Raw genomic sequence first — 52,158 nt, forward strand, 5'->3', positions numbered from 1 at the left:
CGGCGAGCACTGGTGGCATCACGCCAACGCCCCGCACGTGCTGGAGCCGGGCTCCGCCGCCGACACCCATCCCTACCCGGTGGAACTCGATCTGCCCCCCTGGACCGTGGAGCGCGACATCGACCTGCGCAACTGGCTGTTCGGCTTTGGCGCCGGCATCCGCATCGAGAACCCGGCGGCCCTGCGGGAGGAGCACCGGCAGAAGCTGGAGGCTGCTCTGGGGGTGTATCAGGGGGTCTGAGGGGGACGCATTACAACGTCCCCCGCCATCCCCAACGCGGCCCACGCCAAGGCTGACCCCAACATCAAGCGGTCCTGGAGGAAGGCGGCGCCATCACCGCGTGCGGCTCCTGCCGACCGACGACCGCCTCGACGCGACTTCCTCCCGGGTACGGGCTTTTGCCGTAGCATTGACTAACTGAGCGGGGCGGGCAGTGGCTGTCGACGAGCGGCTGGATCTCAAGCTCAGCGCTGCAGACAAGCAGCTGCTCGCGCAGGCTGCCGCCATCGAAGGGCTGAGCATGGCGGCGTTCGTGCGGCTGGCGGCCAAGCAGCGCGCCGCAGAAGCCATCCAGCGCGAGCAGCAGATCAGCCTGTCGCAGCGCGACTTCACGGCGTTTCATGCCGCCATCGCCCAACCCTTCACGGCCAATCCCGCGCTGCAGGAGGCGATGGAGCAGGCCCGCACACGCGTGAGCCGTGTTTGAAGAGCAGCTGCTCGACCCCTCACGGCACAACCGCAAGGCGTTCCGCTGCGGTGTTCCTGCCCTCGATCGCTTCCTGCAACAGCAGGCCCACCAAAACATGCGCCGCGGCGTGAGTCAGACCTTTGTGCTGGTGCCAGCGGATGCGCCAGCAGAGATCGCCGGCTTCTACACCCTGGCGCCAGCGGAAGTCAGGCTGGCCGATCTGCAGCCCGCCGACGCCAGGCCACTGCCTCCCTATCCCGTGCCTTGCTTTCGGATGGGGCGCCTGGCCCGCGATCAACGCTGGCAGGGTCAGGGCCTCGGCCCCCTGCTGCTGGGCCTGGCCGTGCAGCGCTGCCTTGAGGCCAAACGATCCGTTGGGGGCTATGCGCTGCTCGTTGACGCCAAAGGGGCAGAGGTCAAGGCCTTCTACGAGCGCCATGGCTTCCGCTCTTTTCAGGACACACCGCTCAGCCTCTATCTGCCACTGGGTCGCTGACGGCACTGGTCGGGGTGTAGGTAGCCAAAGCGGCCAAACCGTCAGTTGAGCGAACGGGCCCGGCGCTGCTTGCGGGAGGTCTGCTCGATCGCCTTCAGCGCCTCGGCCTCCTGCTGCAGCTCACCGGAGAGGGCCTCCAGCTCATCGGCGGCCTGACGCAGCTGGCCGCTGAGCTTCAGGCCCTGATCAATCGAGGCGCCGTAGGCCGCAGCCGCCTGGTCGATCTCGGCGAACAGCTCCTTGTACTCCTCGGGTGGGTTGCTGTCCCAGTCGGGATAGGCCGCTGCAGCCTGCTGCAGCACCTCCAGGGCAGAGCGCCAGCTGGCCTTGAGCCGGAAATCGAGATGGCGCAGATCCACGTGCGTTCGCTTCAGCTCCTGGGTGCTGGAGACCTGGGCCAGGGCGAGGACCTGCCGCTTCAGGTCGGCCAGCGTTGGTTCCTGTTGCCGCTTGGATCGGGCCTGGCGCGCCATGCTGCTCACTCCGCGAGGCCCAGGCCCAGCTGCTCGCCGCCGCGCAGCTGTTGCAGCTCCTGTCGCAGCGCCTGGCTGGTCTGCCGTTCGATCCTGAGGGCCTCACGCAGTTCATCGCGCTCGCGCCGGTAGCGGTTGGTGTGGGCGACGCGCCCACCGAGGCTCTGGTTGTTCCTGGCCAGTTGCTTGCGGCGCTCCACTTCGGCGTCAAGGGCGCGCTGCAGAGCTTCCAGCTCCTTCTGGACTTGCAGCTCCGCCTTGGATTGCTGCTGCTCGGAGCGGAGTGCCGCGTTCTCGGCTTCCAGGGCCTGGATGCGTCTGCCCAGGCGATCGACCTCCACCTGCTTGCCCCGGAGGGCTTCCTTCAGCTTCTGGAGGAGCGCACCAAGCCGTGAGCGTGCTTGCTTCTGGGCGAGGGCATTCTCTTCGCAGAGGCGGGCGAATTCCCGCAGCAGGCCGGTGCGCCGCTGCAGCGCCTTGGCGGTGCACTGATACTTGATGATCGTGATGACACGGGAGCGCTCGAGTTCATCGAGCTCCTGAACCAGTGGCAGCTGCCTGAGTTGGTCGTAATTGGTGCACTCATGCCGCAACTCCTGGGTGGTGACGTGCTCCTGGGCACCAATCCGCTTCAGGTTCCTGAGCTGAACCCGGTCATACCAGTAGTCGAACAGAGCTTTCTGGTCTGCACCCCCGTTCATCCAGGTGGCCTCCAGTCCATGTTCGCCGGCTTACCAATCTTAAGTAGCCCCAGGGCGCCCTCCCAACCAGGCCACCAGGGCCCGGGCTCCGTGGATGCCCGGTCCTGCCGGATAACATCGGGTTTCACTGGCCGGCTCGGCGCTCCAACCGCAGGATCCGCTGGGCGTGGAGATCGGTCTCGGCGCTCCAGCCAGGGTCCGCCTGATCCGGAGCTGGCGTGGTGTTCTTCGGCGTCTCGACCGGGCGACGAGGCCGATCGAGCGTGGCCACGATCAGCAGGGCTAGCACCAGCTCAGCCATCAGCAGGGGGTCGACCATCGGAGCAACCGCAGTGCGGTGTGGGTAACGCTGCCCGCAGCCTGGGCCGAGTAGATGGATGGTGTTCCAGATCTCCTGCGAAAGACCAGCAGAGCCTCCGGTGCTGTCGCGAAGGCTATGCGTTGATTGCATACCCCCGGATGGCTCTGACAGGCCCAGCCAGGCCTGTCTGCAGGCAGGATTGACCCAGACGAACGAACGGCGTGGTCTATCTGCCGCCCACAACCGACTTTCCCCCGGATCCCAAGCCGCTGGATCGGGACACCCTGGAGAGCACTTACCTCGAACTGCGCAACTGCTACAAGAGCTTGATGCGCAGCCGCGGGCAGCACCGCAGTCTCGCCGCCAAGGCCAAGGGAGAAACGGCTCAGCTCAGGCAGAGCCTCCTCGACCTTGCCGCCAGAGAGGCCTCCGTACGCAAGGACGTCTACGAAATGCTGGAGATCGTCACAGCCCTGGCCGGCGACATTGAGGACGCTGGCGATGACCTGGTGAATGAATTCGGCCGCTACAAACTGGGCCGCAGGTCCTATCAGGGTGGTTCGTTCATCGGTGGCCTGATTCAGGCCGTGATCCGCTTCATCAACCGCTGGACCCAGACCAAGGAGCGGGTTGTGGAACTGGATCGCAAGCGCCAGGAGTTCCTGGAAAAGAGCCAGGAGTCTCCACCCCTCACCATGGGAGGCAATGGCCACCCGAATCCGGCTCCACAGGACAGGGTGGACGACGACGTCAATCCAGCGGAGGCCGAGCATGGGCCAGATCGCTGACACGCTGCGGGCAACCTTGCGGGATCTGGCCCAGTCCGACGGTCGGCTCTATCGCGGTCTGCAGCAGGAGCTGGCTGACCCCACACCCGTCCGCAGTGGGCCTGGAGAGCTGCTGGAGGGTGCTGAACTGGCCAGCCGGGAGGATCTGGAGGGGCTCTCGATCAAGGCGCTCTGGGAGTTGTGCAAGGCCAGGGGGATCAAGGGTCTGAGCAGTGGCCCAAAACCCCGGCAAGTGAATGCTTTGCTCACCCACCCCGATGGCCCACCCCTGCGTCGGTCACTGCCGGGCAAGCCCCTCAAGGGCAAGGCCGCTGCAGGCAGTCTGACGGCCCCTGCCCGAGGCCAGCAGGCCGATCTTGAGGCCTTGGAGCGTCGACTCAGTCGCCTCGAGCAGCTGGTGGTGCTCATCGCCCAGCAGGTGGGAGTTGCTCAGCCGGCGATCGATCAGCTGGTGCCGCCTATTGCTGAGCCGCCCATCAGCTGAGCCCCGGGCGGCAGGGGTGAACCGTCTGCGCTGGATGGCGTCAGGACGATCGTCCCGGCCTGCGGCAATCCCGCTGCACCGATACCCAGTAGGTGTACCAACCATCGCTGTCCTCCAAGGGGGCGATGTCGATCTCCACCCAGAAGCTGGAGCCGTCCTTGCGGTAGTTCAGCAGCTTCTGCCGGGCCGGCTGCCAGTGCCGCATGGCCTCGCGGAGGGTTCGCAGGGCCGCGGGATCGGTGTCGGGCCCCTGGAAGATCCTCGGGCTCCGCCCCAGCACCTCTCCCAGTCGATAGCCGGTTTGGCGCAGGGCGGCCGGGTTGGCGTAGATGATCACCGGACCCGGGGCCGCCATCGGCTCGGCGGTCGTCACGATCACGGCATCGCGCACATGCTGCAGGATGCGCTGGTGCATCAACAGCTGCTGGTGGAAGGTGCCATTGGCATCGCAGCGATCCGCCAGCAGCACGATCCCGATGCCGCAATCGGATCGGAACAGGTTGACCGTCCGCAGCCGATCCCCGATGCCCACCCGCGTCACCACCGGGCCTGAGCGGCCAGCCACGAGCGCGTGTTCCTCCAGCACTTCCGCCAGCTCCGGCCAGATCTCATCGAGCCGATCGCCGCAGCGGCAGCCTGGCTCACGGCCCATGAGCTGACGAGCCCTCAGGTCGAAGTAGGTGATCACCCCATCGCCATTGGCGAGGATCAGGCCATCACCGGGCAGCAGCAGGAAGTCCGCGCTGTGATCCCAGGTGCAGCGTGGGGCGACAGTGGCTGTGTCTGCAGGTGCCATCCCTGCCCTGGGTCCTGTCCATTGCTAGCTGCTGACTGGCCGGGACGCAGCTGTTCCACCCCAATCCTTCCTGACCATGGCCCTGCCGCTGCAGCCCCATCTGTTCGCCGAGGCCCAGCGCTCGGACCCCTCCACCAGCGAGCCGGCCACGCCCTTTGCGGAGGCCCAGCGGCCCCATCTGGAGGCCGCCCTGCCGGCCCTGCTGCAGCTGATCGAGAAGCCCGACCGGGTTCCCAGCGCCCTGGCGATCCTCAACACCAGCTACGCCAGCCCCCTGGCGGCGCTGGCCCGTGATCGGCTCCGCCAGGACCCCGCCATCGCCGCCCTGGCCAGCGAGCGCTACTGGGGGCCCTGGCCGGGGGTCGAGGCCCTGGCCGCCATGCCGACAGGCAGCCTGGGCCAGGCCTTCGCGGGCCTGTTGCGGCAGGAGGGTCTGCAGCTGATCGACCGGCCGGAGGGGCTGGAGTCCCTCGGCGACGATGACCAGTATCTGCAGCTGCGGGCCCGCGCCTGCCACGACATCTGGCACCTGATCACCGGGTTTCCCAACACCCTGCCCGGCGAGGTGGCCCTCAATGGCTTCGGGGCGCGCCAACTGCGCCAGCCGGGACCCGTGCTGCTGTTGGCCGCTGATCTGATGGCCCGCTCCCATGCCGCCGACACCGTGCCGGATCTCGCCGATGCGGTGTCCTTCGGGCTCCGGCTCGGTGGGGTCTGCGCGCCGCTGCTGGCGCAGCGCTGGGAGGAGGGCTGGACCCGTCCCCTGGCCGACTGGCGGCAGCAGCTGGGCATCGCCGAGGAACTCCGCCTGAGCCCCTTTGTCGAGTCCTGAACCCATGGCCCAGCCGCAGTCCGGCGCCGAACCCCAGGCGGCTCTGCCCTCCCTCGGCCTGATGGCCCTGGTGGTGGGGCTGAGCGTGGCCAATCCCTTCTATGCCCAGGCCCTGCTGCCGGCGGTGGAGCGTGCCTTTGCGGTGCCGCCAGGCACTGTGCTGCTCGGTCCGATGGCCACCCAGCTGGGGATGGCGCTCGGCTTCCTGTTCCTGCTGCCCCTCGGCGACATCCGGGAACGCCGGCGGCTGCTCATCCTGCTGGCCCTCGGCATGGCCCTGGCCTGCCTGGCGGTGGTTCTGGCACCGTCGTTCCCTGTGGTGCTGGGCAGCTGGTTCCTGCTCGGGGTCGTGGCCCTGATCCCCTCCCTGCTGCCCCCGTTCCTCACGGCCTTCGTCCCACCAGCCCAGCACGGCCGCATGTTGGGGATCGTGTTGAGCGGCCAGTTCAGCGGCATCCTGCTCTCGCGAAGTGTGAGCGGTGTGGCGGCCCAGCTGTGGGGCTGGCGCTCGATCTATGGCCTCTCGGCCCTGGCGATGGTGGCGGTCGCCCTGTTGTTTCACAGCCGACTACCGACCCTGGCTCCCGTCGAGACGCGGTCGTACTGGCGGTTGCTGGCCTCCCAGGTGCAGCTCTGGCGTCAGCACCCACGGCTGCGCCGCTCCTGCCTCACCCAGGCCCTGCTCTTCGGCAGCTTCATGGCCCTCTGGAGTGCGGTGGCCCTGCACCTGGCCGCACCGCCCTGGCGCTTCGGGCCGGCCCTGATCGGCAGCTTCGGACTGGTGGGCCTGGCCAGCATCCTCGCCGCTCCTGCCATCGGCCGCCTGGTGGATCGCCTCGGTCCCGATCGGATCGTGGCGGCCGGTGTGGCCTGCGCGGGCCTGGGGGTGCTGGTGCTCGGCCTGCGGCCCACCTCCCTGGTGGGCCTGGCCCTGGGCTTGATGGCCGTGGATCTGGGGGTGCAGGGCAGCTTCGTGGCCAATCAGGCCCGCATCTATGCCCTCGACCCTGCCGCCCGCAGCCGCATGAGCGGCCAGCTGTTTCTCACGGCCTACCTGGGGGCAGCCCTCTGCTCCGCCGTGATCGCGATGCACTGGAGCAGCTGGCAGTGGCCCGGCACCTGCGGCTTTGCCCTGGTGTTGGCCGCGATCGCGCTCGTGCTGGAGCGCACCACCTGGTGGCCGCCCACCCGCAGGGGCTGAACGGTGACGAGCCTCGGCGGCCAGCACCTCAGTACGGTTTGAGCCCCCCTGGCTGCAGCCATGAAGGCCCCTGACCCGCTGCTGCAACGCCTGGCCCAGCTGCCCGCCATGGGACCCGGCCACCGGCGGCTGGTGCTGCTGCTCTCCCAGCTGGGGGACTTCGACAGCCTCGAGTACGCCCAGGCCCTGGTGCCGCTGCTCCCACGCCTCCAGAGCGCCGGCATCGAGGTCGTCGCCATCGGCATCGGCGCCGAGGCGGGCCGCCAGCGCTTCTGCGCGTTCACGGGTTTTCCCGCCGAGCGGCTGCAGGTGGATGCCACCCCGGAGCTGCACCGGGCCCTGGGCCTCTACCCAGGACTGAGCACCCCCGCTGGCGCCTGGCCTGCGTTGCTGTTGATGTGTGCGGGCATCGGCTCGCCCGGCACCCTCGCCGAAGTGCTGCGCGGCTACACCGGCGATCGCCGTGCTCCCCAGCGCCTGGCCTCGCCCCTGTTTGCCCTGGCCGGTGGCGAGGGCTTCCAGCGACCCTTTGAACTGGCCACGGTGCGGCTGCGCAACATGGTGGAGGTGCTGGGCAACTGGCGCACCTATGTGCCCCGCGACCACTTCATCACCCAGCGCGGCGGCACCTACCTGCTCGAGAGCGACGACACCCTGCTCTACAGCTACCGCGACCGTGGCATTCTCGGCTTTTCCGAGACGATGGCGCAGCCGTTGCGCTTTCTCGATCCCTACCTGGAGGCCTAGCGCCATGGATCGCCGTCATGTGGGCCTGCTGCTGGCGGCCCTGGCCTGCATCGCGGGCCTCGGGCTCTGGATCGGGGAGATCGATCTGGGCATGGAGGAGTCGATCACCGCCCCTCCGGCTCCCACTGCCCCGACCAAGCCCCCGACCAAGCCCCCGACCACCAAGCCATAGCCGCCCAGAGCCATCCGGCTTGCTACGCAGGTTGGTAATCAGTCCCTGGCCAGATGGCATTGATTTCGTCTGCTTGTTGCTGAGCCGTGAACCGTTCCCACGTCACGCCGTTGACATCAGTGTCGCTGCAGAACGCCTGCGCAGCTGGGTCTTCCCAGCCCAGATGACGCAGCTCGCCTGGCTTGCATGAAGGGTCCTGGCGCACTGAGAGGTTCAGCGTTTCAGTGCGCCAGAGTGCGTATTCTGCTTCGACGATCACACAGGGCTTGGCTCCGAGCCGCTTGCTGTAATCCGTAACTGTGTCTTCAAGCTTTGCTGTAGAGATGGCGATGTGTAGTTTGTTCATGGCTTGTCCATGGATTGTCTGGCGCTGGGCTTCGCGGGCGGCCTTGCGAAGGGTGGGTGGTTCGCCCGTCGCGGCGAGCAAGGTTGACAGCTGAGGGGATGGTGTCTGAGCTGCCCGTGCTGATTACAGCAGCTTGGTGCCGAGTGGAACCTCATGCTGGGGGATGCATAGGGACACCTGATTGCTGGCGTTGTGGAAGCCAGTGACAAGGCACTCGGACAGAACGGGACCAATCTGTTTGGCAGGCAGGTTGATCACCGCCACAACCAATTGGCCCAAGAGATCCATCGGTTGGTAGAGATCGGTGATCTGTGCGCTCGATCTGCGTACGCCAATCTCTGGGCCGAAGTCGACCTGCAGCTTGAAAGCTGGCTTGTGAGCTTCAGGGAAAGCTTCGGCGCTGATGATGCGACCCACGCGCAGCTCTACTTTGGCGAAATCGGCCCAGCTGATCTGCTCCATCTTTCCCTTTGGCTGCTTAACATTTAAGGCATGGTCCTGCGTGGCTTTTCGCGCAGTGGACTGAGGCATCATCGGTGGGGCGGCATTGGCTAGCCAGCACGGTTGGGAAAGGATAGTTCCAGTACGACGCAGCCACTATCAGTTCTGAACGGTCCGTGAAGTTCCCCCGGAGGCCGACTGGCATAGTGGCCCGCCTCCAGCCAGAGATCAAACGCTTCGTCATAGAGACGACCGCTGACGATGAAGACTTCTTCGGGATAGGGATGGGTTTTGCCCCCGAAGCTGGCCGTATCCGCGCCAGGTAGAAAGCGGGTCAATTTCGTGTAGGCGCCAGATTCTTCATCTATGCTCAGAGTCAGCTCCTCGGCCATGGTCTCCAGTCCCTGGACCGGTGCCCACTGCTCCTGGGCCTGTGGACTGAACACGTTCCAGTAGGTGGCAGTGGTCTTGGCCATGAATGACACTGGCGGGTTTGGAGAACGTACCGATCGGCCTGCTAAGGCGTGCGATGGCCAGGCCGCGGCAAGAATCGGCACCTTTCCTTATCTGTATGGAAGGCTGTTACGCAGGCTGCATCATTGTTGCTGCAATTCGATTGGACCTGGACGCCAGGTTTTATTGAACCAGGGCTCCAAGGGGCCATAGAGGCGCAGCAGCGTGAACCAGCCCTTGCCAGGAATCGTCTGGACCCAGTTCTGCTCAAATCCAACAGGGGCCTTAGGTCCAAACCAAACATCAACAGAACCGTCGGCATTGGTCTTGATGCCCTTGTTCTGGCTGCTGACACTCGGGGCTTTCTGGTCTGTCTGCAGCATGGAGCGGGTCTGGGTGTCATACACGATCACAGACCAGAAATCGGCCACCGGGATATTGGGGGGTAGGCGGAGCCTGTAGGTTTTGCTGCCATCCAAGCGATCGCCCTTGGCATCCAGCGAGGCCCATGGATACTGGGATCCCTTGCCTACAATCTTTTCTTCCATGGCCGGCGTGACGCCGGTGGCGAAGTAATAATAGAAAATGGCGCCATCAAGGTTGGCTACGCCTGGGGATGCCTGGAACTTGTAACCACCAAAAAACGGCAACCGCCACGAGCTGTTGGGATAGAAGTAGGCTTCAGGTTCGCGAATCTTCAGGGCAAGGGTGCGTGCAGTCACTGCCCCGATGTTGGCGGCGTCGGTGAGGATCTTCTTCCAGCGCTCATCGGGATTGAAGGGCTTGCCTTTTTCAATGCCGATGGAGGCGAAAAGCCCCAATGTCGTCGGGTCAGAGCCGGAGGGAGGTTCCTCCTGAATCACCTGATTGAGGAGTGCCCAGAAGGAATAGTCGCCAGGGGCCACGAAATTGGCCGGCACACCTGAGGCGTTGGCAAACTTGATCGCTGGTGGGTTGGCAGCATCCGCGAGTTGGTAGATCTTCAGATTTGCCTTAACCGACTTCACGCCTGGCTTGGTGGAACCATCCACAAGAAAGGAGCGAAAGAAGAGCCAGTTGCCATAGGTCTTGGGTTTGACAACGACGTAGCCTTGCGGGATGGTGCCCTGATAGCCGGGTGGCAGGAACAGGTACTTGCCTCCCGCGCCCTTGTCGGCCCCCGTGATGCCGATGTCGGCCACCCAGCGATACCAGAAGTCGTTGACAGCACCCAGCACCTTGGGGGGTACTTCGACCACCAGGGGCCCCTTCTTGGTGTCGAGCCAGATGAAGCTGTAAACCGTGTTGTCGTTGGCCGTGAGTTCTACTGTTCTGGGATCTACCAGGTTTTCCCAGATCACGTTGGTCGTGTTGACCGGGCCGAACTTGCGCAATGATTCACGCATGCCGGCCTGATTCACGATCGGGATCGCCAGCAGGTAGGCCTGCAGGGCACGGGAGCGATCCAGGTTGTCGTAGATCTTCTCGACAGTGTCTGGCTTCGGGAAACCATCGATGAGATTCAACGGACCGATCGATGTCTCGAGCCGGTCTGGAGTGGCTACTCCAGGCGCAATGGCCGTTGTCATCTTGAAGGGCTGGGCTGAGGCCGCACTGGCAACAGTCGCAACAAGGGCGGCAACGGCCAGGCCCGTGCGGAATTGGCTTGTCGTCCCCATCTCAACGGCTCCAGATCGGAAGTGGGTAAGACCCCTCAGCCATGGATGATACTCAACATTCCTGCCTTCGGTATCTGAATGTTAAGTAGGTAGTCTCTCGGTCTGAAGATGCCCTTCCTGCCAGGTAGAGGCTGATGGGATACAGGCCTGGATGGTCAGCTCTGTGGATGCTCAGTCCTGAGGGTGCTCACTGCAGGGCATCCAGAGAGTTCCCATGGCATGCACCCCGTCGCAGCCGAGTTCTTTGGCTTTCCTCAGTGCAGTCTCTCGGCTTGGGTAGGCAAAGAGGTTCTTGTCACTCCGCTCATGGTGGCGATGAACATGGGCGCCATTGCTCCCCAAGCGGAAGGGGCCCATGCCATCCATGCCAACCCACCACACTCCCATCACATTCACGCCAGCAATCAGGATGCCCATTCCCACCACAGAGGCATTGATCATTCCCATGGCAACGGCGCCGATGCTCAACACCCCCATCGGTACGACGCCAATGCTGACCACTCCCATGGGGACGATGCCGATCGAAATGATGCCCAGGGGGGCGATGCCGATGGCAAGGATCTTCGGCCGTCCACCGCATGCTGGTTGCGAGGACCTGGAGAGGAGATCCGATTCCGCTGGAGTCGGCATCAGTGCGCAGATGGGGTGGACTGGCTACCGGAGGCCTCGCCATGGCTGGCACAGGGCATCCATTGGTTACCCATCTTGTGGGCACCCTGGCAGTTGAACGACTTGGCGGCGGCCTCGGCCTCGGCCTTCGTCTTGAACATTGCTATTTTCGCCCCTTGCTCGCTGTGCTGAGCGGAGCCGGGTCCAGCGCAGAGCCCAACCATGAGACCGCCAACAGCTGTGAGCAGCGCTAGGGCCTGCTGGTGACGAGGTGCACGGAGTGGACGCGTTCGTTTCAGCATTGCAGAAAGGAGGGGCTGATTCAAATCGACGAAAGCCTCGTGATGGCTGTTAGGCACTGCTCCCTTGGTCCGCCCAACGTTGCCATCACTGACGCCAATCAAGCTTAGCGGAATTCCTGTTCGCGTGCATGGCGTGGTTTGGTCGATACGATGCCCTTGCTGATCCATCAAGGCGGCTGAAGCAGTCGAGCAGGTCGCCCTTCTTGTGTCTGGCTCGTTGCGGCATGGGATGAATGCTCGGGCCCCTGAATCCCTGCCGATCCTTGTTGCCAACTTCTCTATGAAAGGGCGAGAGGCACGGTTGTTCGATCGATCTTGTCATTGGATCTGCGGGGGCGCTCCATTCCCTCGGCTCCTCTCGCGTCGGACTAGCCTCGATGGGGCTCTCGACAAGCATTGATTCGTAGGTGTCCATTGTCGATCTAGGCCATACCCATGGCACGTCCTCGTCCTATTGCGCAGCTGCCATTGTTTCAGAGACGGCGTCAATCCATGGCTGTTTGCCATTCGTGATGGCCAGTGCTTGATCCCCATGCTCCTACTGCAGTGGCCTCGGTTTCCCTATTGGCCGCAGCCCACCGGCTCCTGTTCCGTAGGGATCGGCCCCGCTTGCGGCAGAAGCTGCTCAACCGGCTGCTGGATGCCGGGGTTGATGGCTTCGATGGCGCCAGGTTGTGGCAAGGCCATCGCTGAGCTGGTGCCCAGGCGGTTCGTGCGCGATCTCCTGCCGCAGCTCCAGGCACTGCGCGACGCCCTGCCGGCTGAGCTCAAGCCGCGACGTTGATCGGCTCTACAGCAGCTCGCCCAGAAACCCATGGCTGAAGACCACTGCCGCCGTCAGGTTCTGCTCTTCGCTGAGGCCGGAGCTGCGGGTGGGCTTGAAGCTGTGGTCGCCGCAGGGGATCCACTGCAGCTGCACCTGGGACGAGAGTGTGTAGCTCTCCACCTCCTGTCGCTTCCCGAAGCTGTCGCGCTCCCCCTGCACGATCAGGGTGGGGGTCTGCAGGGCGGCCAGGTGCTCGGTGCGCAGCTGCAGCGGCTTGCCGGGCGGGTGGAAGGGATAGCCCAGGCACAGGCAGCCCCGCACCCCATCCCTGGCGGCCAGCCCATCCACCAGCAGGCTGGCGACGCGCCCACCCATCGACTTGCCCCCGATCACGAGGGGCCGCTCGGGGTTGGCGGCCCGCTCGATCCGCACCTGCTCGCGAAACGTCTCCTGGAGCACCGCCATGCGATCGGGCCCGTGCTGGCGGCCTGTCTCGCGGCTGCGGGCCATGTAGGGGAATTCAAAGCGCACCACCCGCCAGCCCCGCTGGGCCAGGCCGCCGGCGATCGCCGCCATGAACGGGCTGTCCATCGGCGCCCCGGCCCCATGGGCCAGCAGCACGCTGGCCGGTGCCTCCAGCGGGCCATCGATCAGACGCGGCCCGTTGGTTGCGATCTCAGCCTTCATGGGCTTCCGGCCGCTCCAGATAGCCCGCCGCCCACACTGCTGGGGCGATGCCCCGCGGCACGATGCGCCGGTAGGCGTCGCTGGCGAGGATCTCCTGGACGGCTTCTCCCAGCAGGGCGGTGGAGCGGCTCTGGGGGATGCGGTGGCTGAGGGTCTGGTGGATCCGCAGCAAATACCAGGCGCTGCCCTCCAGGCCAGCCGTGAAGCGGGTCCAGCTGTGGGGATCCCTGCGGGCATCGAGCACCAGGTCGCGGGCGTTGTGGGCCTTGTCGGCCGCCGTCACCAGCAGGGATCCCTCGGCCTTGTGCTCCAGGCTCGCCAGATAGCGGGTCTTGCGCAGCAGCCAGGGTTCCTTCTCACCCCCCGGCTCCGTGGGGCCCTGGGTGTCGGTGCAGTCCACCACGATTCCCGCCACCTCCTCCCCGAAGCGGGCGGCGATCGAGCCATGGCTCTGGCCGGCGTCCTCGATGGCGTCGTGCAGCAGGCCGGCGATGGCCTGGTTCTCACTGCCGCCGTCCTCCCACACCAGCGCGCTCACGGCGATCAGGTGGGAGATGTAGGGCACGGCTTTGCCCTTGCGCCGCTGCCCCCGGTGCAGCTCAGCGCTCCAGCCGAGGGCGTCGCTGTAGCGCTGGCTGTGGGCGAGGTCGGGGGACGTCATCAACTCAGTTCAGGGCCGACTGGCCTGAGGCCCTTGCCAGGCGGCATTGACGCCATCCTGGGCCATCTCCAGGTGCTGCAGCAGCTGGCCCCCGGGGCGCCAAACTTAAAGAATGATCAGCCGCGCACGATCCTGATCACTTCTCTCCCATTCTGGTGACAGATGCGGTGGGGCGATGGGATCGAGGTCACCAGGGCTGGCATCACGGCTGTTGGGGGCGCCCGGTGGGCATCGCCACCGGGTCTATCGGCTCATTGATGCCTGGTGCCAGCCCCACGGCCACCTGGACACCCTCTATGGATCCCTGGAGGAGGCCCTGGGTGACGCCATCGCCTGGTGCCAGGAGCATGGGCTTGATCCGCTGCTCCGGGAGATCGGGGTGGAGGTCCGTACCGCCACGGGCGACTGGCGCACCGTGCGGCTGCCCCACCCCTTGCTCTGTCCGCTGTTGTGCCCCCTGTGAGCTCCCGCGCCTGACGGCGGGCTAGAAGCGGGACATAGCCCCGATCTTGGCCAGCTTCTCGGCATCCAGACCGGTCAATTCCTTGATCGTGAGCAGCTCGTCTTTCACCAGGCTGGCGAACACAAACAGAATGCCATCGAGGCGGAAGTCGAAGCGGCCTTCCATCGTGTGCCGCTCGATGCTGAGGTAGTCGTGCAGCTGCCACACGCTCTCCGCTGAGTTCAGTGCAGCCGTTCTGTCGCGCACGGTGGCCACCAACCGCTCCACTGCCCGGCCATAGGCGCGCTCAAAGGCCTCCTTGGCGATGGCCTGCTCAGTTTCGGTCCACCCGTCGAGCTCCGTCCATCCTTCGCGCATCGTGTCCACCATCGGTTGAGAGCTCCCAACCCGCGACCCTAGTCAGGTCATCAGGCGAGCGTGAGCGGCGCTGCCCCTTGGGCCTCACGGCTGCGCCGTCGTTCTGCCGGCAGCTGGAACCAGGCCAGGACAGGGCTGTCGTGGTGCTCCCGGTGATAGCCGAAGTGGAAACAGGCCAGCAGCGACAGCCAGGGGGGCAGGTCCAGGCTGTCGGACTTGGGGCGGTAGAACGGCGCGCGCTGGCCACGGTGCGGCAGATAGGTGCCGAACACAAACAGCTGCACCGAGCTCAACAGCAAGGGGAGGGTGCAGAACAGCAGCACATTCAGCCAGCCCGTAGCACTGAGCTGGCAGGCCACCAGGGCCAGCAGAGCCCAGCTGCCCAGCAGCCGCGCCATCTGCCACGCCGTCAGGTAGCCGCCCATGAAGTGCAGGTACCAGCCCAGGGCCCCGCTCCGGGGGTCGCCATGGAAGTCAGGATCCTTGGCCGTGGCCTGGAAGCGGTGGTGGTACTGGTGATTGCGGCGGCAATCCCGATAGGGCAGGGCGGCGTAGAGGGCCAGAACGAGAGCACCGAGGCGATCGTTCCAGCGAACCCGCTCGGGCAGCAGCACCCGGTGCATGGCGTCGTGGCCGACGATGAACAGACCGGTCTGCAGCAGGGCACGCACCGCCACGGCGATCACGATCACCAGAGCGGGAAGTCTGGCCAGGTCAACGCTGAGCAGGCTGACCAGAGTGATCAGCCAGCCCAGCAGGATCAGCGCAGCCAGGAGCAATCCCGTGCGGGTGGGATTGCTCAGTCGGCTGGTGCCACTCAACGGGCGAACTTCAGCAGCTCCGCCGGCGAAGCGAGCAGATCGATGGCCACGAAGTAGATCTTGCCCTCGGGGTTGAGCAGGAAACGCCAGGCCACGTTCATGCCGATGCCGGCACCGAACCAGGGCGTCTGCACCTTGCCGGTCACCTTGATCTGGGTGAAATCGCCCTCGGTGGGCTCGGCGTAGCCACGTTCGGGCAGCAGGCGCAGGTTCTGGCAGTCCTCCCGGAAGAAGCGCAGGATGGCTTCGCGGCCCACGATCGGCTTCTGGAAGGGTGCCTGCAGGGCGCCGTCAGGCAGAAACAGCTCGATCAGATTGTCGAAATCGTTGGCGTTCAGCAGATCCATGTAGCTGTTCACCGTGGAGTTGATCACCCCTTCGATGAACACTTTCTTGCGCTGCTCCTCCGGCGTGGGCGCAGTGATGGGCTCCATCACCCGCTGGCCTTCGCCCTTCTGGGGGTCATAGCCCATGTCCACCACGAAGTTGCGCAGCAGGGTGATCTGCTGGCCCTGATCCACCTCCTTGACGGAACTCAGCACGGCCGACGCGTTGGCGGAGAGCTGATAGCCCTCGGGAATCGGTGCCACGATCCCAGCAGCCATCCACTCACCCAGCTGATACCAGAAGCCCAGCTTGATGTTGACCGACCAGTAGGCATAGGTCCGGGCGATGGGGGTGTCGGTGCGGTTGGCGAGATCGCACATCACCTGGCTCTGATCCGCAAAGGACATGGCCTTGATCTGGTTCAGCACCGGCTCGGCGAACTGCATCCGGGCGGCACCGGGAGCGGCCACGGTGATGGTGTTGCCCATCTCCAGATAGGCGTACCAGATCAGGGCGAGCTGGTCTTCGGCACTCAGCAGGCGAAAGCGTGCCGTAATGGCGGGGACAACATCCGCCGACAGCGTTTCCGGGAAGATCTGCGCAGCCCTTTCAAGTGTGAACATCACTGTCTCCTCATTTGTCACAAACTGTAGCAGGCTGGTTCTGGATCTCGGTATGGGGTTGGTGGGCGGTTATCCCGCCACCACCTGTGTCGCTTGAAGCGGGGAGAATGTGCTTGTTAGTGATAGGAGCCGCAGGAGCCGGCAACGGCGCACGGCATTGACGGTTGGTCGGGCTGCTGTTGTACGGGCTGCCAGGGCTGGGAGGGTGCGGCTGCTCGGGAATCAGTTGACGTCCTGGGCTCGGACTAGGGCGGCTTTTGAGGGTTTATGGGCCTAAGTTTAAGGCTGCTCGTTGTTACTCTTCCGAGAATCCATCGTTCTGCTTGTCGCTCGCGGTTGCTGGGGCGCTGCGTCGGCTGCCTGCGCTGAATCCCAGCTGGTTGGCCCGTCCAGCGGTCCTGGCCCTTGAGCATGCTGCTGCTGTGCCGTACGCCCACTCCTGCCCATGGCTCCGCAGCCGATCGTGATCCTCGGTGGCTTTCTGATCAGCCCGGAGGCCTATGCCCCGATGGCCGAGCGGCTGGAGCAGCTTGCTGGCCAGCCGGTGCGGCTGGTGGCGGTGAGCAAGCTCGACTGGCTGCTCACCGTCTTCGCCTTCGGTTGGGCGCGGATTCTGGATCGGGTCCAGCAAGTGGCGCTGGATCTGGCCCGGGATTCGCCCACGGGTCGGGTGACGCTGATCGGCCACAGCTCCGGTGGCATCATGCTGCGGCTGTTTCTGGATGACGCCCCGTTCGAGGGTCGTCGCTACGACGGCAAAGCCCTTGCCGATGGGCTGGTGATGCTGGGCAGCCCCCACACGGCCCTCAAGGCCACGGTGCTGCGCCAGATGGTGCAGCGGCGGCTGCCGGGAGCGGCCTTCGCCGATCGGGTCCGCTACGTGTCGGTGGCGGGAGATCTGGAGCTGGCAGCGGCGACGCCCCTGGCCCGGCGCCTGGCGCCGACGGCCTATCGCAACAGCACCGGCGATGCCAACGACCGGGGCGACGGCCTTGTGCCGGTGGCCTCGGCCCTGCTGGAGGGTTCCACCCCCGTGGTGCTTCCGGGGGTGGCCCATGGGGGCGCTTTCGGGCCCGTCTGGTATGGCAGCCCGGAGGTGGTCGAGCGCTGGTGGGGCGTGTTGTGAGTGCTCAGTCGGCCAGATCGGGTTGGAGCAGCGCCCCAACGATCCAGGCGCCGAACAGCAGCACGGCGAGGGTGGCGATCATCGGGGGTTGGTTGACGAGAGGTCGCTGGGGCGGCTCAGCACAAAGACGACCATGCCAGTGAGCACAACGATGAGGCCCACGACGGCGCCGATGGCGGCGGTGTAGTTGGTGTCCATCGCGATCAGCCCAGACCGATCTGGGAGAGGATGCCCTGGCCGGTGAGCAGCTCGGTGCTGAGGCCGATCACGAAGCCGAGCATGGCGAGGCGGCCGTTCCAGGTTTCTGCGAATTCGACGAAACCGAAGCGGGAGGAGGTGTCAGCCATGGACCGTTACGAAGTGTTGCTCCTACTGTAACGGAGTGTGACGGCTTCTGGTCGGTGGGGTTCTCCGCCCTGTTCGGGGCTGCGCGGCGTCGGCTCCAGGCCCTGGCTAGCCATGGGGCAGTTCGGCCGCCGCCATGGGCAGCGCACTGGCCTTGCTCCTGGGCCATCTGGATCTCTGGACCCTGGTGATCGCCCTGATCGGCGCTGGCTTCGCGGTTCGCCGCAGCCCCAGCCTGGCGCGCTGGTCGGAGGCGACCCTGCTGTGGATCGCCTTCTGGGTGCTGGGGGTCAACGGCCTGGCCGGCTTCCTGATGCACCTGCTGCTGGGGCCCTTCATCGCGGCCCAGATCGGCTGGCCCGACAGCCCGTTTCAGAACGAAGTCGCCTACGCCAATCTCACCATCGCGATCCTGGGTTTCTCCTCCTGCTGGCTGCGCCGGCGCGACTACCTGCTGGCGGCGATGGTGGCCTACGGCTCCTGGATCTTTGCCGATGGGGTGGGCCATGGGGTGTCGCTGGTTGCCACGGGCAATTGGGCCCCATCCAATGTGGGCACGATCCTCTACACCGACCTGTTCACCCCGATCCTGGTGGCGGTGCTGCTCTGGCTCAGTCGCGCCGAGCGCACCCGCCTGAAGGGCTGAGCTGGCCCTTGCCTGGTTTGGGTTGGTGTCAGTTGTTGTGTCAGTCGTTGAGCAGATCAAAGATCGCTTTCTGTAGATCCTTGGACTGCTCGAGTTGATCGAATACCCAGGCCATGGCGGTGGCGGGATTCTGGAAACCCAGTTCCTTGCAGAGGCGCTGGATCACGTCAGAGTGCTGCTCATAGAGGGAGAGATCGGCCACACTCTGCACCCGGAGATGGCGGCTGATCAGCTGGCTTGTGGCGAGATCTGCAGGCTCCATGGCAATGCATCGCATGGGTAGAAGTGTAGGCATCCGTTTCCCTGGAAGACCTTCTGCAGGAGTACTCCTTCAGCGGGGCAACAGGCATTGCAGTTCCCGCAGGCGCTGCTCCAGGGCCTCGATGCGCTCCAGGTAGGTGAGGGCGAGAGCCATGCCGGGCGTGTTGAGACCGAAGGTGTCGCGCAGGGTCGCGGCTCGCCTGGCCTGATGCACCACCCGGGCCTGGAAGCTCCAGCCCGAAACGCTTCCGTGGCTTTCCAGGACCCCGAACTCCACCAGTTCCAGCACCTCCGCCTCGGCCAGACCCGAAGCGGCCAGCAACTCGGCCAGGTCCACCCGGCTCTCCGCATCGGCTGGAATCAGCACGTCGTCAGTCATGGGAGGCACCTGCGAAGAAGGATTGGCGTGGGTCGAAGCTGGAGGCGGAGGCAAGCTCACGATAGAGCTCCTGTTCGCGCTCGCCGATCTGCTTGGGCGTCACGATCTGCAGCACGCCGTAGAGATCCCCCGCGCCCTCTTTGCGCCTGGGCAGTCCTTTCCCGGCCAGCCGTAGTTTCTGCCCCGTCTGGGCACCGGCCTGCACGGTCAGCCGTACGCGGCCATCGAGGGTGGGCACCTCGATCTCACCGCCGAGCGCGGCCTCCCACGGCGTCACGGGCAGCTGCAGGTACAGGTCATGGCCCACCGCCTGGAACAGGCGATGGGGCTTGAGATGGATGTCGAGATACACGTCTCCCGGTGGGCCGCCGCCGCTGCCCGGGCCGCCGCGGGCCGGAATGCGCAGCCGCTCGCCTTCGGTCACGCCCTTTGGGACGCGGATGCGCACGATCTGGTTCTGGCGCCCGAGGCTGCCGTCGGGGCGCCGCTGCGGCACCTGGCGCTCCAGGCTCACTTCGGTGCCGCGTGCCACCTCCTCCAGGCTGAGCTGGGCCACGGCCTCGATGTCCTGGCCGCGCATGGGGAAATCGGGCCGGGCCTGGCGCTGGGAGGCATGGAACCCCATCTGTTCGAACAGGTCGGCCAGATCCACCTCGCCATGGCTCTGGCCCTGCCAGAAGCGGCTGTCCCAGCCCGGTGGTGGACGGAAATCCTCGCCAGCCTGGTGGCGGCCCAGTTCGTTGTAGGCCTGGCGCTTGTCGGGATCTGAGAGGGTCCCGTAGGCCTCACTGATCTCCTTGAAGCGCTCCTCAGCTCCGGCTTCCTTGGAGATGTCGGGGTGAAATTTGCGGGCCAGCCGGCGGTAGGCCTTCTTGATCTCCTCTTCGCTGGCGTCACGGCCAACGCCGAGGGCCTCGTAGTAGTCCTTGAACTTCATCGCCCCGCACCAGCGGCATCGTCACCATCGCCATGCCGCGGAGGCTGCGTCAACGGTCGGGCGTTTCTAGCTTGCGGCCATCAGGGGTCTGGGCCGTTGGCGTGACGCGATCCCGACAGCGCGTGGATCCACGGACCCGCAGTGATGCGGAGCTGGTGCGCTGATCCTGGCCCCCAGGTTGGGTCCCCCGTGTTGGCAACCCATTCCAGCCCCGTCCGCCATGCGTCCGCCGATGCCGATCGCCACCGATCCGCGGGGAGCCCCGGGTTTCGACTACCGCCTGCTGCACCGGGTGCCCGCTACGGCGGTGCCCCAGTTCCTCGCCCTGGAGAGGCGGCTGCAGGCGGCGGTTCAGGACTTCCCCGGCTACCTGGGTGAGAGCGGACCCCGCTACGTGGGTCGGATCCGGGGCCAGGCGGGGCAGCGAACCGTGCACCTCTATGAATCGATCCTGCGGTTTGACGGATTGCAGGGCTTCCTGCAGTGGATGGACAGCCCCATCCGCCGCGCCATGCTCCAACCCGCCGAGCAGCAGGGCTATGGCTTCGAGGGCTCCGCCGACTGGGAGGGCTATTCCCGATGGCTGGCCCTGTCGGTGCCGGGCCCGGTGCCGCTCTGGAAGACCAACCTGCTGGTGCTGCTCGTTCTTTACCCCACGGTGATGGGGTTGACCATGGCCCTGCACGGTCTGCCCTGGGATTTCCCCGCCAAGTTGCTGCTCGGCAATGTCTGCAGCGTCGCCATCACCGGTTGGCTCCTGGTGCCCTGGGCCAGCCGCCTCTATGGCCCCTGGGCCGAGGGTCGGGGTCCCCGGTGGCAACGGGCCCTCGCCCTGGCCTCGATTGTGGGGGTCTTGGTCGCCCTGCTGCAGCTGTTTCGCAGCCTGCCCTCCACGCTCTGGTGAGGGACTGGCCCGATCGCTCCAGGCCGCCAGGGGCTGCTCAGCAGTCCCAGGCCCTCAGCAGGTTGCTGTAGCTGCGGCTGATCAGGTCGAAGATCTCGTCCTTGCCGCTGCGGGCGAACAGGGCCCGCCGTGCCGAATCCAGCTCGAACAGCAGTTCCCGCTGTTCGGCCTGGCGGATCCTGCTTTCGATCCAGCCCACCGCCACGAGCCGTTCCCCCGAGGTCACCGGCTCCACGCGATGCAGCAGGGTGCTCGGATACACCAGCGCGTGGCCCGCCGGCAGCCGGAACGGCTCCTCGCCGCTCGGCGATTCCAGCACCAGGGCTCCACCGCTGTAGGCGTCGGGCTCGCTCAGGAACACGGTGAAGGAGAGATCCGTGCGGCCGCCCGCCATCCAGGCGTTGTCGACATGGCGCCCATAGCCCTCCCCCACGCCGCTGCGGCTGAACAGGATGCCGTGGATGTGGCGGGGGAAGGCCGCCGCCTGAACCAGGGGATGGCGAAGCAGATGATCCTGCAGCTCCGAGGCCAGCCGCTGATGCAGCGCGCCGCTTCGGTCGAGCTGCTGGTTGTGCTTCACGGCGCGGGCGTGCCAGCCGGCCGTCTCCGCTCCCGGCCGCCAGTCGGCGTTGGCGTTCTGCAGCGGCTCGGCCATCGCCTGCCACTGCTGCGGGTCGAGCAGCGGCTCCAGGGGGAAACGCATGGATGTGACGGTTGTTACCGCGGCGTGTTGTGTCTGTTGATGGATCCCGCTGGCGACTGGTCCATCCAGCAGGATCGAAGCACCGTCAAGCCGATAGCGCCCCGATGAAACGCCACAGCATTGCCCTGTTTCTGAGCAGCCTGGCCCTGGCGGGCGGAACCGTGGCCTGCGGTCGCACCCCGGAAGCCGGGGAGAACGGTGGAGACCGGGACCGCCAGGAGAAGCCCAGCCAACCGGCCAAGCCCGCGCCCGCCAGCGACGACGGTGGTGAAGGTGGCGAGGGCGGCGAGGGCTGAGGTCGCAGCGCGTGGGGCCTGCTGCGCGGGGGAGCCTCCGAGCGCCAGCGGCCCCAGTCCCGCTTGGTGGAATCGTGATCAAGCTGGAGATGTTCCCTTGAGCACGAGGCCGCCATGGCCATCAGGCCCATTCCTGGTTGGACCTGGGGGGCGGCCATCACTGCCGGGTTGCTGGCCAGTTCAGGCCTGGTGCCGCCGGGCACGGGGGCGGCTCCAGCGCCGCCGGTTGGCGCGGGCCCGGGGGCCATGGGCATGCCGATGGGGATGCGGCCGGCTGATCAGCGCTTCATCGTGATGATGATTCCCCATCACGATGGGGCGATCGCGATGGCCGATCTGGCGCTCACCAGGGCCAGGCGGCCGGAGATCCAGGCCCTGGCGCAGCGGATCAAGGCCAGTCAGAGCGAGGAAAACGCCCAGATGCGCCGCTGGTATCGCCAGTGGTATGGCGCCGACGTGCCGGCCTGGACGCTGGGCGGCCCGGGCTCAGGCATGGGCATGGCTGGCCCCATGGGGATGGGCATGGGCATGGGCATGGGCGGGGCAATGCCGGGCCTGGCCACCAGCTTGGAGGCGCTCAAGGCTGCGCCCGATTTCGATCGCGCCTTCATCGAGCAGATGATTCCCCACCACCGCATGGGCGTGATGATGGCCTCCCACGCCCAGTGGAACAGCCTGCATCCCGAGCTGCGCAGCCTGCAGGCCGCCATGGTGCGGGTGCAGAGCCAGGAGATTGCCCAGATGGAGCAGTGGTATCGCCAGTGGTATGGCTCCTGAGGGCGTTGCGCAGCGGCAGACGCCACCCCTTGACTCTCCATCTACGGGAGGCTGCACGGTGGGGCTGGTCTCCCCTCCAGCCGCCCGCGATGCGTCCTCTCCTGGTGACTCTCGCCCTGTTGGGTCTGCTGGTGCCGATGGCCCAGGCCCAGATGCCCTCCCCTGCGCACCACCAGCACCACAGCCAGCCGCAACCGGCGCCGGCGCCGGCTACTTCAGCGCCGCGGCCGGTCGCTGGATCCATGGATCACGGTGCCCATGGCCATGACGTGGGTGCCGCCGGTGCCACCTACGACCTGCGCTGGATCGACGCGATGGTGCAGCACCACACCGGTGCGCTGCGGATGGGCGAGGTTGTGTTCGACATCGGCCAGCCGGGGGTGGGGGCACTGGCCAAGACGATCTGGCGGGACCAGGCCCAGGAGATCAAGGCCATGGGGCAATGGCGCAGGGCCTGGTATCCGGAGGCGCCCGTCTACCCCGTCGCCTTGAAAGCCGGCGGTGATCCCAACAGCCTGGCCGGCCTGGAGCGCATGGGCCCCGCCCAGATCGAGGCCATGCGCATGACCGGCAGCACGCCCACCAAGGCCAACCGCGTCCGCTGGTTCCTGGAGGGGATGATCGCCCACCACGGCGGCGCGCTGGAGATGGCCCACGATGCGCTGCAGAAGTCCACCAACACCACCATTCGGCGGCTGGCACGGCAGATCATCGTGGCCCAGCGCCGCGAGATTCTCGAGCTGCGGCACATGCTCCAACGCGACGGCCTCGATCGGCCGGAGTACTACCGCTACGACGCCCTCTTCTCCAACTGAGGGGAACCATGACGGCGATCCGCGCTCTGGACGAGCGGGCTGGACTGCTGTGCTGGGCTGCTGTGCTGGGCCGTGCCCTGCTGCTCCCATCGCCCCACTCCTGCGCCATTCTCATACGGACTGCCTGGACGGAAGCGGCGTGTGGATCAACGTGGCCGTGCTGCTCGCCGGCGTGCTCCTGCTGTTGGGGATTGCCTCCAGCAAGTTCTCCGCCCGCGTTGGGGTGCCGGTGTTGGTGCTGTTCCTCTCGGTGGGGATGGCGGCCGGCTCCGAGGGGCTGGGCCGCATTCCGTTTGAGAACTATCCCCTGGCCAACAGCATCGGCAGCGTGGCCCTGGCCCTGATCCTGTTCGATGGCGGTCTGCGCACCTCCCTGGCTTCGGTGCGGCGGGTGTGGCGGCCGGCCCTGGCACTCTCCACCGTGGGCGTGCTCATTACCTCCCTGCTCACGGGGGTCGCGGCCGCCTGGGTGCTGGGGCTTCCGCTCCTTCAGGGCTTGCTCCTGGGCAGCATTGTGGGTTCCACCGATGCGGCGGCGGTGTTTTCGGTGCTGCGCACCAGCGGCCTGAAGCTGCCGGAGCGGCTCACGGCCACCCTCGAGGTGGAGAGCGGTTCGAACGATCCGATGGCGATCTTCCTCACGCTCGGCCTGATCGGCGTGATCACCGGCGGCATTGGCTCTGCCCAGCAATTGGCATTGCTCTTCTTCAGTCAGTTCGGGGTGGGCGGCCTGGTGGGCCTTGCCGTGGGCTGGCTGGCCATCCGGGCGGTGAATCGGATCAACCTCGACTATCCGGGCCTCTACCCCCTGTTGGCCCTCGCCTTTGGCCTGGTGGCCTTCGGGCTGGCGGCGGTGTTGGGGGGCAGTGGCTTTCTGGCCGTCTACATCGCCGGCATCGTGCTGGGCAGCGGTTCGATCGTGTTCCGGCGGGGGATCTTCTCCTTCCACGACGCCGTGGCCTGGCTGGGTCAGATCGTGCTGTTTGTGATGCTGGGGCTCCTGAGTTTCCCCAGCCGTCTGCTGGCCGTGGCGGGGCAGGGGTTGCTGATCGCCCTGGTGTTGATCCTGGTGGCGCGGCCGATCGCGGTTGCGGTGTCGGCCTTCCCGTTCCGCTTCCGGCGCCGGGAGCTCACTTTCCTTTCCTGGGTGGGCCTGAAGGGGGCGGTGCCGATCACCCTGGCCACCTTTCCGTTGATGGCCGGCGTGCCCGGCAGCGCGCTGATCTTCAACGCGGTGTTCTTCGTGGTGCTGATCTCGGCGATCACCCAGGGCTGGTCGCTGCCGCTGGTGGCCCGCTGGCTGCACATCGGCCGGCCGGCCGATCCCACCCCAGCGCTGTCGGTGGAGCTCCATACCCTGCGCCAGGTCGATGGCGAGATCGTCGACTACACCCTCCAACCCCAGGCCCAGGTGGCCGGCCTGCAGCTGCGCGATCTGGCCCTGCCCGATGGCGTGCTGGTCACTTTGATCCTGCGCGGCAAGCAGGTGGTGATGCCGCGAGGCCAAACGGCCCTTGAGCCCGGGGACCATGTCTTTGTGGCCATGCGCAGCCGTCTCCAGCCCCTGATCGATCGGCTGTTTGCGGTGGATCCCGAGCCGATTGCAGCGCAGGCCAACCAGCCGCTCGTCTTCAATGCGACGGTCACCGTGCAGCAGCTCCATCAGTTTTTCGGGCTGCCCCTGAGCGCCGCGATCAGTCGGGAGAAGGCGGCCCAGAGCCTTCGATCCCTCCTGGCTGAGGCCGCTCCGCGTCAGCAGCCGACCTGCCTGGAGGGCTTTGCCATCCAGACAGGGGTCGATGACGACCATGTGGTGGTTCAGTACGTCAGCGATGGGGAATCGGCATCACCCAGTGGTGGCAGGTGAGCCTGGCCTGCTCCAATCGCCCATCTCGAACCTGGCGAATCCGCTGGTGGCACCACTACCCCAGCGTGTGGCCGCTGTTACTGCCGCCGCGACATCGGCTCTGAAGCCGGGTCCTTTGACTCTGCCACCAGGGTCTTACCACATCCGAGGCCCGAGGAGATGGCGGGGCCTTCGCAAGTCTGCTGCGCTGAGGTGACGGCAAACCACACCTCCGCTGCTTGCGGTTGGCCATTTCCTGTGTAGGTTGTGTGCACTTCCATTCCCAAGCATGGCTCTCACTGGATCTGATCTGCTGGCCAAGGTCAAGGAGCTCGGCGATGCCTCCAAATCCGATTTGGTGCGGGCCGCCGGCTACGTGAGCACCAAGAAGGACGGCAGCGAGCGCCTGAACTTCACCGCCTTCTATGAGGCGCTGCTGGAGGCCAAGGGCGTCAGCCTCGGCGAGACCGGAGGCCGTGGCAAGGGCAAAGGTGGCCGTTCCCTGAGCTACGTGGCCAAGGTGCAGTTCAACGGCAACCTGCTGGTGGGCAAGGCCTACACCGCCCTGCTGGACCTCAAGCCCGGCGACGAGTTTGAGATCAAGCTGGGCAAGAAGCAGATCCGCCTGGTGCCCGCCGGCGGCAGCGACGAGGAGGAGTGAGGCCGGGAACGGGCGAATTGGGCCCTGGGGCTGATTCGCCCCGAAAGCTTCCTCTCGATCGTGGCCATCAAGGCTGAGGAGAGCGGCCCCGCCTCCCTGGTGTGGGCACGGGTGGCAGGTCCCATTGAGGCCTGCTTCCCGACCAGCGGGGTAATCACCACCCCAAGCGCTGACGTGTACAACCGGGCCTGCGTGCCACGCGAGCAGGCGATGGCAGCTGAGGTGGCTCAGGTGCGGCGGCTCTCCTACATGACCTTCAAGCAGCCATTCCCCCCAGCGACTATCCAATCGCCGCGCTGAAGCGCTGGGCGGGGATGCATTGATTCCAGGGCCGATCCCCCAGTTCGGCCTGCAGTCCCTCAACGTCGCGACCGCGGAAGTCGGCCGCCAGGTTGCAGTCCCTCGGCCGGCCAATGGTTCAGGGCGATGCCGTTGGACAGCAACGCAGGCTGATGGTGCCGATCCCGCGGTGCTCGGGGCCGCCCATGCAGGAGCGGTTGAGGCCAGTTGCTGCGCGATCAGCGGTTTCTGACGCCATGAAAAAGGGTCCCCGGAATCCCCGAGAACCCTTGCTGTAACTGGAATCGGGGTGACAGGATTCGAACCTGCGACCTAATGCTCCCAAAGCATCCGCGCTACCAAGCTGCGCTACACCCCGCTGTGAGCGAACTTAGCTGGCCGCGGTGCAGGGTTCCGCCCCAACACGGCGATCCGGCCTGGCTCCTGCCGAGGCAATGGCCCATCCTGCTCCAGTCTCCAGCCGCGCCGCCGCCGTGAGGTCAGCGCTTCAGCTTCAGTGCGCCCCGGGTCTGCAGCTGCGCCATGGACCGGCCTGGTTGCAGGGCCAGGGGCTGGACCTGCGCCAGCTCCAACGCGCCTTGACGGCCTCGCTGGCCTGGCAGCAGCCCCTGGTCACGGTGTACGGGCGCCAGCACCCCACGCCGCGGCTGGTGTGCTGGGTGGCGGACCCGGGCTGCAGCTACCGCTACAGCGGCCTGGAGCAGGTGATCACGCCCTGGACCCCCGAACTCAGCCAGCTGCGCGAGCTGCTGCAGCTGGAGCTGGGGGTGCGCTTCAACAGCCTGCTGCTCAATCGCTACCGCAACGGAGCCGATCGCATGGGCTGGCATGCCGACGATGAGCCCGAGCTCGATCCCGTCGCGCCGATCGCCTCCCTGAGCCTGGGGGCGTCCCGCAGCCTGCGCTTCCGGCCGAAGCCGCGCCGCAGCAGCAGATCAGGACCCGCCTCGGGCCAACGTGGGCTGGGTGCGCCCAGTGGGGAGCTGGCCACCAGCGACGCCCAGCCCCCCTTCGCCGTGGACCTCGCCGATGGCGACCTGTTGGTGATGGATCCCCCCACCCAGCGCCACTGGCAGCACGCTCTGCCGGTGCGCGCGCGGGTCTCAAGCGAGCGGATCAACCTCACCTTCCGGCTGATCCGCCCGCGCTGATCCCTCAGCCCAGGACGGCGATGCAGTCGATCTCGACCCGGGCCCCCTTGGGCAGCGCCGCCACCTCGACGCAGGCCCGGGCGGGCGAGACACCGGCGCCGAAGGTCTCGGCGTAGATGGCGTTGACCAGGGCGAAGTCGCCCAGGTCGGCCAGGAACACGGTGGTGCGCACCACCTGCTGGGGGGTGGCGCCGGCCTCGGCCAGCACCGCCTTGAGGTTCGCGAGCACCTGGCGGGTTTCGGCCTCCACGTCGCCGCCGCCCACCATGGCGCCGCTGCTGGGATCGAGGGCGATCTGGCCGGAGCAGAACAGCAGCCCGCCGGCCTTCACCGCCTGGTTGTAGGGGCCCACAGGGGCGGGGGCGCCGGCGGTGGTGACGGCCTCGATCGCTGCGGCGGACATGGCGGGGGAAGATGGGGCGCTGAGCCTATGGCCTCCGGGCCCGCCCGCCATCGCCAGCGCCGATCTGCCGCGTCCTGAGCCATCGCCCCAGGTGGAGCTCGCGGGCCTCTGGCACCGCTACCGCGGCCATGCCGCCAGCGGCGACTGGACCCTGCGGGGCATCGACTTCCAGCTGCAGCCCGGCGAGCTGGTGGGCCTGCTGGGCCCATCCGGCTGCGGCAAGACCACCCTGCTGCGCCTGATCGCGGGCTTCGAGCGGCCCGATCGGGGTCTGGTGCGCATCGGCGGCCAGGAGGTGGCGGGGCCCCACCGCTGGCTGCCGCCGGAGCGGCGCGGGGTGGGCATGGTGTTCCAGGACTACGCCCTCTTCCCCCACCTCGACGCCTGGCGCAACACCTGCTTCGGTCTGCGCCGCGGCCAGGACACCAGCCGGGCCGCCTGGCTGCTGGAGTTGCTGGGCCTCCAGGGCCTGGAGCAGCGCTACCCCCACGAGCTCTCGGGCGGTCAGCGCCAGCGCCTGGCCCTGGCCCGGGCCCTGGCGCCCGGCTCCTCGCTGGTGCTGCTGGATGAGCCCTTCTCCAACCTGGATGTGGAGGTGCGGCTGCGGCTGCGCAGCGAACTGCCGGCGGTACTGGCCCAGTGCGGCGCCAGCGGCGTGATCGTGACCCACGACCCCGAGGAGGCCCTGGCGATCTGCGATCGAGTGGCGGTGCTGGAGGCGGGGCGGCTGCACCAGTGCGCCCGGCCCCGGGAGCTGGTGCGCCATCCCGCCACGGGCTTCGTCGGTCGCTTCGTGCTGCAGGGCAACCTGCTGCCGGCCCAGTGGCAGGCCGGCCGGCTGCGCACCGCCCTGGGGGAGCTGGAGCCGTCCCTGCCCGCCACCGGACCCGCGGCCGCCGTGCCCCGGCCCGAGCCCGGCGAGACCCTTGAGGTGCTGGTGAGCCCCCTGGGGCTCAGCTTCCAGCCCGATCCCAGCGGTGAGGCCTGCGTGATGGGCCGGGAGTTCCTGGGCCGCGAGTGGCTCTATCAGGTGCAGCAGGGGAGCCTCAAGCTGCGGCTGCGGCTGCCCCTTGAGGCCGACTACCAGCGGGGGCAGCGCGGGCGGCTGGGGCTGCGGGCCGGGGAGGGGGCGCGGCTGTTCCCCGGGGGGCTGGAGCTGGTGGCGGCGCCGGTGTCGCCGGCGGTGCTCTGAGGCGACTGGACCCACTCGCCTGACTGCAGGGCGGCTGACGTCAGCCGCGCCAGTGGTCCTTGCTGTGGCGCCGCTCGGCCAAGGCCTCCACCGTGGCGGCCCGCAGGAACAGGTTGGTGGCCCGTTCCGCGCCGATCGTGCTGGGGATCGTGGGCTGGCCTGCGGCACGGCTGGTGCCCACGGCGGCGAGCCGTTCGGCGATGGCGCCATCGCCTGGTTCCTGGGCGGCCGCCCAGCGCAGGTTGGCCTCGGTGTACTCGTGGGCGCACCACACCCGCGTGGACGGCGGCAGGGCAGCCAGCCGCTGCAGGGCGGCATGCATCTGGGCCGGGGTGCCCTCGAAGATCCGCCCGCAGCCCCCGGCGAACAGCGTGTCGCCGCAGAAGAGCTCGCCGCCGCCGGCCCGGGCGCCCCCGGCTGCAGCCCCCTCCAGCGGCGGCAGGAAGAAGGCGATGTGCTCGGAGGTATGGCCTGGAACAGCGAGCACCTGGATCTCGCGGCCCAGCAGCGTGAGCCGATCGCCGTCGGCGACCCCGCGGGTCTGCAGGGGGATGCGCATGCGATCGGCCGCGCTGGCGATCACCTCGGCCCGGGGCCAGCGGCGCAGCAGGCCGGGGCTGCCGCCGATGTGGTCGCTGTGGTGGTGGGTGTGCAGGATCGCCGCCAGCTCCAGGCCGCGGGCCTCCAGCCAGGCGATCACGGGCGGGGCGACGGCCGGGTCCACCACCACGGCCGGCCCCGGCCCGTCGCCGTGGAGCACGAACACATAGTTGTCTTCGAGCACCGGGATCAGCGACACCCGCTGGGCCGCGCCCGTTGGGCTGGCGGCGTGGCCGGCCGCGGCGGAGCCAGGGGGCGGCTCGGGACTCGGGGCGGACGGGTGGCTCACTACAGTCGCAGCTGATGCGCAGCTCCATGATCGCCGCTGCTCAACAGCCCGGGGCCACCGCTCTCCCGGGCGTGCTGACCACCCGACGGAGCGCGCGATGATCACCGTCGCCCTGGCCAAAGGCGCCCTGCTCAAGGACTCGGTGCGCCGCTTCGCGGCCGCCGGCCTCGACTTCGCCGCCGTGCTCGAGCCCGGCAACCGCCAGCTGATGGTGCCCAGCGCCTGCGGCGCCGCCCGGGCCCTGCTGGTGCGCAACGCCGATGTGCCGGTGTATGTGGCCTATGGCCAGGCCCAGTTGGGCGTGGTGGGCTACGACGTGCTGCGCGAGCACCAGCTGCCCGTGGCCCAGCTGCTCGATCTGGGCTTCGGCGGCTGCCGCATGAGCGTGGCGGTGAAGGCCAGCAGTCCCTACCGCCGCTCCGCCGACCTGCCCGCCCACTGCCGCATCGCCAGCAAGTTCACCCGCTGCGCCCAGGAGTACTTCGACGCCCTGGATCTGCCCGTGGAGCTGATCCACCTGGCCGGCTCGGTGGAGCTGGGGCCGATCACCGGCATGAGCGAGGCGATCGTGGACCTGGTGGCCACCGGCCGCACCCTCGAGGAGAACGGCCTGATCGCCATTGAGGACCTGTTCCAGTCCACTGCCCGGCTGGTGGGTCACCCCCTGGCACTGCGCCTCGATGACGGGCCCTTGCAGGCGATCGTTGATCGCCTCGCCGCCGCCGCACCGGCCCCCCTCCCCGCCTGATGGCCCGTCTTGATCGCCAGCGGCTGCTGCGGCTGCTCCCCTACCTGGGCCGCGACCGCAGGCGCCTGCTGTTCACCCTGGTGCTGCTGATCCCGGTGGCGGGCGCCGCCGCGGTGCAGCCGCTGCTCGTGGGTCAGGCGATCTCGGCCCTGCGCCACGAGCCGGTGATGCCCTGGCTGGCGGGCATGGCCGTGCCCCAGCAGCTGCGCACCCTGGTGGGGCTGCTGCTGGCGGCCGTGCTGGTGCGGCTCGGGCTCCAGGGCCTGCAGAGCTACAACGTGCAGGCGGTGGGCCAGCGGCTCACGGCCCGCATCCGCGACGACCTGTTCGCCCATGCCCTCGACCTCTCGCTGCGCTTCCACGACCGCACGCCGGTGGGCAAGTTGCTCACCCGCCTCACCAGCGACGTGGACGCCCTGGCCGAGGTGTTCGGCAGCGGCGCCGTGGGGGTGCTCGCCGACCTGGTGACCCTGCTGGTGATCGCGGTCACGATGATCTCGATCGAGCCGCGCCTCGGGGTGTTGCTGCTGGCCACCCAGGTGCCGGTGACCCTGGCGATCGTCTGGTTGCAGGGCCGCTACCGCAAGGCCAACTACCGGGTGCGCGAGGAGCTCAGCCAGCTCAACGCCGACCTGCAGGAGAACCTGCAGGGCCTGGAGGTGGTGCAGATGTTCCGGCGCGAGGCGTTCAACTCCCAGCGCTTCGGCCGCACCACCGACGCCTACCGCCAGGCTGTGACTGGCACGATCTTCTACGACTCGGCCATCTCCGCCCTGATCGAGTGGGTGGCCCTCACTGCCATCGCCGTGGTGCTCGGGCTGGGCGGCTGGATGGTGACGGCCGGCGCCATGGGCCTGGGCACCCTCACCACGTTCATCCTGTTCTCCCAGCGCCTGTTTGATCCCCTGCGCCAGCTGGCGGAGCGCTTCACCCAGATCCAGGGCGGCCTCACCGCCGTGGAGCGCATCGGCGAACTGCTGGAGCAGCCGATCGAGATCCAGGAGATGCCGGTGGAGCAGCGCTCCGCCGCCGCCGTGCGCAGCGGCGTCGAGCGCGCCAGCGCCGGTGAGGTGATCTTCGAGGAGGTGTCCTTCGCCTACCGCGACGACGATCCGATCCTGACGGACCTCTCCTTCCGCATCGCCCCCGGCGAGCACGTGGCCCTGGTGGGCCCCACCGGCTCCGGCAAGACCACGGTGATCCGCCTGCTCTGCCGGCTGTATGAGCCCCAGCGGGGCCGCATCCTGCTCGATGGGGTGGATATCCGTGAGCTGCCGATCCCGACGCTGCGCCAGCGGCTGGGGGTCGTGCTGCAGGACACCTTCCTGTTCAGCGGCAACGTGGCCGACAACCTGCGCCTCGATGCCCCCATCGCCGACGCCGAGCTGGAGCGCCTCTGCGCCGAGCTCGGCCTGGCGCCCCTGCTCAACCGCCTGCCCCAGGGCCTGGCCACTGAACTGCGTGAGCGGGGCGGCAACCTCTCCTCGGGCGAGCGCCAGCTGCTGTCGGTGGCGCGGGTGGCGCTGCGCAACCCCTCGGTGCTGGTGATGGATGAGGCCACCGCCTTCCTGGATCCCTCCACCGAGGCCACCCTGCAGCGCGACCTCGACCGGCTGCTGCGCCAGCGCACGGCCATCGTGATCGCCCACCGTCTGGCCACCGTGGAGGCCTCCGATCGCATCCTGGTGCTCAAGCGCGGCCGGCTGGTGGAGGAGGGCAACCACCGTGAGCTGCGGGCCGCCGGCGGCCTCTATGCCCAGCTGGCCGAACTTCAGGAGCGGGGGCTGGCCACGCTCTGAGCGGCCGGCGACGGGTCGCCCAGGCCCGCCGCCCCCAGGCCCACCGCCCCCGAGGCGCCGGCTTCGCTCCCGCCGATGCCCTCGTCCGCCAGCCAGGTCCTGATCAGGGCCGCCAGCGGCGCCGTGTTCCTCCCCACCGGCAGGTGTCCAGCCCCGGCCAGCAGCTCGAAGCGGTGGCCGGGGCTGTAGGCCGCCAGGTGGCGCACGTAGCGGGGCTCCATCACCTGGTCGCGCTCGCCGGCGATCCACAGGCTCGGCACCTGGAGCTGGGCCGTGAGGGCCGGCAGCTGCTGCACGGCGCCGCGGGTCATGCTGCAGGCCAACAGGCCGCGCGCGGCCCGCAGCTCCGCCGTCAGGGGGCTGCGGAGTGCCTCGGCGCCGGGCAGCCCCGCCAGCCAGCGGGGCCGCCAGCGCAGGAAGGCGGCCCCACCGCGCCGAACGGTCCGGAAGGGCCGAGGCTGGTAGACCCCGCCGCCGGCGGCGATCTGCACCAGCCCCACCAGCTGCCCCTCCAGGTGGCCGGCGGCGTGCAGGGCCAGGCTGCCCCCCAGGGAATGGCCCACGAGCACCAGCGGCCGTCCGCTGGCCTGCCGCCGGGCCTCGTCGGCCACCCAGCGGCCGTAGCTGGCCAGGCTGGGCTGCAGGCCCCGGGGCCGCTCCGCCAGGCCGAAACCTGGCAGGTCGGGGCTCCAGAGTTGCCACTGCGGCTCGAGCTCCGCGCGCAGCGGCTGCCACAGCCGGCCCGAGAGCAGCCAGCCGTGCAGGCAGACCAGCAGGGGGGAGTCGCTCAGGGGCCCGGTGGCGGAACGGGCTCCAGCCTGCCCCAGGGGGGTGCCGCTTCGGGCAGGATCATGCCAATGCTTAGCCGCCCGCCCAACCAGGAGCCCGCGCCGTCCGCCGCCGCTCCCTCACCCACGCCGGAGGCCTGCGCCGGCGTGGATCCGGTGCTGGCGCGCCTCTACGGCGGCGGCCACCGCCGCTGCCCGGTGCCCAACCCTGAGCTCACCCTGGTGCTGAGCCGCGAGCGGGAGATCGACCTCTACGACCTGGAGCAGCTTTGCGATGCGGTGGGCTGGAGCCGCCGGCCGCTGCGGCGGGTGCGCAAGGCCCTGGAGCACAGCCTGCTGGTGGTGGGCCTGTGGCGCCACGACGAGCGCCTGCCCCGGCTGGTGGGCTTTGCCCGCTGTACCGGCGACGGCGTGATCGAGGCCACCGTCTGGGACGTGGCGGTGCACCCCCACTACCAGGGCGCCGGCCTGGGGCGGGCGTTGATGGACTACGTGCTCGAGCTGCTGCAGGTCATGGGCACCGAGCGGGTGAGCCTCTACGCCGATCCGGGCGTAGTGGGGTTCTACAGCGCCCAGGGCTGGGCACTGGAGCCCCAGCAGAAGCGCTGTGTGTTCTGGTACTCGCCCTGAGGGGGGTGGCGGCACGTCCCCCCAGCACAGCCGGCAGGGTCCGATCAGTTGGCGCGGGGCAGTTCGGCGGGCCGCAGCTCCAGGCTCAGGTTGCGGCCGCCACGCTGCACCTGCAGGCTGAGGGGCTCGCCCACCTGGCCCTGGTCCACCGCCACCTGCACCTCTGAGGGGTTGTCCACGGCGGTGCCGCCCACCCGCTCGATCAGGTCGCAAGCGCGCAGGCCGCCGCGGGCCGCCGGACTGCCGGGCACCACGTCCACCACCACCACGCCATTGGTTTCCGGCAGGCGGCACTCGGCCTGGGTGGCGTTCACCTCCCGGGCCAGCTGGGGCGTGAGCGCCTGCAGGCGCACGCCGATGTAGGGGTGCGAGGCCCGGCCCCGCTCCAGGATCTGGGCGGCGATCGACTTGGCCAGGTTGATCGGCAGGGCGAAGCTCAGCCCGGCGCCGGGGGCCTGGCGGATGGCGGTGTTGATGCCGATCACCTGGCCCCGGTCGTTGATCAGGGGGCCGCCGCTGTTGCCGGGGTTCACGGCCGCGTCGGTCTGGATGTAGGGAACCCGCTGGCCCTCGCCCACGGCATTGGTGCGCTGCACGGCGCTGATGATCCCGGCGGTCACGGTGTTGTCGAGGCCGAGGGGGTTGCCGATGGCGATGGCCCATTCGCCGGGCCGCACCTTGGCGGAATCTCCCAGGGAGGCAACGGGTAGCCCGGAAGCCGCCACCTTGAGCACGGCCACGTCCGTGAGCGGATCCACGCCCAGCACCTTGCCGCGGTAGCTGCGGCCATTGGGCAGGGTCACCCCCACCTCATTGACCCCATCGACCACGTGGGCGTTGGTGAGGATCACCCCGTCGGAGCGGGTGATGAAGCCCGAGCCCTGGCCCTGCTGCTGCTGCACCGAGGGGCCGCCGCCGAACAGGCCGCCCAGGGGGTTGATCACCTGCTTGACCGTATCGATCCGCACCACCGCCGGGCCCACCTTGTCGACGGCGCTGACGATGAAGTTGTTGCCAGCCTGCAGGGGCGCCGGTGGCGGTGCATCGCTCACGCGCGCCCGTGGCTCGCCGCCAGGGCGCCCGCCACCGCCGGGCAGGCCGGGCAGCCGCGGCAGCGAGAAGGGGGTCCCGCAGCCCGAGAGCAGGCCGGCGAGCACCAGGCTTCCGGCCGTTCCCGCCAGGGCCAGGCGACGGGGCGGCTGGGGCATCAGAGGGGCCATGGCAGTGGGCCGGGGAGCCAGGTGGGCATGCGCATCATTAAAGACCGCCAGCTCTGGCCTGCGCCCCTATATTCCGGTGTTCGGCGCAGGGGGCTGACGGTGCAGCAGGGATCGGAACTGTGGCACCAGGTCCAGCAGGCGCTCCAGGGCAACCTCAGCAAGCCCACCTTCGAGACCTGGATTCGCCCGGCCAGCTGCTCCGGCTTCAGCGGCAGCGAGCTGCAGCTGCTGGCCCCCAACGCCTTCGCCTGCGGCTGGCTGCGCAAGAACTACCTGGCCACGATCGAGGCGGTGGCCAGCGAGCTGGCGGGGCGGCCGATCAAGGTGCTGGTGGAGGCTGCCGCCGAGGGGGCCGAGGCCGGCGGTCTGCAGGCCCTCAACGGCGCCGCCGGGGTCGTGGTGGGGGACGCGGGGCCGAGCGGGGAGTCGCGCAACGGGGCCGGCGGGCTGGCCCTGGCGGCGGGGATCACGGCCACGGCCACCGGTGAGACCCCGCGCAAGCTCGCCCCGGGGCTCAACCCCCGCTACGTGTTCAACCGCTTCGTGGTGGGCCCCAACAGCCGCATGGCCCATGCGGCGGCCCTGGCGGTGGCCGAGGCGCCGGGCCGTGAGTTCAACCCCCTGTTCATCTGCGGCGGTGTGGGCCTGGGCAAGACCCACCTGATGCAGGCCATCGGCCATTACCGCCTGGAGATCGATCCGGAGGCCCGTGTGGCCTACGTGAGCACTGAGACCTTCACCAACGACCTGATCCAGGCCATCCGCAAGGACGGCATGCAGAAGTTCCGCGACCGCTACCGGGCCGCCGATCTGATCCTGGTGGACGACATCCAGTTCATCGAGGGCAAGGAATACACCCAGGAGGAGTTCTTCCACACCTTCAACGCCCTGCACGAGGCGGGCCGCCAGATCGTGATCGCCAGTGATCGCCCCCCCAGCCAGATTCCGCGCCTCCAGGAGCGCCTGATCTCGCGCTTCTCGATGGGCCTGATCGCCGACATCCAGCCGCCCGATCTGGAGACGCGCATGGCGATCCTGCACAAGAAGGCCGAGGCGGAGCGCATGAGCCTGCCCCGCGACCTGATCCAGTATCTGGCGGGCCGCTTCACCTCCAACATCCGCGAGCTGGAGGGGGCCCTCACCCGGGCGGTGGCCTTCGCCTCGATCACCGGCCTGCCGATGACGGTGGAATCGGTGGCGCCGATGCTCGATCCCACCGGCGTGGAGGTGGAGGTCACCCCGGCCCAGGTGTTGGCCAAGGTGGCCGAGGTGTTCGGCGTGGGGGTGGAGGAGATGAAGAGCCCCAGCCGCAAGCGGGCCGTGAGCCAGGCCCGGCAGGTGGGGATGTATCTGATGCGCCAGGGCACCAACCTGAGCCTGCCGCGCATCGGCGAGGCCTTCGGCGGCAAGGACCACTCCACGGTGATGTACGCGGTGGAGCAGATCGAGAAGAAGCTGAACACCGATCCCCAGCTGGGCCGCCAGGTGCAGCAGGTGCGCGACCTGCTGCAGATCGCCTCGCGCAAGCGCAAGTAGTCCGACGCGCCGCCGCCGCTGCCCTTCCAGGTTCAGGCAGTGCCTCCAGGGGCTCTGGCTATTGGGTGATCGGCTGGCTGGGATCGAGCCCCTCCACTTCGCCCTCAAAGACGCGGCTGGCGGTGATGTCCTCGGCCTCCAGGGTCATCAGGTCGCGCTTGGTGATCGGCAGGCTGCTGATGCGGTTGAACAGGCGGTTGGCCTGACGCATGCGGGCCCGGTCGATGGCGTTGCGGATCGAGCGGGCATTGGCGAAGAAGGGCAGCTGCATGCGCCGCACGATGTACTCGGCAAAGGCGGCGCCGGCCTCCTCGCTAAGGCGGTAGTTCTCCTCCGCCAGAATCAGCTTGGCGATCGCCAGCAACTCCTCCGCCGTGTAATCGGGGAAGTCGATGTGGTTGGCCACCCGCGAGGAGAGGCCGGGATTGGACTGGTAGAACACATCCATCCGGTCCTTGTAGCCCGCGAAGATCACCACCAGATCGTCGCGGTTGGCCTCCATCACCTGCAGCAGGATCTCGATCGCCTCGGCGCCGTAATCCCGCTCGTTCTCCGGGCGGTAGAGGTAGTAGGCCTCATCGATGAACAGCACGCCCCCCAGTGCCTTCTTGAGCATCTCGCGGGTCTTGGGGGCCGTGTGGCCGATGTACTGGCCCACCAGATCGTCGCGGGTGGCCGTCACCACGTGGCCCTTGCGCACATAGCCGAGGCGATGCAGGATCTGGCTCATCCGTTCGGCCACGGTGGTCTTGCCCGTGCCGGGCCGCCCGGTGAACGACATGTGCAGGCTGGGGGCCGTGGTGCTCAGCCCCACCTGCTTGCGGGCCCGGTCCACCACCAGCAGAGCGGCGATCTCGCGAATGCGCGTCTTCACCGGCCGCAGGCCGATCAGTTCGCGGTCGAGCTGCTCCAGCACCTCCTGAACCTGGGCGCCCTCGTAGGCGGCCTGCAGATTCACCGGGGTGTCGTCGGGTGTGGGGGCCAGGGAGGGCGGCGACCCTGCGGCGTCGAGCGGCTGCTCAGAGGAGGCCATCGATGGCCGCGGCGAAGGCATGGTCAGCCTCGCCGATCGGCGTGTCGGCGCCCTCGGCCCGCAGGGTGATGTTCACGTAGGTGCGCCCGAAGCTGATGTCGGGGAAGCGGCCCTCCTGCTCGGAGAGGTCGTTGAGCTTCTCGAGGAAGTGGCGGTTGCTCTCGTAGTCGGGGAATTCGATGCGGCGCTCCAGGCGCTCGGGGTTCTCCGGCTTGGGCCGTGGGGTCCAGGGCTGATCCATCCGCTGAACTTAGGGCGTCGCGGGAACGGCCATGAACCCGCCAGGCCTCAAGCGGCGAGGCACCTAGCGGCTAGGCATCAAGCGGCTAGGCATCAGCCGGCTAGGCAATCCGTGCGGCCGGCGGCCAGGCGTGTGGCCCAGGCCTCGGCGTAGGCGCGGTTGGCGGCCTGCTCGGCCGGGTCGCCGCTGGCCAGGGGATGGGGCAGGGTGCCGGCGATGGCGGCGTTGGTGACGCAGAACATCGACTTCTGGAAGCTGCCGCAGATCTTGACCCGCACGTCCCCCTCGCCGCGGGTGCGCTCCAGGTACCACCGGTGCAGCGGCTCGGGCAGGTTCCGGTACATGTCCTGCATCAGCAGGCTGGGGGGGATGCCGGCGCCCATCGTGGGCAGCGGATCGGCATAGAGGGCGCCGTAGGCGAACTGGGCCTGGTCGTGGGAGATCTGCTGGGCCTGGGCGTTGAAGCTCACCGTGCCCAGGAACGGCATGCCCCGCAGGAACACCGCCTCCACGTAGGGCACGGCCACATCCGCCAGGAAGGTGAGGCCCGCTTCGGGAGGCAGCACCCAGAAGTGGCTGTCACCCAGGTTGACGCCGTAGTGAATCGGCAGACCGGCGGCCGCCACCAGGCCCTGCTTCAGAAACTCCACCACCGCTGGGATCGAGCGCACCCGGCCGTCGCGCTCGGCCTCGGCCAGGTCCAGGAACAGATCGCTCATCACACGCCAGAACTGGCCCAGGGCATGGGTTGTGGCGGCCGAGCGGATCAGCTCGGGCAGGAAGGCAGGAAACAGCGGGGCGAGCACGGCCAGCAGCGGATCCCGCCGCTTGTGACGGATGATCGCGGCGCAGTTGGCGATGAAGGCCTCGCTGTCGAAATAGGCATCCATGCCGCCGGTGCCGTGCCAGAGCATCGCCTTCTGGCAATACTCGGCGTATTCGAAGTTGATCCGGTCGTGGATCAGGTGACGCCAGATCTTGGCGGGGCTGAGGTCGCCATCAAAGAACCGGAACACCGGGAACGGCTTCAGGAACTGGCGTTCGGCCTGGAAGATCAGGTTGCGGCTGTAGGCATCGAGCACGATCCCGTAGCTCTCGAGCACCCCCACCACCTCCAGCAGGTGATCGGGCGTGTCGGCCAGCAGGGTCTGTCCCCGCAGTAGCCGATCGGCCAGCTCGGCCGCCGTGGGCATCAGGGCGGCGGCCTCGGCTGCACCCGGGCCCCGGGGGGCCGTGGTGGTGGCAGCAGTCTGTGCGCTGCCGGTGGCCTGGACCAGCTCTGGGGATGCGGCGGTTGGGAGATCCTGCTGGGTCATCAGCTCAGTGCACCTCCGCTGGCTGGGCCGGCCGCCATCGCTGCCACCAGGGCCGGCAGCTGGGCCATGGCTGTGGTGGTGGCTTCACCCAGGTGGGCAAGTCCGCCAGGCACCAGGCCGATCACGATCACCAGGCCCGTGAGGGCCAGGGCCGGCAGCTGGTCCTGCCAGGGCACCACGGCGAGCCGCACATCCACAGGCGCCAGCCGCTGGCCCGCGGCGTTCGCTTCGGGCTGGGGCGGCGCGACCGCCAGGCGGCCGAAGAAGGCCCGGTTCACCAGCAAGAGGAAATACACGGCCGTCAGGCCACTGCCCACCATGCACAGCAACGTGGGCAGGGGATAGGCCGTGAGACTGCCGCGGAACACCAGGAACTCGGAGATGAAGCCGGCCATGCCGGGTAGCCCCGCGCTGGCCATCACCCCGGCAATCATGAGGGCACCGGTGAGGGGCAGGCCCCGCTCCGGGTTGAGCAGGCCGCGCAGCACCTCCAGGTCCCGGGTGCCGGTGACCCGGTACACCACCCCCACGAGCAGGAACAGCAGGGCCGAGATCAGGCCGTGGCTGACCATCTGGAAGACGGCTCCCAGCAGGCTCACGGGACTGGCGGCGGCCGCCGCCAGCAACACGTAGCCCATGTGGCCCACGGAGCTGTAGGCCACCATCCGCTTCATATCCCGCTGGGCGATGGCGGCCAGGGAGCCGAACAGCACCGACACCGCCGCCCACAGGGCCAGGGCTGGCGCCAGCTGCGCCCAGGCCTCCGGGAACAGCCCCAGGCAGAAGCGCAGCAGACCGTAGGTGCCCAGCTTGAGCAGAACCCCGGCCAGCAGCACCGACACCGGCGTGGACGCCTCGGTGTGGGCATCGGGCAGCCAGGTGTGGAACGGGAACAGGGGGATCTTGATGCCGAACCCCACCAGCAGCGCCCCCATCAACAGCAACTGGGTGCCCATGCCCAGCTGCTGGGTGAGCACGGGAGTGAGGCTGAAATCGGCCTGGCCGGTCACCAGAGCGATGCCGAGGAAGGCCCCCAGGATCAAGATGCCGGAGACGGCCGTGAAGATCAGGAACTTGGTGGCCGCATAGGCCCGGTTGGCCCCGCCCCACACCGCGATCAGCAGCCAGAGCGGAATCAGTTCCAGCTCGTAGAAGAGGAAGAACAGCAGCAGGTTCTGGGCCAGGAAGGCACCGTTCACGGCCCCACTGATCACCAGCAGCAGGGCGAAGTAGAGGCGGGGGCGCTGCACCACGGCGGTGGAGGCCCAGGCCGAGACCAGCGTGAGGCCCGCATTCACCAGCAGCAGGGGCATCGACAGGCCATCGACCCCGAGGCTGTAGTCGAGGCCGAGGCTGCCCACCCAGCCCAGGGCCTCGTTGAGCTGCATGCCGCCGAAGTCGGCCTGGAACGTGAGCAGGACCTTGACGCTCCAGGCCAGTTGCAGCAGCAACAGAGCGAGGGCGGCGCGGCGCACGGCCTCGGGGCTCGGGTTGCCGGGCCAGAGCACCAGGCCCAGGGCACCGAGCAGGGGGATCAGCAGGAGGGCGCTCAACATAAGACCAGCCTCACCCGAACACCCAGCTGAGCGAGGCGAGCAGCAGCACGATCGCCACCACGGCCGTCAGCACGTAGGACTGGCTCTGGCCGCTGACGCTCAGCTTCAGGCCATCGGCCGACACCAAGGACAGGCGGCCCAGCTGATTGACGAAGCCATTCACCACGATCCGATCGAACCAGTCGGAGAGGCGCGCCAGGCTGGCCACCAGGGCCACGATCGTGGCGCGGTAGAAGCGATCGGTGTAGAAGTCGTAGGCCAGGAAATCCTGCAACACCCGCACCGGCTGAAGGATCGAGCGGGCGTAGCTCTTGTGGATCGGCAGCAGGGCTCCCACCAGAACCCCAGCGGCGCTGGAACCAAGCACCGCCACGGCGACCGCAGGCGAGAAGGAGGCGATGCCGGGTACCGGATCGAGCTGACTCAACAGCTGCGGCGTCAGCAGGACCACCACGCCGAGGGCCACCATCGGAAGAGCCATCTGCCAGTTCACCTCCGGAGCCCGGCGGGTCTTGGGCTGGGCTGCCCCCAGGAACACCTGGCGGAACACGCGCGTGAGGTTCAGGGCCATCAGTGCGTTGGTGGCCAGCAGCAGCAGGGCGAACAGCGGAGCCTGCTGCACGAGCACCTCCGCCGCCAGCCCGAAACTCCAGAAACAGCCCAGGGGCACCAGGCCAGTGAGGCCAGCGCCAGCCACCAGGTAGGCGCTCGTGGTGGCTGGCATGCGGCCGCCCAGCCCGCCCAGCTCGGTGATGTCCTGGCAGTTGGTGGTGGCGATCACGCTGCCCACGCTCATCATCAGCAGGGCCTTGGCCACGGCGTGGGCGAAGAGCAGCAGCAGGGCGATCGAGGGCAGCTGCAGGGCGATGGCGATGAACACCAGGCCCAGATAGGCGGTGGTGGTGTACGAGAAGGCGCGCTTGATGTCCACCTGGGCGATCGCCACCAGGGAGCCGCCGATGGCGCTCACGGCCCCGATCAGCAGCAGCACCGTGGTGGCCACCGGCGAGTACTGCAGGATCGGCATCACCTTGATCAGCACGAGAGCGCCGCAGGTCACCACCACCGAGTTGCGCAGGATCGAGGCCGGGTTCGGCCCCTCCATCGCCTCATCCAGCCAGAGGTGCATGGGCACCTGGGCGCATTTGCCCGTGGGCCCGGCAATCAGCCCCAGCCCCAGCAGGGTGGCGGCCAGGGGCGAGAGGCTGCCGCTGGCCGCAGCCTCGGCCGACCAGTGGTAGAGGCTGGGGAAGTCCATGGCGCCGGCCCAGGCCGAGAGGGCCACCACCCCCATCAGCAGCAGCACGTCGCCGACGCGCTTGGTGAGGAAGGCGTCGCGGGCGGCGGTGACCACCAGCGGCTGGGCGTACCAGAAGCCCACCAGCAGGTAGGTGGAGAGGGTGAGCATCTCCAGCAGGAAATAGCTCAGGAACAGCGAGCCGCTGATCACCACGCCGCTCATCGCCCCCTCGAAGAAGCCCACCAGGGCGTAGAAGCGCGCCAACGACCACTCCTTATCCAGATAGCCCAGGCCGAAGAACTGGGCTATGAGGCTCATGGCGGTGACCAGTTCCAGGGCCACCAGGTTGGTGGGTGAGAGGTCAAATTGGATCGCCAGGTGCAGGTCCGCCACCTGCAGCCACTCGAAGCTGAGGCTGGCGGGCCCGTGCTCGAACACCGCCCGCATGGCCAGGCTGCCGTGCAGGAAGGCCACCAGGGTGGCCAGCAGGTTGAGGTAGGCGGCCGGCCGCGGTCCGGTGCGCCGGATCCAGCCCGCGGCCCAGGGCAGCGACAGCAGGACACCTGCGAACCCGTAGAGCGGGATCAGCCAGGCGGTCTGCAGTGGCAGGGGAAGGGCGGCGGTCAAGGGGACGGGGGAGGGAATCCGGAGGTGGAAACGCGGATCAGCGGCGGAATCTAGGAGAGAAAGCCCCCGGACGGCCTGGCCGATCCGGGGGCTGGAAGGGGCCGAGCCGGGCCGCCTTCGGGCCCGTCAGAAGCGGGCCCGATCACTAGGGGCCGCAGGCGCGGCGCGCAAGCCGGTGGCGTTGCGGGCCTGGGGCGCTCGGCGGCCGTAGGCCTGGTAGCCGGGGCGGCGACGTGGCCCCCCGAGCTCCTGCAGCCAGGCGGCCAGCTCCTCGCCGTGGTGGGTCTCCTCCTCCCACAGGGCCCGGAAGAAGGCGCCATTGGCCCCATCACCGATCAGTTCGCAGAAGCGGGTGGCCTCGTCGTAGTGGGCCACGAGGGCGGCCTCCAGCTCGGTGTTCTGCTCCAGCAGCCCGATCAGGTCGGGCGCATGGCTCACCGGCTGCAACTGGGAGGCGGCGGGGGCCACACCCAGCGAGAGCATCTGCTGCACGATCCGCTCTCCGTGCTGCATCTCCTCCACGGTTTCGGCGCGGAAGCGCTCGGCCGAGGCCGCATCGCCCCAGAGGTCCACGAGGGACGCCTGGGTCATGTACTGCTGGACGGCGGAGAGCTCGAGGCTGAGGGCGCGTCCCAGATAGCCCAGGACGCGCGGATGGACGGCGTCCATGGCCATCAGAGACGACGGGCGGTATCGGTGCTGCCGACCAGGGCAGGCTCCACTTCGCTGTGGGGACGGGCAATGATGTGGGCCGCCACCAGGCCATCGCCCACCCGCTCACAGGCATCGGCGCCGGCGCGCACGGCGGCGTTCACGGCGCCGGTCTCGCCGCGCACCATCACGGTCACGTAGCCGCCGCCGACGAATTCGCGGGCGATGAGGGTCACTTCGGCGGCCTTGGTCATGGCGTCAGCGGCCTCGATGGCCGGCACCAGTCCGCGGGTTTCGATCAGACCGAGGGCGATGCCGTGCACGGAAGGAGCCATGGCGTTGGAAGAGCGGTTGGAGGAGGTGGGTGGGGTGCTGGCACCCCCGCCCGAACGGGCGGGGGTGGAGCTGGCCTTAGCGGCCGGGCGGGAGGAGCTGGTGGAGCGGCCGCTGGAGGCGGCCCGGGCCGGAGCCGAGCGGCTCACCGTGGTGGCGGTGGTGGTCACCACGGGGCTTGGGGTGGCCGCCGCGGGCGGGGCCTTGGCGGCATGGGCAGGGGCGGGGTTGGCCACCTCAGGCGTCACCACCGGTGGTTCGGCGGGCTTGGCCCCAGGCGCCGCCGCAGTGGAGGGCTGGGCCCCGGCGGGCTGGGCAGCAGCTGTGGGCTGGGCCGCGGAAGTGGGCTGTGCAGAAGCAGTGGGTTTGGCGCCGCTGGCCCGGCTTGCGCTGGTCTTGCTGGGTCGGGAGCGGGGGGTGGCCATGGCGGGGAAGAATGCAGGCGAGGGAGGGCGAAGACCTGGAGGATTGATCGGGGGTGGTGATCCGGGCCTCAGCCGTCCGGCGACCAGTGGTCAATGATGCCGGCGATGGTGAGGTCGGTGAACAGATCCGGGTTGCCGGTGGCGAAGCGGGCGGCGGATCCGCTGGCCGTGAACACCCAGTTGCCGGGGGCGGCGCCCACCGGGTCGCAGGCGACGCTGAGCTTGCCCTTGGGAGTGCGCAGCACCCGCAGGTTCAGGTGGGCAAAGCCCGCCACCCGCTGTGTGCAGACGAGGGAGCCCATCACCTGCATGATCTCCATTACTTGCCGCCTCCTGCCGGCGGGTTGCCAGCCGCCATGGCCTTGGCGGCGTCGGGATCCCAGTGGTCGATGATCCCCACGATTGTCAGATCGCTGGGATAGGACTTGCTGCCGGCGGCCTCGCGGGCCGCCGAGCTGCCTACACAGATCACCCAGTCCCCGGGAATGCAGCCCACGGCATCGACGGCCACCTTCTGGGTGCTGCCATCGAGCACCACTTGCAGGTGTTTGTGCTGAAAATCGGCGATGCGATTGGTCGAGACCAGCGGCTTGACGACTTTGCAGATCAACATCAGTGTCCCCCTCCGGTGTTGAACGTGATGGACGAGCTCACTGTCTCGGCCGGAACCGGCCGATCACGGTCACGCACGGTGAGCAGGGTGTGCAGTAATCCCTGGCCGCAGAGGTCCGCGTAGCGGCTCTCGATCGCGGACTTGACCCGTTCGCAGTGGCGGACCGCCCGCTCCCGCGCCCCGGGGACGGCCCCGTGGTAGTCGAAGCGGAGCACCACCGGGATCGGCAGGCCGCGCGAGACATTCAGACCCTTGAAGATCTTGACACCCACGTCGAGATCGGGCGCGCCCTCCTCGACCGTGTCCATGTGGGCGAAGTAGGTGAGGTTGCGCAGGTGGATCTCCTTGAAACCGATGCCCACGCCGATGAAGCGCTCGGCATGGCCGGCGTCCGCGTAGTGGCCGCCGTGGTACTGGAGCACGTAGTCGATCTGGGACAGGTTGTGCTCAATCAGGCGCGCGATCAGCCGCACCATGCCCGGATCGGGGCTGGCGGCGGCGGCCTGGAGCACCAGCTGCTCGATCTGCTCGCGACCCGCCTCGGGACTGAGCTGGCGCGTGGCCTCATAGACCTGGCGGGCATCGAGCCAGCGGCCCAGATCGGTCTGGCCTTCGCGGCCCGGCACATGCACCCGGATCGCGTCGGTGTCGGTGTCCATGCCGATCAGCAGCAGATCCACCGAGGCGCCGCAGCAGAAGCTGTTCTCCACGGCCTGTTGGAAGTCCTGGAGGCGTTGCAGGCCCTGGGCCGCCGCCGCCTTGTCGTCGCTGCCGTGGGCGGCGCAGCCCTCGTGGCAGGGATCCACCGAGCTGAAGTGGTAGACGACGGTCTTGAGGTAGCGGGTGTCGGCGTGGGCGGGGTTGGGGATCGCCTCGCGGTAGCGGCGGTGCTCGGTCTTCACCCAGCGGTCCACCGTGTTCTCCACATCGAACATCGCGCCGGCGTGGGGCCGCCGCCGCACCGCGCTGAAGGGGAGCCGCAGGGCGTAGGCGATGGCGTGGGCCAGGCGCCCATCGGCGCAGGGGGTCACATCCAGCAGGTGAAAGCCGCAGTCGAGCAGGAAGGCCTCGAAGACCTCGGCCTCCGGACTGCCGGCCTCGGCTCCCAGGGGGTCGGCCTCAAAGAAGCCGATGCTGGTCTGCTCATAGGCCTCGAACACGCACCAGGCATAGAGGGTGCGCATGTCCAGCTGGCTGGTCCAGGCGGTCTCGAGGATCGGCAGCGGCAGGTCGTAGCCCAGTTCGGCCCGGGCCAGGCGTTGGGCCTGGGCTACGAAGTCTGGCTCGTGCTGCAGGGCCGACAGTCGCTTCAGCACGGGCACGATCCGATCGAAGGCGCCCATGGTGCGCTCCTCGTAGGCCCGCAGGGCCGTGTTTGCCGCGGGATTGCTGAGCGGGTGCAGGGCCCCCGCGACGGCTGCGCCGGAACGGACCTGGGTGCGGATCACCTGAGCAGCCACGGGCCGTACGCGACGGCCTGCCGGAGCACTGGCGGCGGGGCGGCTGGGCACCGCGGCCGAGGCTGATGCAGCGGCGTCGACCGGGGTGGCCGGGCGACCACTAGCCCGGATCTCGGCAACGCTCGAGCGCAGGGCCTCGGCGGCCGGATTCCGGCGCTGGCGGGGGCGGCTGGCCCCCTGGCGGGCGGCCTGGGCCAGTTCCCGTTGGCGCAGCACTTTGCTGAAGGCACGCACCGGGGACAGGCCCGGGTCGGCCTCTGTGGCGGATTGAACCACTGGAGTTCCAGGACGCCGGCGCGGGGCCGTGGGCCCGAGCTGGGTCGGACGGGTCTGGTTGGAATTGGTGGGTCGCCGGGGCATGGGTTAGCTCGCTCAGCCGCGGGCGCCGCCAGACACCGTGATCAGGGAGCCCTGATCGGTGCTGCCGCTTGATCCGGTGACGCGGCTCACAGGGACCGCCACTTCGACATTGCGCTTGGGCTGGGCGGCAGGCATGGCGCTCATCGGACCGACGCGGGTGGGGTTGCGCCGGCGGGCGGAGCTGCCCTCGGTGCCGGTGACGCGATCACCGCGGTCCCAGTCGTCGCCGGTGATCTTGTTGCCGGAGCCCTCCCCGGTGACCCGGGAGGCGGGGCGCAGATCCTCATCGGCGGTCACCACAGCGGCGACGGCGGGGCGGACGGCCAGGGGCTGGGGTGCCTGGCGGTCGAAGCGGAACTGTTCGGTGCCGGTCACCTTGCCACCGGCCATGTCAAAAGGGCCGGTGATGCGCCCACCCTGCTCGTAGGTGCTGCCGGTCACGGCGCCGGTGCGTTCGCGCTCCAGCTGGGCCTCACGGGCCGGGGACTGGACGCTGAACTGCTGCCAGGCGGCGGCGTTCAGGGGCTGGGGAAAATCCGGGGCGACGGAGCCGGTGGAGTGGCCGCAGGCCTCGGCCTGCTGGTCGGCGCCGATGTAAGGGGTGCCGGTCACCTCTTCGCAGGCACCGCGTTCATCGCCGGTCATCACGCCGCCGACGCCGGGCTTGATGCCGGTCATGCGGCGGTTGGCCATGGCCATGGCCATCGGCAGGCGCTCGCGCACGGCCTGGACCTGCTGGCTGGAGCACCACTGGCCGGTCTGCTCGAGGCCGGCGTAGGGGGTGCCTGTGACGGCCTTGCAGGTGCCGGGCTCATCGCCGGTCACCTTCTCGCTGCGGCCGGTGCGGGTGCCGCTCACCACCAGGTTCTTGTTGGTGACGCTGAAGCCCACCTTGGGGGCTTCAGGGGCGGGGCGGTTGCCGCAGAAGGTGTCGAACTGCTGGGAGCCCAGGTATTCGTCGCCGGTCACGTTGCGGCAGCTGCCGGGCTCATCACCGGTGACGCGCTCGCTGCGGCCCACGGAGGTGCCGGTGACGCCGGTGCCGCGCAGGGTGTTGAAGCTGGCCACCTTGGCGGGAGCCTGGCCAGGGGTGGGAGCCTCCCGCCCGAGGTACTGGTCGCCGGTGAGCTGCAGGCCGGAACCGGGCTCGTCGCCGGTCACCTTCTCAGAGCGGCCCACCAGGACCCCGGAGATGGCCTGGCCACCCTGGGTCTGGCTGCGGCCCACCTTGCGCACGGCGGCGGCGGGGCTGGAGCCGCACCAGGTTGCGGCCTGGTTGGCGGAGATGTACTCGGTGCCCGTGATGCTCTTGCAGGTGCCGGGCTCATCGCCGGTCACCTTTTCGCTGCGGCCCACCTCGTTGCCGGTGACCCGGTTGCCGTGGCTGGTGCTGCTGACGCGCACCTTGGCGGGCTGGGCTGGGCTGGGCTGGGACTGGCAGAAGGTCTGGAACACCTCAGCGCCGAGGTACTCGGTGCCGGTGATCGTGCGGCAGGTGGCCGCCTCGTTGCCGGTGGTCTTGACCGAGCGGTTGGCCTGGGTGCCGGTGACCACCTGGCCGCTCAGGGTCTCGCTCACGCCCACCTTGAGGCTGGTCTCGGCAGCCTGCTTGGCGCCCTTGCGGTTTGGGCCGCTGGGGCGGGTGGTGCCGCTGCCGCTGCCGGTGCGCACGATGCCGGCGCTGCCGCTCTTGTTCTTCAGCTCCCGCAGCTTCTGGGCCAGTTCACGGGTGCTCAGATCGGGGTTGCCCTGGCGCACCACGGCGGCACTGCCGGAGGAGGCGCTGGTGCTGGCGGACTTGCCCTTCTTGGCCAGGGCATCGCGGCGGGCCAGCACCAGGGCGCGGCTGGGGTTGTGCTGGGCGGTGATTTTCTTGGTGGCGGCGCGGCCGGTGCCGCCGTTGCTGCTGGCGGCGCGGCCGCTGCCCAGCGACAGGCTGGCGGTGCGGGCACTGCTGCGCCGATCCGTGGCGGTGGGTTCGCCGGACTTCTCCTGGCACTTGCAGGTGTGGCTGCCGGCCTCCTTGCGGGAGGGATCGCTGGCCGAAGGGGAGCTTCCGGCCACCAGGGCGGCCTTGGCGGCATCGGTGCGGCTGCGGTCCTTGGAGCGATCGGCCCGCTTGCCGCCCCGGCTGAGGGCTTCGCGACGGGCCAGCACCAGCTCCCGGCTGGGATTGGCGACAGGCTTGGCTGCACTGCGATGGCCGCCGGCCTGAGCGGAGCTCAGCTCGACGCTGCGGCGCGGCACGCGCTCGGGTTGCCCGGCCCGTCGGCGCGAGGGATCAGTGGCACTCGGCGCGCTGGCGGCGATCACCTCGGCCTGGCTGGGCACCGGCGAGTTGGTGCGGGTGGGGCGGGCGTCAGCAGCGCTGCGCACACGGCTGGGGGACGAGGTGAAGCGGCCCGTGGCTTTTTTGCCACCATTGGTCAGGGCCTTGCGGCGCTCCAGAGCTGCTTCACGACTCGATGTGCTGGCCATGTCCGCCCGGCGAATGGAATGACTGAAAAAATGCAGGAAACCTGCGGATGAAGAAGGTGGTCCCGATGGTGATCGGGACCACGGCTGATGAAGTCCGCTGAACTCAGCGGCCTTCGAACACCACGAAGCAGGAGCCCTGGCTCTGGGTGTAAGCGTCGTAGCCAACCAGACGCACGTGGTGGTCGGGGTAGGCGCGGTGGGCGGCTTCGAGCTCGCTCACGATCACGTTGAGGTCCTTCTCACCGAAGAAGGGCAGCTTCCAGTAGGACCAGTAGGTGGCCATGGAGTTGCTGGGGTGGACGTGCTCAATGAGCGGGCTCCAACCCTGGGCAATGATGTAAGCGATCTGGTCGTAGATCTCGTCCTGGGTGAAGGGCGGCAGGAAGCCGAACGTCTCCAGGGTGGCGACTGTTTGGTAGTCACCCACGGTGCTCTTGAAGGGCATGGGGATCCTTGGTGAAGGGATGGAATGAACCCGGTACCTTGGGGGCTCGGGTTATGTCGCGTTCAGACGGCCCGCTGAATCGGGGCTGGGGATCGGTTGGCAGCAGGGCAGGGAGAGGGCCGTAGCACCTCTCCGCCACCACGCAGCTGGGGCGATCAGTTGACGTCGAGCTTGTCGACGGTGTCGAACTCGAACTTGATTTCCTTCCAGGTCTCGAGGGCGATGGCCAGCTCGGGGCTGTGCTTCGCGGCTTCCAGAAGGATGTCGCGACCTTCGCGCTCGATTTCGCGGCCGGCGTTGCGGGCCTTGACGCAGGCTTCGAGAGCCACGCGGTTGGCGGCAGCACCAGCGGCAGAACCCCAGGGGTGACCGTGGGTACCACCACCGAACTGCAGCACCGAGTCGTCACCGAAGATGGCCACGAGGGCAGGCATGTGCCACACGTGGATACCGCCGGAGGCCACAGCGAACACGCCGCCGAGGGAGCCCCAATCCTGGTCGAAGAAGTTACCGCGGCTGCGATCTTCGGGAACGAAGGATTCACGCAGCTGGTCGATGTAGCCCAGGGTGGACTGACGATCGCCTTCCAGCTTGCCCACCACGGTGCCGGTGTGGAGCTGGTCACCGCCGGAGAGACGCAGGCACTTGGCCAGCACACGGAAGTGGATGCCGTGCTTGGGGTGACGGTCGATCACCGCGTGCATGGCGCGGTGAATGTGCAGGAGCATGCCGTTCTTACGGCACCACTTGGCCAGACCGGTGTTCGCGGTGAAGCCGCCGGTGATGTAGTCGTGCATGATGATGGGCTGGCCCAGTTCCTTGGCGAACTCGGCGCGCTCATACATCTCCTCAGGAGTGGCGGCGGTGCAGTTGAGGTAGTGCCCCTTCTTCTCGCCGGTTTCCTGTTCGGACAGCTTCACAGCCTCGGCAACGAACTCGAAGCGGTTCTGCCAGCGCTGGAAGGGCTGCGAGTTGATGTTCTCGTCGTCCTTGGTGAAGTCCAGACCGCCACGCAGGCACTCATACACCACACGGCCGTAGTTCTTGCCGCTCAGGCCGAGCTTCGGCTTGATCGTGCAACCCAGCAGGGGACGGCCGTACTTGTTCATCCGGTCGCGCTCGACCTGGATGCCGTTCGGCGGACCCATGCAGGTCTTGATGAAGGCCAGCGGGAAGCGGATGTCTTCCAGGCGCAGGTGGCGCAGGGCCTTGAAGCCGAACACGTTGCCGACCAGGGAGGTCAGCACGTTGGTGATGGAGCCTTCCTCGAACAGGTCGAGGGGATAGGCGATGAACGCGTAGAAGGCTTCCTTGTCGCCAGGGACGTCTTCGATGCGGTAGCAGCGGCCCTTGTAGAAGTCGAGGTCGGTGAGGAGCTCGGACCACACAGTGGACCAGGTGCCGGTGGAGGATTCAGCGGCCACAGCGGCAGCCACTTCCTCACGGGGCACACCTTCCTGGCCGGTGCACTTAAAGCACGCGAGCAGGTCGGAATCGAGGGGAACGTAGTCAGGAGTCCAATACGTGTCGCGGTACTCCTTAACCCCAGCGTCGTACTTCTTTGCCATGGAGAATCTCCGGGTGGGTTCAGGGAAAAAGGTCAGAGGGATGAGCGGGCGTCAGCGGCGCGCGTCAGGCCTCAGTCCTTGGAACCCACGAAGCCGGCGCTGCTGTTCAGGGCAGGTTCCACTTCGCGGTGGGGGCGGGCAATGATGTGGGCGGCCACCAGGCCGTCGCCCACGCGCTCACAGGCATCGGCGCCGGCACGAACGGCAGCGTTCACAGCGCCGGTTTCGCCACGGACGAGGACGGTGACGTAACCGCCGCCCACGAACTCACGACCGATCAGGCGCACCTCGGCGGCCTTGGTCATGGCGTCTGCGGCCTCGATCGCGGGGACCAGACCCCGGGTCTCGATCATGCCGAGGGCGATGCCCATGGTTTCGTTAGCCATTACCTGCTCCTGGAGGAGGGGTGGAATGTTCGCCAGCAACCATGGTCGGCGGCGGTTCCCCCCGTCAAGCCGTTTGGAGGGTTGGGGCCATCAGGGTCGACGCTGCCTCGCATAAGGGAGACTGATCTAAGCGCCACAAAACGTCTTGAATGCTTGTGGTCCGTGCGTCAGTGGACGCCGACATCCTGCCCCAGAACTGGGTTTATCGGTCTACGGCCTCGTTCGCCCATCGGGTCGCTGCCGCGGAGACGCCTCCATGCCAGGCCCCTCCAGCTCGTTTGGCCTTGCTGGGCAACTCTCGCGTTTCGAGGCTGCGGTGCCGCTCAGAGGGGCGTGGCTTCCGACACGAAGGCCACGCCGCCGTAGTAGCGCAGCAGGGGCTGGATGCCGTCCCGCAGCTTGACCAGCGTCTCCTGCTCACAGAAGACGATGACGTGGGCGTTGGCGCCCAGGCTGCTGAAGTCCATCGATTCGGACACGGCGCCGTGGGGCCCTTTGCCCGTGACGTGGCGCATCACCGAGTAGCCGGGCGCTCCGGCCGCATCGATCACCTGGAGCACCTTCTGCAGTTCCCGTTCGCTGAGGATCAGATCGAGGCGTTTCATGGTTCAGCCAGCAGGAATGAGTTGCTTCACCAGGAGCATGTAGATCGGAATCCCCACGATGATGTTGAAGGGGAAGGTGACCCCAAGGGAGGTGGAGATGTAGAGGCTTGGATTGGCCTCCGGCACCGTCATTCGCATCGCGGCGGGCACGGCGATGTAGGAGGCGCTGGCACACAACACCATGAATAGCAGGGCATCGCCCTGGTTCAGGCCAAGCCCGCGGGCAATCGTGACGCCGATCAGGGCATTGAGCACTGGCATCAGCACCGCAAAGG

66 protein-coding genes and 1 tRNA gene (1 of these 67 only partly in view) are annotated in these 52,158 nt (G+C 68.1%); 26 read left to right on the forward strand and 41 right to left on the reverse strand.

Annotated features, from left to right (window positions below; translation table 11 throughout):
* The 3 genes from CJZ98_RS00005 to CJZ98_RS00015 form a co-directional block, all read left to right on the forward strand.
* A partial coding sequence (locus CJZ98_RS00005; protein WP_198537390.1) for a WCX domain-containing protein occupies positions 1-241 on the forward strand: 241 nt, incomplete at its 5' end.
* A gap of 193 nt (positions 242-434) precedes the next feature.
* Positions 435-707 (forward strand): type II toxin-antitoxin system TacA family antitoxin, encoded by a 273-nt coding sequence (locus CJZ98_RS00010; protein ID WP_094587470.1) that lies wholly within the window; start codon positions 435-437, stop codon positions 705-707.
* Positions 700-1,185: a GNAT family N-acetyltransferase gene (locus CJZ98_RS00015; RefSeq protein WP_094587471.1), complete on the forward strand. Its 486-nt coding sequence runs from the start codon at positions 700-702 to the stop codon at positions 1,183-1,185. Before CJZ98_RS00010 ends, CJZ98_RS00015 begins: the two co-directional genes overlap by 8 nt.
* A 41-nt stretch (positions 1,186-1,226) precedes the next feature.
* Here CJZ98_RS00015 and CJZ98_RS00020 read toward each other — a convergent pair whose 3' ends face one another.
* The 3 genes from CJZ98_RS00020 to CJZ98_RS00030 form a co-directional block, all read right to left on the reverse strand.
* Positions 1,227-1,667, reverse strand: coding sequence for a hypothetical protein (locus CJZ98_RS00020; protein WP_094587472.1), 441 nt, complete (start codon positions 1,665-1,667; stop codon positions 1,227-1,229).
* Positions 1,664-2,359 (reverse strand): hypothetical protein, encoded by a 696-nt coding sequence (locus CJZ98_RS00025; RefSeq protein ID WP_094587473.1) that lies wholly within the window; start codon positions 2,357-2,359, stop codon positions 1,664-1,666. Before CJZ98_RS00025 ends, CJZ98_RS00020 begins: the two co-directional genes overlap by 4 nt.
* Before the next feature lie 124 nt (positions 2,360-2,483).
* Entirely contained in the window at positions 2,484-2,678 is a 195-nt protein-coding gene (locus CJZ98_RS00030; protein WP_094587474.1) for a hypothetical protein, read from the reverse strand.
* Positions 2,679-2,881: 203 nt separating this feature from the next.
* On the opposite strand from CJZ98_RS00030, the gene CJZ98_RS00035 reads away from it, so the two are divergent.
* The gene (locus CJZ98_RS00035) at positions 2,882-3,448 is read left to right on the forward strand and encodes a hypothetical protein (protein ID WP_232756052.1); all 567 of its coding nucleotides are present in this window, start codon (positions 2,882-2,884) and stop codon (positions 3,446-3,448) included.
* Positions 3,432-3,932 (forward strand): hypothetical protein, encoded by a 501-nt coding sequence (locus CJZ98_RS00040; protein WP_094587475.1) that lies wholly within the window; start codon positions 3,432-3,434, stop codon positions 3,930-3,932. Before CJZ98_RS00035 ends, CJZ98_RS00040 begins: the two co-directional genes overlap by 17 nt.
* A gap of 40 nt (positions 3,933-3,972) precedes the next feature.
* Here CJZ98_RS00040 and CJZ98_RS00045 read toward each other — a convergent pair whose 3' ends face one another.
* Positions 3,973-4,728 carry a PAS domain-containing protein gene (locus CJZ98_RS00045; RefSeq protein WP_094587476.1) on the reverse strand — a complete coding sequence of 252 codons (756 nt, stop codon included), beginning with the start codon at positions 4,726-4,728 and terminating at the stop codon, positions 3,973-3,975.
* Between the two features lie 76 nt (positions 4,729-4,804).
* Here CJZ98_RS00045 and CJZ98_RS00050 point away from each other — a divergent pair, with 76 nt between their 5' ends.
* From CJZ98_RS00050 to CJZ98_RS18660, 4 genes are read left to right on the forward strand one after another with little or no spacing between them, the layout of a single operon-like run.
* Positions 4,805-5,560: a Coq4 family protein gene (locus CJZ98_RS00050; RefSeq protein ID WP_094587477.1), complete on the forward strand. Its 756-nt coding sequence runs from the start codon at positions 4,805-4,807 to the stop codon at positions 5,558-5,560.
* A 4-nt stretch (positions 5,561-5,564) separates the two neighbouring features.
* Positions 5,565-6,761 (forward strand): MFS transporter, encoded by a 1,197-nt coding sequence (locus CJZ98_RS00055; protein WP_094587478.1) that lies wholly within the window; start codon positions 5,565-5,567, stop codon positions 6,759-6,761.
* Between the two features lie 60 nt (positions 6,762-6,821).
* Positions 6,822-7,508, forward strand: coding sequence for a peroxiredoxin-like family protein (locus tag CJZ98_RS00060; protein ID WP_094587479.1), 687 nt, complete (start codon positions 6,822-6,824; stop codon positions 7,506-7,508).
* Positions 7,509-7,512: 4 nt separating this feature from the next.
* A complete protein-coding gene (locus CJZ98_RS18660) occupies positions 7,513-7,680 on the forward strand; it encodes a hypothetical protein (RefSeq protein ID WP_198537392.1) in 168 nt (55 codons plus the stop codon).
* A 22-nt stretch (positions 7,681-7,702) separates the two neighbouring features.
* Here CJZ98_RS18660 and CJZ98_RS00065 read toward each other — a convergent pair whose 3' ends face one another.
* The 6 genes from CJZ98_RS00065 to CJZ98_RS19440 all read right to left on the reverse strand — a co-directional run bounded on the left by CJZ98_RS00065 (position 7,703) and on the right by CJZ98_RS19440 (position 11,657).
* Positions 7,703-8,107, reverse strand: a complete 405-nt coding sequence (locus tag CJZ98_RS00065) for a VOC family protein (RefSeq protein WP_232756053.1) — start codon at positions 8,105-8,107, stop codon at positions 7,703-7,705.
* 42 nt (positions 8,108-8,149) lie between these two features.
* The gene (locus tag CJZ98_RS00070) at positions 8,150-8,488 is read right to left on the reverse strand and encodes a tRNA-binding protein (RefSeq protein ID WP_094587481.1); all 339 of its coding nucleotides are present in this window, start codon (positions 8,486-8,488) and stop codon (positions 8,150-8,152) included.
* Positions 8,489-8,577: 89 nt separating this feature from the next.
* Positions 8,578-8,943: a cupin domain-containing protein gene (locus tag CJZ98_RS00075; RefSeq protein WP_094587482.1), complete on the reverse strand. Its 366-nt coding sequence runs from the start codon at positions 8,941-8,943 to the stop codon at positions 8,578-8,580.
* A 120-nt stretch (positions 8,944-9,063) separates the two neighbouring features.
* On the reverse strand, positions 9,064-10,488 hold the full coding sequence (locus CJZ98_RS00080; protein ID WP_198537393.1) for a DUF1254 domain-containing protein: 1,425 nt from the start codon (positions 10,486-10,488) through the stop codon (positions 9,064-9,066).
* 261 nt (positions 10,489-10,749) lie between these two features.
* The gene (locus CJZ98_RS00085) at positions 10,750-11,208 is read right to left on the reverse strand and encodes a hypothetical protein (protein ID WP_094587484.1); all 459 of its coding nucleotides are present in this window, start codon (positions 11,206-11,208) and stop codon (positions 10,750-10,752) included.
* A complete protein-coding gene (locus CJZ98_RS19440; RefSeq protein ID WP_315855773.1) occupies positions 11,208-11,657 on the reverse strand; it encodes a hypothetical protein in 450 nt (149 codons plus the stop codon). The genes CJZ98_RS00085 and CJZ98_RS19440 overlap by 1 nt, the downstream gene beginning before the upstream one ends.
* Before the next feature lie 484 nt (positions 11,658-12,141).
* Here CJZ98_RS19440 and CJZ98_RS19280 point away from each other — a divergent pair, with 484 nt between their 5' ends.
* Positions 12,142-12,273: a hypothetical protein gene (locus tag CJZ98_RS19280; protein ID WP_255090562.1), complete on the forward strand. Its 132-nt coding sequence runs from the start codon at positions 12,142-12,144 to the stop codon at positions 12,271-12,273.
* Between the two features lie 6 nt (positions 12,274-12,279).
* On the opposite strand, the gene CJZ98_RS00095 is transcribed toward CJZ98_RS19280, so the two are convergent.
* Positions 12,280-12,942, reverse strand: a complete 663-nt coding sequence (locus tag CJZ98_RS00095; RefSeq protein WP_094587486.1) for an alpha/beta fold hydrolase — start codon at positions 12,940-12,942, stop codon at positions 12,280-12,282.
* Positions 12,932-13,603, reverse strand: a complete 672-nt coding sequence (locus tag CJZ98_RS00100; RefSeq protein WP_094587487.1) for an HD domain-containing protein — start codon at positions 13,601-13,603, stop codon at positions 12,932-12,934. The genes CJZ98_RS00095 and CJZ98_RS00100 overlap by 11 nt, the downstream gene beginning before the upstream one ends.
* A gap of 211 nt (positions 13,604-13,814) precedes the next feature.
* Between CJZ98_RS00100 and CJZ98_RS00105 the strand changes: the two genes are divergently transcribed.
* Positions 13,815-14,066: a hypothetical protein gene (locus CJZ98_RS00105; RefSeq protein WP_094587488.1), complete on the forward strand. Its 252-nt coding sequence runs from the start codon at positions 13,815-13,817 to the stop codon at positions 14,064-14,066.
* 21 nt (positions 14,067-14,087) lie between these two features.
* On the opposite strand, the gene CJZ98_RS00110 is transcribed toward CJZ98_RS00105, so the two are convergent.
* From CJZ98_RS00110 to CJZ98_RS00120, 3 genes are read right to left on the reverse strand one after another with little or no spacing between them, the layout of a single operon-like run.
* Complete coding sequence (locus tag CJZ98_RS00110) at positions 14,088-14,435, reverse strand: hypothetical protein (protein ID WP_232756055.1); 348 nt, start codon at positions 14,433-14,435, stop codon at positions 14,088-14,090.
* Between the two features lie 38 nt (positions 14,436-14,473).
* A complete protein-coding gene (locus CJZ98_RS00115) occupies positions 14,474-15,244 on the reverse strand; it encodes a fatty acid desaturase (RefSeq protein WP_232756056.1) in 771 nt (256 codons plus the stop codon).
* Positions 15,241-16,197, reverse strand: a complete 957-nt coding sequence (locus tag CJZ98_RS00120) for an orange carotenoid-binding protein (RefSeq protein WP_453891960.1) — start codon at positions 16,195-16,197, stop codon at positions 15,241-15,243. The genes CJZ98_RS00115 and CJZ98_RS00120 overlap by 4 nt, the downstream gene beginning before the upstream one ends.
* A 442-nt stretch (positions 16,198-16,639) precedes the next feature.
* On the opposite strand from CJZ98_RS00120, the gene CJZ98_RS00125 reads away from it, so the two are divergent.
* Positions 16,640-17,320, forward strand: a complete 681-nt coding sequence (locus CJZ98_RS00125) for an esterase/lipase family protein (RefSeq protein ID WP_094587490.1) — start codon at positions 16,640-16,642, stop codon at positions 17,318-17,320.
* Between the two features lie 203 nt (positions 17,321-17,523).
* Here CJZ98_RS00125 and CJZ98_RS00130 read toward each other — a convergent pair whose 3' ends face one another.
* Positions 17,524-17,667 (reverse strand): chlorophyll a/b-binding protein, encoded by a 144-nt coding sequence (locus CJZ98_RS00130; protein ID WP_094587491.1) that lies wholly within the window; start codon positions 17,665-17,667, stop codon positions 17,524-17,526.
* Between the two features lie 134 nt (positions 17,668-17,801).
* On the opposite strand from CJZ98_RS00130, the gene CJZ98_RS18665 reads away from it, so the two are divergent.
* On the forward strand, positions 17,802-18,311 hold the full coding sequence (locus CJZ98_RS18665) for a DUF6790 family protein (RefSeq protein ID WP_198537394.1): 510 nt from the start codon (positions 17,802-17,804) through the stop codon (positions 18,309-18,311).
* A gap of 40 nt (positions 18,312-18,351) precedes the next feature.
* Here the strand turns inward: CJZ98_RS18665 and CJZ98_RS00140 are convergent, their stop codons facing one another.
* From CJZ98_RS00140 to CJZ98_RS00150, 3 genes are all read right to left on the reverse strand, one after another.
* Entirely contained in the window at positions 18,352-18,573 is a 222-nt protein-coding gene (locus tag CJZ98_RS00140) for a hypothetical protein (RefSeq protein ID WP_094587492.1), read from the reverse strand.
* A 69-nt stretch (positions 18,574-18,642) separates the two neighbouring features.
* The gene (locus CJZ98_RS00145) at positions 18,643-18,951 is read right to left on the reverse strand and encodes a chaperone modulator CbpM (protein ID WP_094587493.1); all 309 of its coding nucleotides are present in this window, start codon (positions 18,949-18,951) and stop codon (positions 18,643-18,645) included.
* A complete protein-coding gene (locus tag CJZ98_RS00150; RefSeq protein ID WP_094587494.1) occupies positions 18,944-19,888 on the reverse strand; it encodes a DnaJ C-terminal domain-containing protein in 945 nt (314 codons plus the stop codon). The genes CJZ98_RS00145 and CJZ98_RS00150 overlap by 8 nt, the downstream gene beginning before the upstream one ends.
* A 220-nt stretch (positions 19,889-20,108) precedes the next feature.
* Between CJZ98_RS00150 and CJZ98_RS00155 the strand changes: the two genes are divergently transcribed.
* Entirely contained in the window at positions 20,109-20,792 is a 684-nt protein-coding gene (locus CJZ98_RS00155) for a hypothetical protein (RefSeq protein WP_157910812.1), read from the forward strand.
* Positions 20,793-20,829: 37 nt separating this feature from the next.
* Here CJZ98_RS00155 and CJZ98_RS00160 read toward each other — a convergent pair whose 3' ends face one another.
* Positions 20,830-21,495, reverse strand: coding sequence for a Fe2+-dependent dioxygenase (locus CJZ98_RS00160; RefSeq protein WP_094587496.1), 666 nt, complete (start codon positions 21,493-21,495; stop codon positions 20,830-20,832).
* Positions 21,496-21,599: 104 nt separating this feature from the next.
* On the opposite strand from CJZ98_RS00160, the gene CJZ98_RS00165 reads away from it, so the two are divergent.
* The 6 genes from CJZ98_RS00165 to CJZ98_RS00190 all read left to right on the forward strand — a co-directional run bounded on the left by CJZ98_RS00165 (position 21,600) and on the right by CJZ98_RS00190 (position 26,190).
* Positions 21,600-21,791 (forward strand): hypothetical protein, encoded by a 192-nt coding sequence (locus tag CJZ98_RS00165; protein ID WP_094587497.1) that lies wholly within the window; start codon positions 21,600-21,602, stop codon positions 21,789-21,791.
* A gap of 114 nt (positions 21,792-21,905) precedes the next feature.
* Positions 21,906-22,568 carry a DUF305 domain-containing protein gene (locus tag CJZ98_RS00170; RefSeq protein WP_094587498.1) on the forward strand — a complete coding sequence of 221 codons (663 nt, stop codon included), beginning with the start codon at positions 21,906-21,908 and terminating at the stop codon, positions 22,566-22,568.
* Positions 22,569-22,657: 89 nt separating this feature from the next.
* Entirely contained in the window at positions 22,658-23,383 is a 726-nt protein-coding gene (locus CJZ98_RS00175; protein WP_094587499.1) for a DUF305 domain-containing protein, read from the forward strand.
* A 139-nt stretch (positions 23,384-23,522) separates the two neighbouring features.
* Positions 23,523-25,250, forward strand: a complete 1,728-nt coding sequence (locus tag CJZ98_RS00180) for a potassium/proton antiporter (RefSeq protein ID WP_094587500.1) — start codon at positions 23,523-23,525, stop codon at positions 25,248-25,250.
* 268 nt (positions 25,251-25,518) lie between these two features.
* Positions 25,519-25,890 (forward strand): AbrB family transcriptional regulator, encoded by a 372-nt coding sequence (locus tag CJZ98_RS00185; protein ID WP_094587501.1) that lies wholly within the window; start codon positions 25,519-25,521, stop codon positions 25,888-25,890.
* Positions 25,891-25,950: 60 nt separating this feature from the next.
* Complete coding sequence (locus CJZ98_RS00190; RefSeq protein WP_094587502.1) at positions 25,951-26,190, forward strand: hypothetical protein; 240 nt, start codon at positions 25,951-25,953, stop codon at positions 26,188-26,190.
* 284 nt (positions 26,191-26,474) lie between these two features.
* On the opposite strand, the gene CJZ98_RS00195 is transcribed toward CJZ98_RS00190, so the two are convergent.
* A tRNA-Pro gene (locus CJZ98_RS00195) sits at positions 26,475-26,548 on the reverse strand.
* A gap of 115 nt (positions 26,549-26,663) precedes the next feature.
* On the opposite strand from CJZ98_RS00195, the gene CJZ98_RS00200 reads away from it, so the two are divergent.
* Entirely contained in the window at positions 26,664-27,341 is a 678-nt protein-coding gene (locus tag CJZ98_RS00200) for an alpha-ketoglutarate-dependent dioxygenase AlkB family protein (protein ID WP_232756057.1), read from the forward strand.
* A 4-nt stretch (positions 27,342-27,345) separates the two neighbouring features.
* Here CJZ98_RS00200 and CJZ98_RS00205 read toward each other — a convergent pair whose 3' ends face one another.
* Entirely contained in the window at positions 27,346-27,744 is a 399-nt protein-coding gene (locus CJZ98_RS00205) for a Rid family detoxifying hydrolase (protein ID WP_094587504.1), read from the reverse strand.
* Between CJZ98_RS00205 and CJZ98_RS00210 the strand changes: the two genes are divergently transcribed.
* Positions 27,716-28,936, forward strand: a complete 1,221-nt coding sequence (locus CJZ98_RS00210; RefSeq protein ID WP_232756058.1) for an ABC transporter ATP-binding protein — start codon at positions 27,716-27,718, stop codon at positions 28,934-28,936. The genes CJZ98_RS00205 and CJZ98_RS00210 overlap by 29 nt on opposite strands.
* Positions 28,937-28,976: 40 nt before the next feature.
* Here the strand turns inward: CJZ98_RS00210 and gloB are convergent, their stop codons facing one another.
* Positions 28,977-29,735 (reverse strand): hydroxyacylglutathione hydrolase, encoded by a 759-nt coding sequence (gene gloB / locus CJZ98_RS00215; RefSeq protein ID WP_094587658.1) that lies wholly within the window; start codon positions 29,733-29,735, stop codon positions 28,977-28,979.
* Positions 29,736-29,922: 187 nt separating this feature from the next.
* On the opposite strand from gloB, the gene hisG reads away from it, so the two are divergent.
* Positions 29,923-30,573, forward strand: a complete 651-nt coding sequence (gene hisG / locus CJZ98_RS00220; RefSeq protein ID WP_094587505.1) for an ATP phosphoribosyltransferase — start codon at positions 29,923-29,925, stop codon at positions 30,571-30,573.
* Positions 30,573-32,372 (forward strand): ABC transporter ATP-binding protein, encoded by a 1,800-nt coding sequence (locus CJZ98_RS00225; RefSeq protein ID WP_094587506.1) that lies wholly within the window; start codon positions 30,573-30,575, stop codon positions 32,370-32,372. Before hisG ends, CJZ98_RS00225 begins: the two co-directional genes overlap by 1 nt.
* On the opposite strand, the gene CJZ98_RS00230 is transcribed toward CJZ98_RS00225, so the two are convergent.
* Positions 32,345-33,253 (reverse strand): alpha/beta fold hydrolase, encoded by a 909-nt coding sequence (locus CJZ98_RS00230; protein ID WP_315855776.1) that lies wholly within the window; start codon positions 33,251-33,253, stop codon positions 32,345-32,347. The two genes, CJZ98_RS00225 and CJZ98_RS00230, sit on opposite strands and share 28 nt — an antisense overlap.
* On the opposite strand from CJZ98_RS00230, the gene CJZ98_RS00235 reads away from it, so the two are divergent.
* Positions 33,230-33,790, forward strand: coding sequence for a GNAT family N-acetyltransferase (locus CJZ98_RS00235; protein WP_094587508.1), 561 nt, complete (start codon positions 33,230-33,232; stop codon positions 33,788-33,790). The two genes, CJZ98_RS00230 and CJZ98_RS00235, sit on opposite strands and share 24 nt — an antisense overlap.
* Positions 33,791-33,834: 44 nt before the next feature.
* Here the strand turns inward: CJZ98_RS00235 and CJZ98_RS00240 are convergent, their stop codons facing one another.
* Positions 33,835-35,010 carry a trypsin-like peptidase domain-containing protein gene (locus tag CJZ98_RS00240; protein ID WP_232756059.1) on the reverse strand — a complete coding sequence of 392 codons (1,176 nt, stop codon included), beginning with the start codon at positions 35,008-35,010 and terminating at the stop codon, positions 33,835-33,837.
* A 93-nt stretch (positions 35,011-35,103) separates the two neighbouring features.
* Here CJZ98_RS00240 and dnaA point away from each other — a divergent pair, with 93 nt between their 5' ends.
* Positions 35,104-36,546: a chromosomal replication initiator protein DnaA gene (gene dnaA / locus CJZ98_RS00245; RefSeq protein ID WP_261347813.1), complete on the forward strand. Its 1,443-nt coding sequence runs from the start codon at positions 35,104-35,106 to the stop codon at positions 36,544-36,546.
* Positions 36,547-36,604: 58 nt separating this feature from the next.
* On the opposite strand, the gene cbbX is transcribed toward dnaA, so the two are convergent.
* The 16 genes from cbbX to CJZ98_RS00325 all read right to left on the reverse strand — a co-directional run.
* A complete protein-coding gene (gene cbbX / locus CJZ98_RS00250; protein WP_232756060.1) occupies positions 36,605-37,579 on the reverse strand; it encodes a CbbX protein in 975 nt (324 codons plus the stop codon).
* Complete coding sequence (locus CJZ98_RS00255) at positions 37,566-37,820, reverse strand: 4a-hydroxytetrahydrobiopterin dehydratase (protein ID WP_094587510.1); 255 nt, start codon at positions 37,818-37,820, stop codon at positions 37,566-37,568. Before CJZ98_RS00255 ends, cbbX begins: the two co-directional genes overlap by 14 nt.
* A 92-nt stretch (positions 37,821-37,912) precedes the next feature.
* Positions 37,913-39,013 (reverse strand): CO2 hydration protein, encoded by a 1,101-nt coding sequence (locus CJZ98_RS00260; RefSeq protein ID WP_094587661.1) that lies wholly within the window; start codon positions 39,011-39,013, stop codon positions 37,913-37,915.
* 122 nt (positions 39,014-39,135) lie between these two features.
* A complete protein-coding gene (locus tag CJZ98_RS00265; RefSeq protein ID WP_094587511.1) occupies positions 39,136-40,692 on the reverse strand; it encodes an NADH-quinone oxidoreductase subunit M in 1,557 nt (518 codons plus the stop codon).
* Positions 40,693-40,702: 10 nt separating this feature from the next.
* Positions 40,703-42,559, reverse strand: coding sequence for an NAD(P)H-quinone oxidoreductase subunit F (locus CJZ98_RS00270; protein ID WP_094587512.1), 1,857 nt, complete (start codon positions 42,557-42,559; stop codon positions 40,703-40,705).
* A 126-nt stretch (positions 42,560-42,685) separates the two neighbouring features.
* On the reverse strand, positions 42,686-43,228 hold the full coding sequence (locus tag CJZ98_RS00275; RefSeq protein ID WP_198537396.1) for a ferritin-like domain-containing protein: 543 nt from the start codon (positions 43,226-43,228) through the stop codon (positions 42,686-42,688).
* A gap of 5 nt (positions 43,229-43,233) precedes the next feature.
* Positions 43,234-43,968, reverse strand: a complete 735-nt coding sequence (locus CJZ98_RS19285; protein WP_390625469.1) for a BMC domain-containing protein — start codon at positions 43,966-43,968, stop codon at positions 43,234-43,236.
* 68 nt (positions 43,969-44,036) lie between these two features.
* Positions 44,037-44,288 (reverse strand): carboxysome peptide B, encoded by a 252-nt coding sequence (locus CJZ98_RS00285; protein ID WP_094587514.1) that lies wholly within the window; start codon positions 44,286-44,288, stop codon positions 44,037-44,039.
* A complete protein-coding gene (locus CJZ98_RS00290) occupies positions 44,288-44,581 on the reverse strand; it encodes a carboxysome peptide A (protein ID WP_094587515.1) in 294 nt (97 codons plus the stop codon). Before CJZ98_RS00290 ends, CJZ98_RS00285 begins: the two co-directional genes overlap by 1 nt.
* The gene (locus tag CJZ98_RS00295; protein ID WP_232756061.1) at positions 44,581-46,317 is read right to left on the reverse strand and encodes a carboxysome shell carbonic anhydrase; all 1,737 of its coding nucleotides are present in this window, start codon (positions 46,315-46,317) and stop codon (positions 44,581-44,583) included. Before CJZ98_RS00295 ends, CJZ98_RS00290 begins: the two co-directional genes overlap by 1 nt.
* A 96-nt stretch (positions 46,318-46,413) precedes the next feature.
* The gene (gene csoS2, locus CJZ98_RS00300; RefSeq protein ID WP_094587516.1) at positions 46,414-48,879 is read right to left on the reverse strand and encodes a carboxysome assembly protein CsoS2; all 2,466 of its coding nucleotides are present in this window, start codon (positions 48,877-48,879) and stop codon (positions 46,414-46,416) included.
* A 103-nt stretch (positions 48,880-48,982) separates the two neighbouring features.
* Complete coding sequence (locus CJZ98_RS00305; RefSeq protein WP_094587517.1) at positions 48,983-49,324, reverse strand: ribulose bisphosphate carboxylase small subunit; 342 nt, start codon at positions 49,322-49,324, stop codon at positions 48,983-48,985.
* 155 nt (positions 49,325-49,479) lie between these two features.
* Entirely contained in the window at positions 49,480-50,892 is a 1,413-nt protein-coding gene (locus CJZ98_RS00310; protein ID WP_094587518.1) for a form I ribulose bisphosphate carboxylase large subunit, read from the reverse strand.
* A 71-nt stretch (positions 50,893-50,963) separates the two neighbouring features.
* Complete coding sequence (locus CJZ98_RS00315; RefSeq protein WP_094587519.1) at positions 50,964-51,278, reverse strand: BMC domain-containing protein; 315 nt, start codon at positions 51,276-51,278, stop codon at positions 50,964-50,966.
* Between the two features lie 323 nt (positions 51,279-51,601).
* Positions 51,602-51,883, reverse strand: a complete 282-nt coding sequence (locus CJZ98_RS00320; RefSeq protein WP_094587520.1) for a P-II family nitrogen regulator — start codon at positions 51,881-51,883, stop codon at positions 51,602-51,604.
* Between the two features lie 3 nt (positions 51,884-51,886).
* Positions 51,887-52,158: the end of a sodium-dependent bicarbonate transport family permease gene (locus CJZ98_RS00325; RefSeq protein ID WP_094587521.1), read on the reverse strand. Its footprint extends 721 nt past the window's final position; 272 of the gene's 993 nt are visible here — the last part of the coding sequence; the start codon falls outside the window, past its right edge — the gene reads right to left on this strand; it ends in the stop codon at positions 51,887-51,889.

The organism is Vulcanococcus limneticus LL (genome assembly GCF_002252705.1).
Lineage (GTDB): Bacteria > Cyanobacteriota > Cyanobacteriia > PCC-6307 > Cyanobiaceae > Vulcanococcus > Vulcanococcus limneticus.

What these genes read in the sequence shown, in the direction of transcription:
- CJZ98_RS00025 (WP_094587473.1), bottom strand. Translation starts at nt 2,359, where the DNA reads ATGAACGGGGGTGCAGACCAGAAAGCTCTGTTCGACTACTGGTATGAC.
- CJZ98_RS00030 (WP_094587474.1), bottom strand. Translation starts at nt 2,678, where the DNA reads ATGGTCGACCCCCTGCTGATGGCTGAGCTGGTGCTAGCCCTGCTGATC.
- CJZ98_RS00040 (WP_094587475.1), top strand. Translation starts at nt 3,432, where the DNA reads ATGGGCCAGATCGCTGACACGCTGCGGGCAACCTTGCGGGATCTGGCC.
- CJZ98_RS00045 (WP_094587476.1), bottom strand. Translation starts at nt 4,728, where the DNA reads ATGGCACCTGCAGACACAGCCACTGTCGCCCCACGCTGCACCTGGGAT.
- CJZ98_RS00050 (WP_094587477.1), top strand. Translation starts at nt 4,805, where the DNA reads ATGGCCCTGCCGCTGCAGCCCCATCTGTTCGCCGAGGCCCAGCGCTCG.
- CJZ98_RS00055 (WP_094587478.1), top strand. Translation starts at nt 5,565, where the DNA reads ATGGCCCAGCCGCAGTCCGGCGCCGAACCCCAGGCGGCTCTGCCCTCC.
- CJZ98_RS00060 (WP_094587479.1), top strand. Translation starts at nt 6,822, where the DNA reads ATGAAGGCCCCTGACCCGCTGCTGCAACGCCTGGCCCAGCTGCCCGCC.
- CJZ98_RS18660 (WP_198537392.1), top strand. Translation starts at nt 7,513, where the DNA reads ATGGATCGCCGTCATGTGGGCCTGCTGCTGGCGGCCCTGGCCTGCATC.
- CJZ98_RS00070 (WP_094587481.1), bottom strand. Translation starts at nt 8,488, where the DNA reads ATGGAGCAGATCAGCTGGGCCGATTTCGCCAAAGTAGAGCTGCGCGTG.
- CJZ98_RS00075 (WP_094587482.1), bottom strand. Translation starts at nt 8,943, where the DNA reads ATGGCCAAGACCACTGCCACCTACTGGAACGTGTTCAGTCCACAGGCC.
- CJZ98_RS00080 (WP_198537393.1), bottom strand. Translation starts at nt 10,488, where the DNA reads ATGACAACGGCCATTGCGCCTGGAGTAGCCACTCCAGACCGGCTCGAG.
- CJZ98_RS00085 (WP_094587484.1), bottom strand. Translation starts at nt 11,208, where the DNA reads ATGCCGACTCCAGCGGAATCGGATCTCCTCTCCAGGTCCTCGCAACCA.
- CJZ98_RS19440 (WP_315855773.1), bottom strand. Translation starts at nt 11,657, where the DNA reads ATGGATCAGCAAGGGCATCGTATCGACCAAACCACGCCATGCACGCGA.
- CJZ98_RS19280 (WP_255090562.1), top strand. Translation starts at nt 12,142, where the DNA reads ATGGCTTCGATGGCGCCAGGTTGTGGCAAGGCCATCGCTGAGCTGGTG.
- CJZ98_RS00095 (WP_094587486.1), bottom strand. Translation starts at nt 12,942, where the DNA reads ATGAAGGCTGAGATCGCAACCAACGGGCCGCGTCTGATCGATGGCCCG.
- CJZ98_RS00100 (WP_094587487.1), bottom strand. Translation starts at nt 13,603, where the DNA reads ATGACGTCCCCCGACCTCGCCCACAGCCAGCGCTACAGCGACGCCCTC.
- CJZ98_RS00110 (WP_232756055.1), bottom strand. Translation starts at nt 14,435, where the DNA reads ATGGTGGACACGATGCGCGAAGGATGGACGGAGCTCGACGGGTGGACC.
- CJZ98_RS00125 (WP_094587490.1), top strand. Translation starts at nt 16,640, where the DNA reads ATGGCTCCGCAGCCGATCGTGATCCTCGGTGGCTTTCTGATCAGCCCG.
- CJZ98_RS00130 (WP_094587491.1), bottom strand. Translation starts at nt 17,667, where the DNA reads ATGGCTGACACCTCCTCCCGCTTCGGTTTCGTCGAATTCGCAGAAACC.
- CJZ98_RS18665 (WP_198537394.1), top strand. Translation starts at nt 17,802, where the DNA reads ATGGGCAGCGCACTGGCCTTGCTCCTGGGCCATCTGGATCTCTGGACC.
- CJZ98_RS00140 (WP_094587492.1), bottom strand. Translation starts at nt 18,573, where the DNA reads ATGGAGCCTGCAGATCTCGCCACAAGCCAGCTGATCAGCCGCCATCTC.
- CJZ98_RS00145 (WP_094587493.1), bottom strand. Translation starts at nt 18,951, where the DNA reads ATGACTGACGACGTGCTGATTCCAGCCGATGCGGAGAGCCGGGTGGAC.
- CJZ98_RS00150 (WP_094587494.1), bottom strand. Translation starts at nt 19,888, where the DNA reads ATGAAGTTCAAGGACTACTACGAGGCCCTCGGCGTTGGCCGTGACGCC.
- CJZ98_RS00155 (WP_157910812.1), top strand. Translation starts at nt 20,109, where the DNA reads ATGCGTCCGCCGATGCCGATCGCCACCGATCCGCGGGGAGCCCCGGGT.
- CJZ98_RS00160 (WP_094587496.1), bottom strand. Translation starts at nt 21,495, where the DNA reads ATGCGTTTCCCCCTGGAGCCGCTGCTCGACCCGCAGCAGTGGCAGGCG.
- CJZ98_RS00165 (WP_094587497.1), top strand. Translation starts at nt 21,600, where the DNA reads ATGAAACGCCACAGCATTGCCCTGTTTCTGAGCAGCCTGGCCCTGGCG.
- CJZ98_RS00170 (WP_094587498.1), top strand. Translation starts at nt 21,906, where the DNA reads ATGGCCATCAGGCCCATTCCTGGTTGGACCTGGGGGGCGGCCATCACT.
- CJZ98_RS00175 (WP_094587499.1), top strand. Translation starts at nt 22,658, where the DNA reads ATGCGTCCTCTCCTGGTGACTCTCGCCCTGTTGGGTCTGCTGGTGCCG.
- CJZ98_RS00185 (WP_094587501.1), top strand. Translation starts at nt 25,519, where the DNA reads ATGGCTCTCACTGGATCTGATCTGCTGGCCAAGGTCAAGGAGCTCGGC.
- CJZ98_RS00205 (WP_094587504.1), bottom strand. Translation starts at nt 27,744, where the DNA reads ATGTCCGCCGCAGCGATCGAGGCCGTCACCACCGCCGGCGCCCCCGCC.
- hisG (WP_094587505.1), top strand. Translation starts at nt 29,923, where the DNA reads ATGATCACCGTCGCCCTGGCCAAAGGCGCCCTGCTCAAGGACTCGGTG.
- CJZ98_RS00225 (WP_094587506.1), top strand. Translation starts at nt 30,573, where the DNA reads ATGGCCCGTCTTGATCGCCAGCGGCTGCTGCGGCTGCTCCCCTACCTG.
- CJZ98_RS00235 (WP_094587508.1), top strand. Translation starts at nt 33,230, where the DNA reads ATGCTTAGCCGCCCGCCCAACCAGGAGCCCGCGCCGTCCGCCGCCGCT.
- CJZ98_RS00240 (WP_232756059.1), bottom strand. Translation starts at nt 35,010, where the DNA reads ATGGCCCCTCTGATGCCCCAGCCGCCCCGTCGCCTGGCCCTGGCGGGA.
- cbbX (WP_232756060.1), bottom strand. Translation starts at nt 37,579, where the DNA reads ATGGCCTCCTCTGAGCAGCCGCTCGACGCCGCAGGGTCGCCGCCCTCC.
- CJZ98_RS00255 (WP_094587510.1), bottom strand. Translation starts at nt 37,820, where the DNA reads ATGGATCAGCCCTGGACCCCACGGCCCAAGCCGGAGAACCCCGAGCGC.
- CJZ98_RS00260 (WP_094587661.1), bottom strand. Translation starts at nt 39,013, where the DNA reads ATGCCCACGGCGGCCGAGCTGGCCGATCGGCTACTGCGGGGACAGACC.
- CJZ98_RS00265 (WP_094587511.1), bottom strand. Translation starts at nt 40,692, where the DNA reads ATGTTGAGCGCCCTCCTGCTGATCCCCCTGCTCGGTGCCCTGGGCCTG.
- CJZ98_RS00275 (WP_198537396.1), bottom strand. Translation starts at nt 43,228, where the DNA reads ATGGACGCCGTCCATCCGCGCGTCCTGGGCTATCTGGGACGCGCCCTC.
- CJZ98_RS19285 (WP_390625469.1), bottom strand. Translation starts at nt 43,968, where the DNA reads ATGGCCACCCCCCGCTCCCGACCCAGCAAGACCAGCGCAAGCCGGGCC.
- CJZ98_RS00285 (WP_094587514.1), bottom strand. Translation starts at nt 44,288, where the DNA reads ATGGAGATCATGCAGGTGATGGGCTCCCTCGTCTGCACACAGCGGGTG.
- CJZ98_RS00290 (WP_094587515.1), bottom strand. Translation starts at nt 44,581, where the DNA reads ATGTTGATCTGCAAAGTCGTCAAGCCGCTGGTCTCGACCAATCGCATC.
- csoS2 (WP_094587516.1), bottom strand. Translation starts at nt 48,879, where the DNA reads ATGGCCAGCACATCGAGTCGTGAAGCAGCTCTGGAGCGCCGCAAGGCC.
- CJZ98_RS00305 (WP_094587517.1), bottom strand. Translation starts at nt 49,324, where the DNA reads ATGCCCTTCAAGAGCACCGTGGGTGACTACCAAACAGTCGCCACCCTG.
- CJZ98_RS00310 (WP_094587518.1), bottom strand. Translation starts at nt 50,892, where the DNA reads ATGGCAAAGAAGTACGACGCTGGGGTTAAGGAGTACCGCGACACGTAT.
- CJZ98_RS00315 (WP_094587519.1), bottom strand. Translation starts at nt 51,278, where the DNA reads ATGGCTAACGAAACCATGGGCATCGCCCTCGGCATGATCGAGACCCGG.
- CJZ98_RS00320 (WP_094587520.1), bottom strand. Translation starts at nt 51,883, where the DNA reads ATGAAACGCCTCGATCTGATCCTCAGCGAACGGGAACTGCAGAAGGTG.